This window comes from Faecalicatena contorta, assembly GCF_021531895.1.
Taxonomy (GTDB): Bacteria; Bacillota; Clostridia; order Lachnospirales; family Lachnospiraceae; genus JAFBIX01.
Genome location: NZ_JAFBIX010000021.1, coordinates 1 through 56,954, shown reverse-complemented (window position 1 = coordinate 56,954; position 56,954 = coordinate 1). Strand labels below are relative to the sequence as shown.

The following is a 56,954-nucleotide window of genomic DNA, read 5'->3' as shown; positions in this document are numbered from 1 at the left end:
GATTAAATGGAGGTGCAATGATGAAAGGTACAGTGAAATGGTTTAATAACCAAAAGGGTTATGGATTTATCTCTGATGAATCTGGCAACGATGTTTTTGTTCACTATTCCGGCTTAAACATGGAAGGTTTTAAGACCCTTGAAGAAGGACAAGCTGTGGAATACGACATAACCGAAGGCGCAAAAGGTCCTCAGGCTGTTAATGTAACGAAGCTTTAATTTGAATTAATCACATATTGAATGTACCTTTTATATATGCAAATTCGCACTTTAATTTAGATATCTAAAAGCTATACATGCAATGAAGATTATGAAAAAGACCAGATAACTAAAGTTATCTGGTCTTTTTCATATCTTTCCTCGCTATTTGAAATCGAACATTCACACCGAAAGGATTGACTACAACGCCAACACTCTCTTTTGAAAGGACATTTACGATTTTATCAGAATCAATCACTAATGCCTTGAACTTATTTTCTCGGTTAAATTTTTGAAATTCCTGTATATCCGTAAATAGCGGCTGATATACTTGGCCATCCTTCTGTTTTAAGATTGGAATCCCTTTGTCTTCTTGTGTTGCAAGAATAAATCGTCCCTCCCTGAAATGCACAAGCATCTCATCATTGAGTTCTTTCAATTCTTTTGTCATTTCTGCATTCTGTTCGGAATTCTGTTGCTTGCGCAGTTCCTGTACAAAATAAATTGCTGTCAGATGAAATTCAGGATTTTCCACACGAACCTGCCCCTTTGGCAGTTTCTCAACCGAATGTCTATGAATAAATTCATCTAATTGTACTGCGGTTCGTTGAGAGGTACCATCACCCACTACCAGACAATTCACTCCCATTGAATAGAGACTTGTATAAAATACCAAGAAGCTCTTATTCTCAACTTTTAAAATCTGCACCGGATTCTTTTCTTTTATCAGTTGACCAGCCTTTTCTTTCGCTTCTTTTTCGGTAAAATAAACGAAAATCTCGTCATCATATGTCTCAGTGTCACACGCCACATAAGGCAGATGTGTACATTGAGACATGATGACGTATATAACTTGTGAATTCCGGAGCATGGATAATGCTATTTTTTTTCTGTCTATGCTCATTCTAGTTTTTCCTTTGGATTCTTTTATTGGTTTGCGGTATATGCTTCATCCGCACTGTATACATCAAATCCACTGCCCTTCAAAATATCAATAACTCTTGCCGGATCATCACTCTTTACTACCGCTGCAGCATCACTTCCATTTGCAAATGCATACATGTATTCAACATTGACTTCTCCATCTACGATCTGATGCATTGCTTTGCTAAGAGATCCTGTTGCATGTGGAACACGAAGAGCAACTACATCCGTTAACATCGCTGTAATTCCTTCTTCTTTCAAAGCTGCACGTCCCTTATTCGGATCTGACACGATCATACGAAGCATTCCATAATCGGATGTATCAGCCAGACTTAGTGCAACAATATTGACATCATTATCTGCCAGGACTTTTAACACTTCATCCAGACGTCCTTCTCTGTTTTCCAAAAATACTGACAACTGCTGAATTGTATTACTCATACCCATTCTATACTCCTCCTTTTACAGTTCTCTGTTATCAATTACACGTTTTGCCTTGCCTTCACTTCTCTGGATAGTCTTAGGCTCTACAAGTTTAACTCTTACTGCAATTCCAAGTGCCTGTTTCAGAACTGCTGCCACTTTATTCTTCAGTTCATCCAGTTTGCGGATCTCATCTGAGAAGTATTTTTCATCCACTTCTACCATAACAGTAAGTACATCCAGATTATTCTCTCTATCCACGATCATCATATAATGAGGTGCTACGCCGCCGCCGATAGAAAGAAGTGCTGCCTCAACCTGAGTTGGGAATACGTTGACACCACGGATAACTTTCATATCATCGGTACGTCCGGTAAATTTCTGAATTCTTGGGAGTGTTCTTCCACATTCGCAAGGACTGTGATCGATGCTGGTCAGATCCTTGGTCCTATATCTGAGAAGTGGCATACCTTCCTTCGCAAGAGTCGTAAATACCAGTTCTCCAGTCTCTCCATCTGCACATGCTGTCTGATCTGCCGGATTCAAAACTTCTGGATAGAAGTAATCTTCGTATACATGGAGTCCTTTATGATGGATACAGTCCATAGCGACACCTGGTCCAGTAATCTCACACAGTCCATAGATATCGAAACTATTAACATTCAGACCACTTTCAATCTTCAAGCGCATCTCGTCTGTCCATGGTTCTGCACCATTAATACCTGCCTTCAACTGCAAACGGTCAACGATTCCCGCCTCCTGAGCTGCTTCTGCCAGATATAATGCATAAGAAGGCGTACATGCGAATGCAGTTGCACCAAAGTCTTCCATACACATCAGCTGACGTTTTGTATTACCAGATGACATTGGAATTGACATACAGCCCAGTGCACGGGCACCAAGATCCAGTCCCATACCACCGGTAAACAGTCCATATCCATAACAGATATGAAGACGGTCTGCAGCTGTAAGGCCTGCCATAGTAAGTGCTCTTGCCACACATTCTCCCCATACATCTACATCATTCTGTGTGTAAGATGCCAAGGTAAGTTTACCAGTTGTTCCAGATGTTCCCTGCACTCTGGCAATCTTCTCCTGTGGAACTGCAAGTAGCCCAAACGGATAGTTATCTCTCAGATCTTCCTTGGTCGTAAATGGGAGCTTATTAATATCTTCAATTCCTTTGATATCTCCAGGCTCAATCCCCATCTCATCCATTTTCTTCCGATAGAATGCCACATTATCATATACATTCTTTACCTGCTTTACCAACCGCTCACTTTGCAGAGCCCGCATTTCGTCTCTGCTCATACATTCAATCTTTGGATCACGGATCTGCTCCTTCCAGTCTTCCAACGCTACTCTAGCCATTTTCTTTTTCTCCTCTCCTCTTTCTTATTTTATAATTGATATCCCACATCAAATGCCTGTTTATTTATATCAATCGTCTTCGGCGGTACTGTTTTTTCAATCACACGATACCACTGTTCTTTTGTAAAATCCATATGTTGAGCCGCAATCCCTAACACAATAAGGTTAAATACTCTTGGATTCCCCAGTTTTTTAGATTCTTCTGTTGCGTTTACAGTATAAACTTTATGATCCTTACGCAACATCTCGATGATATTTTCCGGGTATTGCGCCGCGCCTATTACAACAGGCATCGGATCAATTCTCCAGTCATTCACGATCAAAGCTCCATCTTTCTTAAGGAAATGTGCATATCGTAATGCTTCCAAACGTTCAAACGCTATGATGACATCAGCCTGTCCCTCTTCTACGATAGGTTCTGCTACATTTTCACCATAACGGACAAATGTTACGACACTTCCGCCTCTCTGAGCCATTCCATGTACTTCGGAAAGCTTTACATCATATCCACCTTCGATGGCAAGTCCTCCTAAAATTCTGCTGGTCAACAGGGTTCCTTGCCCGCCGACTCCGACGATCATAATATTCTTCGTTGCCATTACCGGTCACCTTCCTTTACTAATTCAATCGCATCAAACTTACACAGGCTCTTGCAAAGTCCACATCCTGTACACATCGTATCATCAATATGTATCGTTCCATCCGGGTTCTTCGTCATCGCCGGACAACCTGGTCTCATACACATACCGCACTTTTTACATTTATCCTCATGTGCAATATATAATGGCTTCTTTGCTTTACTGAGAAGTACACAAGGAGTTTTGGTAATGATTACAGACACTTCATCTTTTGCAACTTCTTCTTTTACCACTTTTTCCAGTGTATCAATATCAAATGCATTTACTTCAACTACATTCTTTACTCCAATAGCCCGACAAAGTTCTGGAATATTGATTGCATAAGTAGGATCTCCCTGCAAGGTCTTTCCTGTTGCCGCATGATCCTGATGTCCGGTCATACCGGTTGTAGAGTTATCCAATATCAAGACGGTTCCTGTTGCATGGTTATACATCATGTTCATCAAAGAGTTAACTCCTGTATGTAAGAACGTGGAATCTCCTATGACAGCAACCCAGTTTTTAATATATTCTTTTCCCTTTGCCTTCTCCATACCATGAAGACTTGAAATACTTGCTCCCATGCATATTGTAGTATCAACAACACTCAGAGGTGCAACAGCTCCCAATGTATAACATCCAATATCTCCTGCAGCATGTAATTTTAATTTATTTAACACATAATAAACACTTCTATGCGGACATCCCGGACATAAGATCGGCGGTCTTCCCGGTGCCGGTGCCGGTGCAGCAATATCTAATTTTTCTCCAAGAATCGCCGTACGAATCATATTCGCACTATATTCACCTTGTACCGTGAATATCTCTTTCCCGACAGCCTGGATTCCCCAGGACTTCACTTGTTCTTCAATCACAGGATCCAATTCTTCTACAATATAAAGTTTTTCGACTTTTGATGCAAAGTCTTCAATTAATTTTCTCGGAAGCGGATTGACCATTCCCAGCTTCAGCACAGAAGCTTCCGGTAAAGCTTCCTTTACATACTGATACGGAATTCCACTGGTGATCACACCAATCCTGGTATCGTTCATCTCCACCCTGTTAATTGGAAGTGTATTGGCAGCTTCTGCCAATTCCAAATTCCGCTTTTCAATCTCAACATGACGCAATTTTGCATTGCCTGGCATCATGACTGTTTTTTTGATGTCCTTCACATAAGGTTTATCTTCAACCTGTTCACGCTCATGTAACTCTACGATTCCCTGAGAATGAGCAAGCCTTGTCGTTGTACGATATACAAACGGGCGATCATATTTCTCACTTAATTCAAATGCAATCTTCACAAAGTCTTTTGCCTCTGCACTGTCAGAAGGCTCTATTACCGGCAGCTGTGCCGCACGTGCAACCATTCTTGTATCCTGTTCGTTCTGAGAACTATATAATCCAGGATCATCTGCAACTACGATCATCAGACCTCCATTAACGCCCATATAAGAGACTGTATAAGCCGGATCTGCTGCCACATTAAATCCAACGTGTTTCATACAGGACATCGCACGTACTCCTGCCACAGATGCTCCAATTGCAACCTCTGTTGCAACCTTTTCATTCGGAGACCATTCACAATACAAATCATCCTTATACTGAACAAGACATTCACTTATCTCTGTACTTGGTGTGCCAGGATATGCCGCAGAGACCTTTACACCCGCCTCATACGCTCCTCTGGCAATTGCTTCATTGCCAAGCATAATTACTTTTTTCGTTTCTGACATTCTAGAAATCCACCCTTTCATATCTTTCTGTTCCTTTTATAGTCATATATAGGTAATTTTTCACAAATTCGAGGAATTTTCGACTCGTCTTTTAATAGTATATCATAATACTTTTGCTGTTTAAAGCATTAATTTACCAAAATATATATGATTTCTCTCTTTAATCTCTCATATGCTTTTTGCATGTATATTCATTTACTTCAACCCGAATAATTGCAACTGCTTTCTCAAGCCTTGGATTTGTCTGAAATTCTTCAAACTCTTTTCCAGTCTGATGTTTCATAATAACCGAAAGCGCACAAAGCTTCTGATCAGGATCATCAATTATTTCTGCTTTACCACTTCCAATCACGCTGGCATAAATATAACTATACTGACAGGCCAGTTTTCCTTCTTCCAACTCATGATTACAATCCATTTCAAACCCAACTTGTGGATTCTTTTGTATCATCTCTATTTTCCGGCCTTCTCTTGCTCCGTGAAAATACAAAACCAATTTACCATTTTCAAATGTATACCCATGATTCATTGGCACAATATAGACCTCGTCTTCTCCAGCCAATCCCAGTCTGCACACCTTACATGTGTCTAATATTTTCTGTATTTCTACGGAATTTGTCACTTCACGATCTTTTCTTCTCATATTATTCCTCCTCCAAATCATTCTGCCTTATTATACCATTCATCAATATGACCTGAAAATAAGAATTGAAAAAACGTTTAAAATACCTTAATATTTTAAGCAAATCAAGCCATAAATAAGGAGGATCATATATATGCAAAATTTTAACTATTATGCACCTACCAGAGTCGTTTTCGGAAAAGGGACCGAAAACGAAGTGGGAAAACTGATCAAAGAACAGAATTGTAAAAAGGTTCTGGTACATTATGGAGGCGGAAGTGTCATTCGTTCCGGACTTTTAGACCGCGTATATACCTCTTTAGGAGCCGAAGGTATCGCATATACTACATTAGGCGGAGTTGTTCCCAATCCAAGATTGTCAAAAGTACGCGAAGGAATCGAATTATGCCAAAGAGAAGGTGTAGATTTTATTCTTGCCGTTGGAGGTGGAAGCGTCATTGATTCTTCCAAAGCAATCGGATATGGTCTTACCAATGAAGGCGATGTCTGGGATTTTTACGCAAAGAAACGTACCGCTTCTGCCTGTCTTCCAATTGGCACCATTCTTACGATCTCTGCTGCCGGCAGTGAAATGAGTGATTCTTCTGTTATTACGAACGAAGATGGATGGATCAAACGCGGATACAGCAGTAACTACTGCCGCTGCAAATTTGCAATCTTGAATCCGGAACTGACCTATACACTTCCCGATTATCAGACGCAAAGTGGATGTGTAGATATTATGATGCATACTATGGAACGCTATCTGAATCACAGCACGAATATGGAAATGACGGATGGAATCAGCGAAGCACTGATCCGTACCGTCATGAAAAACTCTAGAATCTTAAAGCAAGATCCGACAAATTACGAGGCCCGTGCCGAAGTTATGTGGGCAGGAAGCCTTTCTCATAATGGACTAACCGGCTGCGGAACCGATGGTGGAGATTGGGCATCCCATCAGTTAGAGCATGAACTTGGTGGAATGTTCGATGTCACTCACGGTGCCGGACTGGCTGCTGTATGGGGAAGCTGGGCTCGCTATGTCTACAAAGACCGGGCAGACAGATTTGCTAAACTGGCAGAAAATGTATTGATGGTTCCACACGATGATAATCTGGAAAAAACTGCTCTTGCCGGCATCGAAGCCATGGAAGACTACTACCGCAGTGTAGACATGCCAACCTCCCTTCGGGAACTTGGCATTGAACCAACCGAAGAACAGATTCAGGAACTGGCAGACAAATGCAGCTTCCAAAACACACGCACCATCGGAAAAGTGAAAGTGCTGAACCGAGAAGATATCGCCAAGATCTACCGTATGGCTCTGTAGATGAATACTGGTATGGGCGGATGGTTTTCGCGATTATAATATTCATTTACGATTACTGTGTATTCTCTGGCAGGAATCTTTTTCAGGAATTCCAGTATCCTTTCTTTTTCTTCGAACCCGGTATCACCACCGCTATAGATGCACAGACTCATCAGACCGCCATGTTTTAAGATTTTCAGCCCTTTTTGAATCGCTTCGATACTGGTATCAGCAGAAGTTGCAATATTATGATCTCCGCCAGGCAGATAACCAAAGTTAAAGCAGATCGCATCTGCAGACTCTTCTTCAGCATATTGATCCATATGTTCATGTCCGTCTAAGATCAGGCTGGCACGATCCGCTACATGGTTTTCTTCCAACAGCTTTCGCGTTTGTTCCAGGGCTTGTCCCTGGACATCAAACGCGAGTACTTTCCCATTATGCCCTGCCATCTGACATAACAATAGGGTATCCTTTCCTTTTCCCATGGTCGCATCAATATAGAAACCTTCTTCCGGCACCTGAGAGCGAATAATCTCATGGCACCAATCCGTAATCTGAGATGGGTTCATTCTATTCCTCCTGAACTATTATCGTCTTTCCTTCATTGATTGGTTCTTGAAATCCATCATAAAGGGATTAATCACTACTACGGTTTTTATTATACAAAAACATAAGTATCGCCATAGTACATATGATTCCATATCCCAACCAGCTCAGCATATCCGGAAACTGTCCAAATACAACAAATCCCAATACTGCGGAAAAGATAATCTGTGAATAATCATATACTGAGATTTCCTTTGCCGGGGCGTAGCAATAAGCTGCTGTGATAGAGAATTGTCCACCTGCTGCCGAAAGGCCTGCCAAAAGCAATATCACAATCTGCTCTGCCGTCATGGGATGATAATCGAACAAAAGCCATGGTAATGTTGTCAGGCAGGAAAATGTCGAGAAAAAGAACACGATAAATGGTCCCTTTTCTCCTGCCTCTCCCAGTTTTCTCACCATTGTATAAGCAATTCCTGCTCCAATTCCTCCCAGAAGCCCTATTAAGGATGGAAACAGATCCATATTCGTCACCGTCGGCTTTACAACAAACAGACTGCCGACAAATGCTCCAACTACTATCAACGCCTGCAAAACCTTTACTTTTTCTTTTAGAATTAAGAAACTAAATAATACCGCAAAAAATGGCGACATTTTATTCAACATAGAGGCATCTGCCAATACCAGATGATCCACTGCATAAAAATTACACAGAATTCCCAATGTACCGAAAATAGATCGAAGAAACATATATTTTAGATTCTCCTTCTTACACCGAAACGGAATTCCTTCTTTTGCCAAAATAATTCCGGCAAAAATTGCCGCCACAAAATTTCGAAAAAAGCTTTTCTGTATAGATGGCAGATCACCTGCCATATGTACAAACATATTCATAAGCGCAAAGCAGAACGCTGAACACACGATGTACAAAATTCCTTTATACTGCTTTTTTATGCTCATGACCTAGTCCTCCTAATTTTTATAAATCAAACAATGACAGCTGATTTGACTCTGGCAACCCACTTAGGATTCCAAGCTCTGCCATATAATCAATCACCGTTTTACTTGCCTTGGTCCTCTGTCGGAAATCATCTCTAGACAGATATGGCCCATCTTTGGAAGCCTCTTCCACTGCTTCCGCAGCCTTCTCTCCCATTCCATCAATACTACTGAACGGGGGCATCAGTTTTCCGTCAATAATCAGGAATTTTGTAGCTTTTGCCTTATAAATATCAATCGGTTCAAATTCATAACCTCTCGCATACATTTCCTGAACAATCCGCATATCTTTCATGGTATCCTGCTCTTTTTTACTTAGAGAGTTGGAGCGCCGGTTATAATCGTCAATATAATACTGCAGCTTTTCTTTTCCCTGACACATAATTTCATAAGAAAATGCATCTGCACGAATTCCAAAATATGCTCCATAATAAGCCAGTGGATAATTAATCTTGCAATATGCAATTCGATACGCCATCATAACATAGGCTGCTGCATGTGCTTTCGGGAACATATATTTGATCTGTTCACATGACCAGACATACCAGTCCGGTATGTTGTGTTCTGCCATGTCCTTCTTAAATTCAGGCCATTCTTTACACTTTCCCTTCGCTACTGTTCCCTTACGGACACGTTCCATAATCGTAAACGATTCTTCACTGTCCATTCCTTTATTGATCAGATATGTCATAATATCATCACGAGTACATATAGCTGTAGAAATCGTTGCTTTTCCACTTTTGATCAGTTCCTGGGCGTTATTCAGCCACACATCGGTTCCATGAGACAGTCCTGATATCCGAATCAGATCTGACAATGTCTGCGGCTTTGTATCAACAACCATCTGAATTACAAAATCTGTTCCAAACTCCGGTATTCCGAGACATCCCACCGGACATCCTCCGATATCTTCCGGCTTGATTCCTAATGCCGATGTATCATGAAACAGCGAAATCACGCCTTTATCATCCAACGGTATCTCTGTGGCAACAAAACGATGATCCGTCTCATTGTATTCATTATCCATCGCCGGAGAATTAATATATTCTTCCAGCGTCTTAATCATCGTAGGATCATCATGACCGAGAATATCCAGCTTCAGCAGGTTGTGGTCAATGGAATGGTAATCAAAATGTGTAGTAATAATGTCTGTCGTCATATCATTGGCCGGATGCTGTACCGGCGTGAATGAATTGATTTCTTCCCCCAACGGAAGAACTATGATACCGCCTGGATGCTGCCCGGTACTTCTTCGTATTCCGGTACATCCCTGCACAATACGGTCAATCTCACATTTTCGTTTTCCCTGTCCACGTTCTTCAAAATAATTCTTTACATATCCAAATGCCGTCTTATCTGCCAACGTTCCAACGGTCCCGGCTCGAAACGTCTGTCCCGCACCAAAGATGACCTCTGTATATTTGTGGGCATTACTCTGATAGTCACCAGAAAAGTTCAAGTCGATATCCGGTTCCTTGTTCCCCTTAAATCCAAGGAATGTCTCAAACGGAATATCGAATCCATCTTTTACCAGTTTCTCTCCACAAACCGGACAGTTCTTATCCGGCATATCCCATCCGCAGCCTCCTGCAAATGCTCTCACCTCTTCAGAATCAAAATCACTGTAATGGCATTTTGGACAATAATAATGTGGACTCAATGGGTTTACTTCCGTAATACCTGCCATTGTAGCTACAAACGATGAACCTACCGATCCACGTGAACCCACCAGATATCCATCTTCGTTCGACTTCCATACCAGTTTCTGTGCAATAATATACATAACGGCAAATCCATTAGATATAATGGAATTTAACTCTCTTTCCAACCGCTCCGTTACAACTGGAGGCAGTTCTTCTCCGTACATGGAATGCGCCTTATTATAACAGATTTCTCTTAACATCTTATCAGAATCCGGGATGACTGGAGGACATTTATCCGGGCGTACAGGTGTAATCCTCTCAATCATATCTGCAATCTTATTCGGATTATCGATTACAATCTCTTTTGCTTTGGCCGAACCCAGATATTCGAATTCCTCTAGCATCTCCTCTGTCGTACGAAGATAAAGCGGTGCCTGTTCATCCGCGTCCGTAAATCCTTTTCCGGCCATAATGATCCGCCGGTACACCTCATCCTCCGGGTCCATAAAATGCACATCACAAGTCCCGACCACCGGCTTATTAAACCGTTCGCCCAACTGTATGATCTGCCTGTTTATTTCCTTTAAATCCTCTTCATTCTGTACTTTTGTTATTCTGTCACTGGCAATCATAAAGTGATTATTGCCAAGAGGCTGTATCTCCAGATAATCATAAAAATTCACGATTCTGGCAATTTTCTCTTCGGACTTATCATTTAAAATCGCCTGATACAACTCTCCTGCTTCACAGGCACTTCCAACAATTAAGCCTTCTCGATATTTTGAAAGTTCACTTTTCGGTATTCTTGGCTGCCGCCCAAAATATTCCAGATGAGACTTAGAAATCAACTGGTATAGATTCACTCTTCCCACTTCATTACGCACAAGGATAATCACATGATATGACGGCAATTTTCGCACGGCATCTGCATTATGCGAGCCAAATTGATTGAGTTTTGTAAGGTTATATATCCCTCGCTCTTTCAACATCTCTACAAATTTCACGAATATCTCTGCTGTCGCTTGTGCATCATCCACTGCACGATGATGATTTTCCAAAGAAATATGAAGCGCATTTGCCACCACATTTAATTTGTATTTTGACAAAGTCGGCAACAAGATTCTTGCCATCGCTACTGTATCTACGGAAGTAAAGTCCGGTATCATATCCTGATATCGACAATTCTGTTCAATAAAACTAACATCAAAAGATGCATTATGAGCAACCAGAGCAGCATCCCCGATAAACTCAAGGAACTGCGGGAGAACGGTCTCAATGTCCGGCGCATCGATAACCATCTGGTCTGTAATACTGGTCAGCTGTGTAATCTGATAAGGAATGGGAATCTTCGGATTCACAAATGTACTGAATCTGTCTGTAATCTTTCCCTGTTCAACTTTCACCGCACCAATTTCAATGATCTTATCTTTGATTGGGCTAAATCCAGTAGTCTCCAGGTCAAATACTACATAAGCATCATCCAGAGACTGCCCTTTTTCATTCACCGCCACATCGGTCAGATCATCTACCAGATATCCTTCTACTCCATAGATGACTTTAAATGGATCATCTTTATCTAATGATTCTATATAATGATTGGCATCCGGGAATGCCTGCACCACTCCATGATCTGTAATTGCAAGAGCTTTGTGCCCCCAGTCGTGGGCACGCTTCAGAAGATTCTTAACTTCAGTTACACCATCCATATCGCTCATCTTCGTATGACAGTGCAATTCTACTCTTTTCTCCGGCGCTGTGTCTTTTCTGGATTCTGTGAAATCACTGATCTTACGGATTCCAACGATAGACGCAATCGTCAGCTCTCCATCAAACTTATCGATATTGGTAATTCCTTTTACTTTCAAAAAAGCTCCTGGCTTTATCTCTGCCAGCACATCAGGAAGCTGTTCATTTCTTACGAACATCTTTACCATGATTGTGTCTGTAAAATCAGTAATGGCGAACATGATAATAGTCTTTTCATTTCGAAGTTCACGTGTATCGAAACTAATAACCTTTCCTCGAATCGTAATCTCTCCCATCTCTGAAACTACCTGCTTAAGCTCGATTGTCTCATCATCAAAGTCCCTTCCGTATATCAGATTCGGATCATCTGAATTGCGCTTATTATAAGAGAATCTGTCTCTTTTCCCATTATCAAAATTTGATTTTTTCTTCAGATTCTTCTCATTTCCAGAAGCTTTTGACACCACCTCTGCCTGATTTTTATCAGAAGACTCTTTCTCCTTTTTCTTCAGTTCTTTTTCTTCGCGAGCCGCCTCTGCCTGCTCCATGATTGCTTCAATTTCCTGCTGAATCTTGGCATTGTTGTATTTTAACTGGCTCTCCTTCGGTTTTTCATACAGAACTCTCACTTCAATCGGACGTTGAAACCGTTCCCGGAACACATCTATCAGATAATTTGAAAGAGATTCTTTCTTTCCTTTTGCCACAATCGTATCTTTTAACTTCAGGCAAAGAATATTTCCTTCCTCAAATTCATACTCAGCTCCCTGGAGCATGCTTCGCTCAACCACACTTCTCTCATTCAATTCCAACAGAAAACTGTCAAAATACTCATTCATCAGATTCTCCGGGGTATACTGTTCCGAAAGTTCGTACTGCTCTTTGACCTCCACCTGAATATGACTGCGTCCAAATAACTGCTCTTTTATTCTTTTTTCCACTTCATAAATGCATTTTTTCTGAATCAGATGCTGGCTGTACAGATATATTTTAATGAAGTCTCGGCTTGTATTCGTAGACACTTTACTGACTTCCACACCTTCAAACAACATCTGGATTTCCTGATTCACTTTTAAGGTTGGAAATACTTCAAAGAACGGTTTATTCATTCCAGTGTAACAACTCCTGTCTTAATGTCTCTAATAATTGATCTTCTTTTACTTTCTTGACAACTTCCCCTTTTTTGATCAACAATCCTTCCCCTATACCGCCGGCAATACCTATATCTGCTTCTTTCGCTTCTCCAGGGCCATTCACAACACAACCCATAACTGCCACTTTAATATCAAGAGGAATATCCGCTACCATCTGTTCAACCTGGTTAGCCAGTCCAATCAAATCAATCTTCGTTCTTCCGCAAGTCGGACAGGAAACTACTTCAATCCCACCTTTTCGAAGACCGAGTGTCTTAAGAATTAATTTTGCTGACTTGATTTCCTCTACTGGATCCCCTGTCAAAGATACACGGATAGTATCCCCGATTCCTTGATTCAGGATAAGTCCCAAACCAATCGATGATTTGATATTACCGGCAAGCAGCGTTCCTGACTCTGTAATTCCTACATGTAATGGATATGGGCATTCGCTTACAATCAATTCATGCGCTTTGACACACATCATGACATCCGATGATTTGATACTTACTACCAGGTTATCATATCCCATTTTTTCAATCAGGTGCACTTTATCCATGGCACTTTCCACCAGTCCCTGGGCAGTAACACCCCCGTATTTTTCCACCAGATTTTTTTCCAGCGAACCACTGTTTACGCCAACCCTGATAGGTATACCATATTCCTTTGCCTTATCTACAACTGCCTTTACACGGCTTTCATCACCGATATTCCCCGGGTTAATACGAATCTTGTCTGCACCATTTTCAATTGCTGCAATAGCAAGTCGGTAATCAAAATGAATATCCGCCACCAACGGAATCTGAATCTGTTCTTTTATCTTGGCAAGTGCCTCAGCTGCTTCCATCGTCGGAACAGCACATCGGATAATCTCACATCCAGCTTTCTCAAGCGCTTGAATCTGCTTTACTGTTGACTCTACATCTTCCGTCTTCGTATTCGTCATCGACTGAATAGCGACTGGACAGCCGCCTCCAATACATACATTCCCAATCTGTATCTTCTTTGTCTGATCTCTCCACATATACTTTTCACCTCTCCTTATAAATCTTGCCACTTAATGATAAAACCCCTCTATCAATCACCTTGCTTCGATAGAGGGGTGTGTGTCTGTATTACTCTTGTATAAATATCAATTGATCGCCATATTCGCGTTCTGTCAGTGTCAACTGACCCTGATCTACACTGTAATCAAAAGTATCTACTATGGAATCCAGTGCATTTTCCAACGCATCTTCTGTATACTGACCATCTGACTTTTCTGCCATATCTTTCAGTTCTGACTCATCTGCCGTAATTATAATCGTCTTTTCCTCTTTGTCCATTGTATAATTCATATTGACTTTCACATCACTGACATCTGCAACTTCCGAAATCGTAACCGACATCTTACCATTACTCTTGATAGACATATTCAGATTCCCATCATCACTTGCCCAATCACCTTCCAATGGATTCGTTGTAAATAATTTCGTCAGAAGAAAAATAGCTATTATTATAATCAGGACAGATGAAACACTCGTAACAATCCTCCAGATCTTACTTCTTTTTGCTTCGTCATTTTTTGCTATTATCATCTATCCAGTTCCTCTCGTCTTTATTATTGTGTTCGTCTTAAATTATAGGTGCTTTTTTCTCTGGTGTCAACGGGGGAGTTTTCTTTATTCCTCCACCTCTACCAACAGATAAAACCCTTTCTCTGTCTTTTCTATTTTTTTTATGATTCCCTTGCGCGCCTTTATTCTCTTGCCTGTACGATAGATGCCTGACATTGCAATGGAAGGCTCAACCAGATAAGTATATTGTCCTGTCACAGCACTTCTCTCACTGATCTCAACTTCCTGCCCTTCCTCCACCAGTCCTTCTCTTTCCATTTTAAATCTTTCCTGTCTCATCGTGTCTCTCCTTTCTTCCGGTCTTACAAACCATATCTGGCACATATGTTCCATTGCGCAACTATTTGTTGATATTCGGCACTTTTTATGTTCTTTTTCGCAACAATTGGTAAAATATACCAAATATATTAAGGAGGTTGCAGCCATGTCATTTTCCGAAAAGTTGAAAACATTACGCCTTGAAAATCATATGACGCAAGATAATGTTGCAAAGCGCATAAATGTTGCACGATCAACAATTGCCGGTTATGAAACAAAAAATCGTCAGCCCTCTCATGAAAAGCTGACCGCATTCGCTAATCTTTTTCATGTGTCTGTTGATTATCTCCTTGATGATGATGAAACTATCGTTCTCTCTTTGTCTCAATCAGGCACATCTTCGATTGACGACCAGGAACTTTTATCAAAATATCACAATCTTTCTTCACGCTCAAAAGAGGATCTTTTTACCTACATTCAGCTTTTAGAATTGCGTGATGAAAAACAAAACCAGCTATAATATCCGCTGGTTTCTTGTTTCTATTCCTTTACAAATCTATGATAAATATATTCGTTAGCCATATTTTCCTGACTATCATCCAGCGGACTTAATTCCACTGTTCCATATTTTCTTTCCAATGCCTTCTGAATCAGGTAATCACATATCTGCGGGTTTTTTGGAAGCAGAGGACCATGTAGGTATGTTCCGATTACATTCTTATACACAACCCCTTCATATCCGCTCTTCCCATCATTTCCTGCTCCATAAAGCACTTTACCAAATGGTTGATTATCATTAATATACGTTCTTCCTCCATGATTTTCAAACCCCACTACCGGCATCTTGACCAAATCACTTTGCAAAACAATATTATCGATCAGACGTCCTTCTTCCTGTTCTGTATAGATATCGACAAGATTCAGACCTTCTATCATTCCAGCATCTGTTTTATAGTATTTGCCCAGGAGCTGATAACCTCCACAGACAGCTATCACAACGCCATTATCTTCAACATATTCTTTGAATTGACTCTGAATCTCCAACAGATTGTGGCACACAATGGCCTGTTCTCGGTCAGAGCCACCTCCAAGAAGTACAATATCCAGCTTAGAAAAATCAATCAAATCCCCAGTATTGAATTCAATAGTCTCTGCTTCAATCCCTCGCCATATACATCGCTGCATCATACAGGCAATGTTTCCGCGATCTCCATACAGATTCAAAAGATCCGGATAGAGATGTCCTATGGTAATCTTCATGTCCTTCGTATCCATTATCTATCTCCTTCCAGTTTCTTTAACACATTTCTGGTGCTGAACAACGCTGTATAGTTCACCAACACATAGAGATTGCCGCAGCCATTCTCTACACGTTCGCAGATCGCCTTTCCAACATCAGGTTCCAACATAGAAGAAATATCCACATATTTCATCCGCAATCCCATGTCATGGCACCGAATCCCACTGACTGTAATAGAATTAATGTTCGCCTCTTTGAAACGATCAAAATCTACATCCCACAGCCAGGATACATCCGTCCCATCCTGTGCATTATCATTAATAACAATGATAATATCCTTCAAGGTCTCATCCTGCATAACGGCAGATATATTCTGGTTAAAACCTGCCGGATTTTTGGCAAGATTCAGTACAATCCGGGTATCTTTGATCATGAACTGTTCCATACGTCCGTTTTCCGGGTTAAATCTGGCCAGCATATCATTAAAATGCTCTACCTTAAGGCCAGCCGTTCTGGCTGCAGAATATGCAGCCAGTATATTATAAGCATTATAAAAGCCCTTATAATTCGCCTGAAGTCTTCTCCCTTCAACTGTAAATGCCAAATGATCCCCAACTTCAATCTCCGAACCATTGAACTGAATCTCCGGTCGCTTAAAATCACAGCCTGTACAAGCATAATCTCCCAACTGACTGTAATGATAGAAATTGTAATGGAGTTGCGCTCCGCATCGCTTACAGAAACGCCCCTCTCTGATTTCATGAGAATCCTTGTCATCCATGACCTTTTCACTGATTCCATAAGTAACGAATGGATTTCCACTGTCCATTGCAAGGTATGCGGATAACGCATCATCTCCATTTACGATAACTTTCATATCTGGAGCCTGCTGCATGACCTCTTTTAAAATATTCATGGTTATGTCAATCTCACCATATCGATCTAATTGATCTCGGAACAGATTGGTCAACACCATATAATCTGGTTTAAAATGCGGAAACACCCTTCTGGTAGAGGCTTCATCTACCTCTATACACGCATAATCTGCTTTTAGGCTGCCTCCAATCCCAGCTCCCAGAGCAAATGCTGCCACGACTCCATTCAGCATATTAGAACCGGTATGATTACAGATCACTTTATATCCTTCTGCCTCAATCGCCGCACAGAGCATATTATTTGTTGTCGTCTTACCATTCGTTCCGCATACGATAAAGATATCGTTTTTTACCTGTCCTGCCAATTCCTTTAATATAGTAGGATATATCTTTAATGCAATTTTTCCGGCCCATGTCACTCCCTGACGGTGAAACACATGAACACTTATCTTCTCCGTTATCTTCGCTGCCCATATAGCCAGCATTCTGCGTAATCTCATGGTCTGATTATTCCTCTAATAATTTTGAAATATTCTCTGGTTCTGGCATAGAACGAATAGCGCCTTTCTTCATTGTAATCAAAGCTGCACCCGCATTGGCATATGTCAGAATATCACCAAGTTTCTCTTCATCTAAATTCTCCAATCCATGTGTCAACACACCATGAATGGAACATCCACAGAAAGTATCTCCAGCACCTGTCGTTTCAATTGCCTTTACCTGGAAACCTTTGCGCTCGACTCTCATCTCCTTGTAATATGCACGGCTTCCTTCCTTGCCCATAGTCAGGAATATCAAAGGGATATTGTATTTTTCCTGCAAATAGCGAATACCGTCATCATAATCTTCCATGCCGGATATAAACTGAATCTCATTATCTGAAATCTTCAAAACATCACAATACTGGAATCCATATTCCATCTGCTTTTTTGCTTCCTCCAGAGACTCCCAAAGAGGTGGCCGTAAGTTTGGATCAAATGTAATCAGACATCCAGCTTCCTTTGCCACTTCTAACGCTTTCTTTGTTGCAGTTCTAACTGGTTCGCCCGTCATAGATAAGGTTCCAAAATGGAATACCTTTGACTGGCGAATCAGATCATAATCCACCTCATCTTCTGTCAACATCATATCTGCTCCCGGTTTACGATAAAAAGAGAATTCTCTGTCTCCATCCGGAAATGTATGTACAAACGCAAGTGTTGTGTGAATCTCCTGATCCAGAACCAGTCCTTTCGTCTCGATTCCCAGTTCATCAATCGTTCCCTTTAACAGACGTCCGAACTGATCTTCGCCTACTTTTCCGATAAATGCTGTCTTTCTTCCCAATTTATTTAACATTGCCAGTACATTACATGGAGCTCCTCCAGGACAAGCCTCAAAAAGATTATTCCCTTGATCGCTCTGTCCGTTCAATGTAAAATCTATTAACATCTCACCCAATGCTGTTACATCATATAATTTTTCCATAACCATAACTCCTTATTCTGATATTTCTTAATATTTTACCATACAATAATCAATTTTAAAAGAGGACAAGGCCGCTATAACAAGAACAATTTATCTTCATTTCCGGCAAACATGCATGATGAACAAATCTCAAGATGATTTTGTTATTTTTTTGTCACATTGCCCATTTACGAAGCACCGGTATACTGGTAAAATAATATTCAGGTAGATAATTATTTAACAAACTTTTTTAAGGAGGATTTTATCATGAGTAGTTCATTAATATTAACAGGCATATTATTTTTTGGATATCTTGCATATGTGATTGGTGCTCAGATTCATACTATTAAGGAGGCTGTAAAATCTGAGGAAACACTAGATGCATACAGAAAAGAAAATGAAGGTTTTGCAGTTGTCCGCACTACTGTTCTATGCGCAAGATAGAAAACTTGTTTTCAGTAATGTTCATACAAACCCCCCTTTGTTATGACTCAATCACAACAAAGGGGGGTTTTAACTTTACTCTCTTTCATACTACCCCAGCAGATGTACTCCACCTAACAGTACATAAGAAATAAACCACATAATAACCGTAGCCATACAGATTCCCAGGATAACTGCTGGAAATGCTTTTTTAAACTTTACACCAAGTAATGCAGCAATCAATGATCCAGTCCATGCACCTGTTCCCGGAAGCGGAATTCCCACAAAGAGTACCAGACCCCAGAATTCATATTTCTCAATCTTATCACTTTTGCTCATAGCCTTGGCTTCTAATCTGTCTACCATCGGTTTTAATTTTTTTGTTCCCTTCATCCAGTTAAAGATTGGCGTAATCAAAAGCAGGATAAATGGTACCGGAATAATATTCCCAATGATACATATTGGAATGGCTTTTGCCACCGGAACTCCCAGTAATGGTCCTGCGACCAGAAGTGCTCCACGAAGTTCCAGAATCGGTATCATTGATATGATAAATACAATGGCTTCTTTTCCTACACTTCCGCCAAGGGCATCAATAATTCCCTGTACTAAAGTTTCTGTCATAGAATTCTCCTTTTTACTTGTTCATGTATTTCTTTAAAAATGAAAATAGAATCTCCATCTCTTCTCTGGTTCCAATCGTAATCCGAAGATATTGTTCAATTCTTTCACTTCCCCAGAAACGAACATAGATTCCATTTGCCCTCAATGCTTCAAACAATTCTTTCGCATCATACTCTGGATGCGTAACAAATACGAAATTCGCCCTGGAATCTCCAAATTGGAATCCCATTTTTTTCAATTCTTCTTTGGCCCATTCTCTGGTCTCAATAATCTTATGGACTGTTGTTTCAAAATATTCCTTATCCTTCACTGCCTCTGCACCACAGATCAGCGAAGTCTGATTCATGGTATAAGAATTAAAAGAATATTTGGCATCGTTCAGATAACGTATCAATGTCGGATTACTGATTGCATATCCAATTCTCATTCCTGCCATAGAGCGAGACTTTGAGAATGTCTGAACTACGATCAGATTATCATACTTGTCAATTAATTCTACTGCTGAATGCCCTTCCGCGAAATCAATATATGCCTCATCAATAATTACAATTACATCCTGGTTCTTTGTAATGATATCCTCAATCATATCCAACTCTTCATAAATTGCCGTAGGAGCATTCGGATTTGGGAAGATTACACCGCCATTTTCTTTATAGTAATCTTCTTTTCTGATTCGGAAGTTCTCATCCAGTTTCTGGCATTCATAAGGAATCCTGTAGAGATCTGCCCATACCTTGTAAAAAGAATAGGTGATATCCGGAAACAATATTGGCTTTTCTGAATTAAAGAATGTCAGAAAGCACATAGATAACACATCATCTGATCCCACACCAACAAAAACCTGATCTGGATTCACATCATAGAATTTTGCCAGCTCTTTTACCAACGGTGCTGCTGTCGGGTCTGGATACAAACGAAGTCTGTCCATATCCATCATTCCCAGAGCTTTCTCAACTCCCGGTGCCGGTGGATATGGATTCTCATTCGTATTCAGCTTGACAACTTTATTCTGAGGCTGTTCTCCTGGTACATAAGGCTCTACCTTACGAATGTTTTTTTCAAATGCTTTCATATTCTTATCCTTTGCTATGTAGTTAAAAATATTCCTTTGACAGTTCTTTGAATTTTGGCAGTGAATTAATAATTGTCTCATAAGCTACACAATAAGCAAGTCTTACATAACCCGGGCATCCAAAGGAACTTCCAGGTACCAGAAGTAAATTATATTTTTTCGCTACCGCGCAGAATTCTTTTTCATCTGCAATTGGAGATTTTACAAAAAGATAAAAAGCACCTTCTGGTTTAATGCATTCAAATCCACAATCTCTCAGTCCATTGTATAAAGCTTCTCTATTTCTGTCATAGAAAGAGATGTCTGTCTTCTCATTGATACATTTTGCCACCAGTTTCTGCTGCAATGTAGGTGCATTGACAAATCCCAGAATACGCGTTGCTACATTTGCTGCAGAACACACATCTTCACTATCTGTCACTTCATCTGGAATGACCAGATACCCAATACGTTCTCCAGGAAGAGACAATGATTTACTATATGAATACCCTACGATCGTATTCGCATAATACTTCGTCAAATATGGAACCTCCACTCCATCATACACCAGTTCACGATACGGTTCATCTGAAATCAGATAAATATCTGTACCATATTCCTTTTGCTTTGCTTCCATGATTGCCGCCAATTTCTGGATTGTTGCTTCTGAATATACAACACCGGTCGGATTATTCGGAGTATTTACGATAACAGCCTTGGTCTTCGGTGTGATCTTCTGCTCAAATTCATCTAATTTCGGCTGAAAATCTACAGTATTCGGTGATATTTCCACTAAGACTCCATCGTAGTTATTGGTATAAGAACGATATTCACCAAAATATGGCGCAAATGTGATTACTTCATCCCCTGGATTAATCAAAGTTTTCAAAATTACATTTAATCCTCCGGCAGCACCAACCGTCATGATAATATTTTTTCCTTCAAAATTCGTTCCAAAACGCTCATTCAAAGAATTCGCAACAGTCTCTCTTACATCTGCATATCCTGAGTTACTGTTGGTATAACCATGAAGAACAACCGGATCATTCTCATCTAACAATTCAATAATCGCTTTTTTTACTGCCTCTGGTGCCGGCACATTTGGGTTTCCCAGACTAAAATCAAACACATTCTCTGCCCCGTAGATGCTTGCAAGACGGTTTCCTTCTTCAAACATTGCACGAATAGCAGAACTATTAGCTACCATATTTTTCATTTTCTCTGCAATCATTTTTCTCTCTCCTTTGTATTATTCTCTATTCTGGTTTTTTTCTGTTACATCGCCCTTTTCTACCATAAATACGGGACGATAGGATAATTTTGCCTTTCTCAGGCCTTCTGCTCCAGTATCCTCTTCTCGGTTGACATATAGATACTGTTGACACTCATGCTCTACAAACTGCTGATTAATCATTGGATATGCTCCCTGTACATCTGCATATGCCTTTTCAATATGAACAACAAAAGTATCTGAACATATCGGTTCTCCCAACGAAAAAGCAACAACTTCACCATCAATTCTTAAGATTCCACCTTTAAGTTCCAGTTCTTCAAACAGTCGAAGGGCATTCATAGTAACACAGACTTCTCCTCTTTTCTCGGGGTCATCTTCACATCCGTTCTGATTACGCCATTTCAAAGCCATCTGAAAACATTCCTCTATATTATCTTTCGTTACACTTTCATAAGACCATCTGTCTTCATACATTGCTTTAAATTTATTGATATGGTTCCGCTTCCCATGTAACTTCTTCCCCGACAAGGTCGCTAGTTTTTCAGATTCATACACATAATCTGCACTATCACGGTCATACTCAATCTGAAATCTTCCCGGATACCATTCTTCTAACTGTGCAAAATACTCCGGTGTCACATTATACATCGCAAACGGAACATTGCGTTCCTTACTGTACTGCATCAATACTTCTAATGCTTTTTTCACATTCGCGGGTTCACCCGCCGGATATGCGAATGCCAGATGTGTCTCATCTTCACTCTTGAACACCAGTGCATCTTCTACGATTGCCCACTTCACCGGATACTGCCTGGACCACAAAAAAACATTTGCAAATGTTCTTTCACAGCTTCTGCTGGTATGATGATTAAAATAATGTGATATAATTTCTTTATCTTCCAGTTCAGCTCTCTTAAATTGTATCTCTAACATACTTTACCTTCTTTTCTCTTTTCATTGAACGTTTTTTAGTATAGCATATTTTTTTTCTTTTTTCTTCTTTTTATTATAAATCTTATAACAAACACGATAATCAGCACAATAAAAAGAATCAAGGCATATAACATAAATGCAAATTTATTCGGTTGTTTTACCAATTCAATAATATTCTTACTGTCATCTTCCAGTTTTCTTCCTTCCTTTTCTCCGTAATAAAAAGGAATCTGTGATATACCCTTCTCATTTTGCTCAAATGATTCCAGATAAGATGCAAGTGCATACCATTCTTTCACTTCATTTCCACTCTGGTCGTGCACAATATAATCTTCAAAATCCTCAATCTTATTTCCATTCTCATCTTTCGGTGTAATTTTCAGAAGTCCCTTTGATGTATCTTCTACTGTTCCAAGCATCTGCGCAGAATACAAACCTGCTACTACACGATAGAGCTTGTCATCCTGAATCTCCTCCGTCTGTTTTTCTTCTGTATATGGAACATTCTGTGACAGTTCAACTTCTATGACACGATTCAGAATCATACGGCTCGGATTATAAGTCCAGCGCATTCCACTTGGATATAACTGGGCCGCCGTCATGATTGGCGACACAGATACATCAATCTCTGCGACCGTCTTCAATTCCTTTCCTGTCAGATATACACTCACCAACGGATAACCTGGAATACGATCCGCACCGATTCCTAATGAACTGATATTAAACACATCTGACACTGTTACTTTTCCTTTTTGCAAAGTGTCACGAATCACTCCTGAAGGAGCAATTGCAACATCCACCGGCTTATATTCCGCTCCTTCCGCCTTTTCTACCGCATAGATATACGAATCTGCAATAATGCTTCCCAGTGGATCTTCTTCTAATTCTTCCGCAAAATCATCTCTTTGTGTAAATTCTACATTATTTTCTGCCAACACCTGATCAAATGTATAGCCAAACTGCTTCAGATACTCTTCGTCTACCTTTTCTTTATATTTTTCAAGTTCCGTCGTTATCGCTTCATCTTCTTTCACCGAATCATCCAGATGATTCAATTGATATTCATCCAGTTCCCATCGTCCATCTTCCTTTTGGATCAGATCCAGTTCTCCCAGATTCTCCCCATAACAGCCGGCAGACACAATGTAAGTATCCCCCTTCTGAATCGGTTCCTCTAACTTCGTATGAGTATGACCGCTGATGATCACATCAATCTCCGGCACTTCTTTTGCCAGAAGTTCGTCTTCCGATTTGCCTTCATCTTCACTGGTCCCACTATGAGAAAGACATACGATCATATCTACATCTTCTTTTTCCAATTGATCGACCATTTCTTTTGAAGTATCCACTATACTTTCAAAAGTAAGCCCACTCTCCGGCGCACAGTCCTCTGCATCTTCTCCCAGGACACCATAGACACCGATTCTTACTCCTCCATGCTCGACAATCACGTACGGTGTACTTCCGTAATCCTCAAGCGCCTGGTGAATCCGTTCATTATCTTCAGATGTATTCTTCGCCCAGTCAATATTCGCACATACAAAAGCTGGCAGTTGAAGCGATGAATCTTCCTCTGCATTTTTCAAAGCTGCATGAAACATATTGCTGACACCTTCACTTCGATAATCAAACTCATGATTGCCAAAGGTAGTAACATCGTACCCCAGGCGTCCCAGCATCGTAAGCTCTGTTGCATCTGTCTCATAAATGGTCTGATAAAGCGTTCCCATGGAAAAATCTCCGCCATCCACCAGAAACGTCGCCGGATTTTCAGCTTTCTTTTCATCAATCAACGTCTTCATCTTAGCAAGCCCGCCAATCATGACGGATTCCTCTGATTTATATGCATCCAGATGGGAATGCATGTCGTGAGTAAATAATATTTTTACTTTCTGCTCTCCATCCGAATCAACAGATGTCGTCTCTTCAGCCACCACGGATGTCACACACATCAGACAAAGCATGATAACCAACAGCATAGATGCCATCATTCTTTTTCTAAAGTTCATATCTTATTCCCCTTTTTATCAACAATATTGTTAAAAATTATCTTTCCCCTTTTGAATACAATAAAACCTTCCTCTGCTGCATTTTTCGGAAGGTTTATCTTGTATTGCTATTTCATCCTATTCATTTTCATTCATATTTGCAAGTTTCGCTGCCTGATCAGCTGCGATACACGCATCAATGATCTCCTGGATATCTCCGTTCATAATCTTATCAAGCTTATACAGTGTCAATCCGATTCGGTGATCTGTCACACGTCCCTGTGGGAAGTTATAAGTACGGATCTTCTCGGAACGGTCTCCGGTACCGATCTGGCTCTTTCTTGCTTCTGCTTCCGCATCATGCTGCTTCTGACATTCGATATCATACAGCTTTGCACGTAATAACGCGAATGCCTTTTCCTTATTCTGAAGCTGAGACTTCTCCGTCTGACTGTAGATTACAATTCCTGTCGGGTAATGGGTCAGACGCACCGCGGAGTCAGTGGTATTGACGCATTGTCCACCATTACCGGATGCACGCATAACATCGATACGGATATCCTTTTCATCGATCTGAATGTCTACGTCTTCTGCCTCTGGCATCACAGCGACCGTAATCGTAGATGTATGAATTCGTCCGCCTGATTCTGTCTCTGGAACACGCTGTACACGATGAACACCAGACTCATACTTCATTACCGAATAGGCACCCTGCCCATTGATCATAAAGGTAACATTCTTCATACCACCAATACCGATTTCTTCACACTCTACCAATTCTACTTTCCAACGTTTGCTCTCTGCGTAATGAAGATACATACGATAAATCTCTGCTGCAAAAAGTGCAGCTTCATCTCCGCCGGCACCTGCACGAATCTCTACCACAACGTTTTTATCATCATTCGGGTCTTTTGGCAACAGAAGAATCTTAAGTTCTTTCTCCAGTTCTTCTACTCTTGCCTTCGCTTCATTTAATTCTTCTTTGGCAAGCTCACGCATCTCTTCATCAGATTCCTCTTCTAACATCTCAAGACTGTCTGCGATTGTCTGCTTGCATGCTTTATATTCCTTATATGCCTCAACAATGGGGGTCAGTTCATTCTGTTCTTTCATGAGCTTACGGAATCTGGCCTGGTCATTGGCCACATCCGGCTCCTGCAACTCACTCAATATCTCTTCCAGACGAATGAGCAAATCCTCTAATTTGTCAAACATAACTCTTCCTCCTCAATCTATCCTTACGCAAGACATTTCCCTTGCGCACGTTATCTTTTATTGTACATGCCTGTAACCACACGGTCAAGACCTGCCAAATCCTTTTTTACTTTTATATCCTTATATCCACTTTCTCCCATAAGATACGACACATCCGATCCCTGATCGTGACCGATTTCAAACATCAGGAATCCTCCATCTTCCAGATATCTTTTGCCTTCTTCTATTATCTTACGGTAAAAGTACAGACCGTCTTCTCTTCCATCTAACGCAATCCTTGGATCATGAAAACGGACTTCCTCTTGAAGTTCTTTGATAACAGCAGTACGAATATAGGGTGGATTTGATACAATCAGCTGATATTTTTCTTCTATATGTTCAAAAAGATTACTCTGTACAAATTCTGCCGCGACTTCCAACCTCTCGGAATTTCTTTTTGCCACCTTCAATGCATCTTCTGATATATCACATCCGGTTCCCACAGTTCCCGGACATAATTTCAAGAGACTCAACAAGATACATCCTGAGCCGGTACACATGTCCAGCACTTTCATTCCAGGTGTCCCTGCACGAACTACCTTTATCGCTTCTTCTACCAGTACCTCTGTGTCCTGCCTGGGTATCAACACATGTTCATTAACATAGAACGAATATCCCATAAATTCCTGCTCACCGGTGATATGCTGCAAGGGGATTCTGCTTTTACGCCTTGCAATGCAATCCCGATATTGTCTTACCTGACCTTCTGTAAGCTCTCTTTCAGGATCTCCATAATAAGACACTCTGCTGATATTTGTCACATATTCAAGCAGATACCACGCATCTAATGCAGCCTCTGCGATCCCAGCCTCTGTCAGTGCAGCAACGCCTTCTTTATATATCTTCTGCAGTGTGAAAATTTTCTGCTTCATATGCTCTCCAATCGAAAACTGCTTCCACAGCCTGTATCGCAACTTCTATCATACTGTCATCCGGTTCTTTTGTTGTCAACTTCTGAATAGCGAGTCCCGGCTTACTGAACAGGTTGATCAGCGGGTTTTCACTGCATCCTGCCAGTTTCAATACTTCATAGGAGATTCCTGCAATTACCGGAAGCAAAGCAATTCGGATAATTATCCGCATAAATGGAGATTCTACTCTGATCAGCAATAACAGAATAATACTGATAGCCAACACAAAGAATAAGAAACTAGTTCCACATCTCTTATGCTGTCTGGAACTGATACGAACATTTTCCACTGTAAGCGGCAAGCCATGTTCAATACAATTGATACATTTATGCTCTGCCCCATGGTACATAAATGTTCTCTGGATATCTTCCATTCTGGATATCAGAAGCACATACACTACAAAAATCCCTATTCTTACGAATCCTTCTATGACAGTTCTGATAGTATAGGAAGCAATCAACGGCTTCAATAATAAAGACAGGAAATATGGTAATACCATAAAGATTGCAACTGCTGCGACTACGGAAAATACCACAGTAATTCCCATAATAATGCTCTCCTGCTTTTCCTTCTTCTGTGCTTCTTTTTCTGTCAGTTCCTGAACCTCTTCTTCCTCTTCATAAAAACTTGCAGAGAACGTCAATGTCTTTATCCCCAGTACCATAGAATCAATAAAATTAAAGATTCCTCTGACAAATGGTACTGTCGTCAGTTTCTTCCATCTGCCCGTAATACTCTGATAAGTCTCTTTCTGTACAAAAATCTCTCCATCCGGCTTGCGCACTGCCACAGCATAATCATCCTTATGCTTCATCATGATTCCCTCCAGCACTGCCTGTCCGCCAATATTTGATGACTTCATACACAACTCCTTTATTTCTATAAACATAAAAGGGTTGAGATTATATCAACCTCAACCCGATACTTGTAAATATTATTTGTCCATTCCGTATTTCTTATTGAACTTATCAACACGACCACGAGCCTGAGTTGCTTTCTGCTGTCCTGTATAGAATGGATGACATTTAGAACAAATTTCTACGTGAATATCTTCTTTTGTAGATCCTGTTACAAATGTATTGCCACAGTTACAAGTTACAGTTGCCTGATGATATGCTGGATGTATTCCTTCTTTCATGATTTTCACCTCTTCTTTATTTAGTCACATGCACGATGTGCAATTAAATTTCGTTTTCTAAACAGCTTTGTCATTGTATCATAAATATCGTATCTTGTCTAGATTAATTTTGTCTTTTTTACTAATTGAATCAATTCTGCATTATTTCTTGTTCGACTGAACATATTCAGAATATTGTCGACCGCTTCTTCTGCCCTCATTCCATTCAATGCTCTGCGCATAGAATCCACAGCCTCCTGCTCTTCCCTGGACAACAAAAGATCTTCTCTTCTTGTCCCAGATTTTGGAATGTCTATTGCAGGGAACACTCTTCTTTCTGATAACTTGCGGTCTAATACCAATTCCATATTGCCAGTACCTTTAAATTCTTCATAGACCACATCATCCATCTTACTTCCCGTATCTACCAATGCAGTTGCCAATATCGTAAGGCTTCCTCCCTCACGCATATTTCTTGCCGCACCAAAGAACCTCTTTGGCATATGAAGGGCAGCCGGATCAAGACCACCTGATAAAGTCCTTCCTGATGGCGGAACCGTAAGATTATATGCTCTTGCAAGCCTTGTAATACTATCCAATAGAATCATAACATCTTTTTTATGTTCTACCAGACGCTTTGCCCGCTCAATGACCATCTCCGACACACGTTTGTGATGTTCCGGGAGTTCATCAAACGTAGAGTATATCACTTCTACATTATCGCCTTCAATTGCTTCCTTTATATCAGTTACTTCCTCCGGCCGCTCATCGATCAGCAAAATTAACAGATGAATCTCCGGATTATTTTTACGTACAGACAACGCCACCTGCTTCAGCAAGGTCGTCTTACCAGCCTTCGGAGGTGACACGATCATTCCACGCTGTCCTTTTCCAATTGGAGACAGAAGATCCACAATACGCATGGCTGTGCTTGTCTTACCACATTCCAGACGCAACCTTTCGTTTGGAAAAATTGGAGTCATATCTTCAAAATTCGCTCTGCGCATCGCTTTCATCGGATCCATCTCATTAATCTTCGTCAAATATAACAACGCGCTGAACTTTTCCTGTTGTGTCTTAATTCGAGTATTCCCTTCCAGAATATCTCCAGTCTTCAGATTGAACTTACGAATCTGGGATGGTGATACATAGACATCATTCTCTCCTGGAAGATAATTCGCACTTCGGATAAATCCGTAACCATCCTGATGAACCTCCAGAATTCCCCGTGCCTTGACACCACTGTCCAACCTGTCTATGTCATGCATTTCTTTATCTCCTGTATTGGCAGACATTTCTTTCACCGCATCTCTGGAAACCTGCTTCTCTTTTTCATCCTCCTCGAGCATACGTTCAACCAATTCCGCCTTTTTCATGGTTGAAATACCTTTTAATCCCCTTGCTTTTGCAAGGTCTTTTAAAGTAGACAAAGGCAAAGATTCATACTTCTCTCTCATCATAAACGTTCCTCACATATTCTCCATATAACACAATGGGATTTTTCAGGCTCGATTGAGCTTCTCTTGAATATGGTATGATTATACTACAATTCTTCTATTTTTAAAAGCCTTTTTATTGATTTGCTTTTCCAGGAATGATATGATTATAACCAATGAAAATATAAATGAAAAGGTGGTATCCCCATGACAACAAATGAAAAAGCACTTATGATGCATGAAAAATGGCAGGGAAAGATTGAAACAACCGCAAAATCCCATGTAAATTCCCGTGAAGATCTTGCAATTGCCTATACACCAGGTGTCGCTGAACCTTGCAAAGTCATAGCAAAAGATAAAGAAGCTGCTTATACCTATACAATCAAATCCAACACCGTTGCTGTCGTTTCTGATGGAAGCGCAGTTCTTGGTCTCGGCAACATCGGTGCTCTTGCCGCTATGCCAGTTATGGAAGGCAAGGCAGTATTATTCAAAGAATTCGGCGGAGTAAATGCTGTACCTATCTGTCTCGACACACAAGACACAGAAGAGATTATCAAGACTGTCGTCAATATTGCTCCGGCATTCGGCGGTATCAATCTGGAAGATATCAGCGCTCCTCGTTGTTTTGAGATTGAAGAGCGACTGAAAGAATTATTGGACATCCCAGTATTCCACGATGACCAGCATGGAACAGCAATTGTAGTTCTTGCCGGAATCATCAATGCGATGAAAGTAACCGGCAAAAATAAAGAAGATTCCAAAGTCGTTGTTAACGGTGCAGGATCTGCAGGTGTCGCTATAACAAAATTACTTCTTACCTATGGTTTCAAACATATTACCATGTGTGATATTAATGGAATTATAGGTAAAGATTCCCCAAATCTGAACTGGATGCAGCAGAAGATGGTGGAAGTTACAAACCTGGAAGGGAAGGCCGGAACATTGGCAGATGCATTGAAGGGCGCAGATATCTTTGTAGGTGTCTCTGCACCTAATATCGTGACTCAGGAAATGGTTGCTTCTATGAATCAGGATGCTATTCTCTTTGCAATGGCTAATCCAGTACCGGAAATCATGCCTGATCTTGCCAAAGCTGCTGGTGCCAAAGTCGTAGGAACCGGACGATCCGACTTTCCGAATCAAGTCAATAATGTTGTTGCATTCCCTGGTATCTTCAAAGGTGCTTTAGAAGGACGCGCAACTCAGATTACCGAAGAAATGAAATTAGCAACCGCCAAAGCAATTGCAAGTCTGGTCTCTGATGATGAATTGAATGAAAACAACATTCTGCCAGAAGCTTTTGATCCGCGAGTTGCCGATGTTGTCAGCCGTGCAGTAAAGGAATTGATCTAACATGACTATCCGATGGGGAGAAAAAAGATATTATTCTCTTGATTATTATATAAAGCAGACTTATGGAGAAAAACTATATAAGATTTCTCTGGATGGAGGAATGACCTGTCCGAACCGAGATGGCACTTTGGGCCGCCGGGGCTGTATCTTTTGCAGTACCGGCGGTTCAGGTGATTTTGCCTCTAATCGAAGATTGTCAATTACAGAACAGATTGAACAGGGTAAATCTCAAGTAGCCAAAAAGCATTCCGGTGTATCTTACATCGCATATTTTCAGGCATACACCAACACCTATGCCCCTGTTTCTTATCTAAGAGAAGTCTTCACTGAAGCAATTCATCACCCTGACATAAAGATTCTGGATATTGCCACACGACCGGATTGTCTCGGGTCAGATATCATAGAATTATTAGATGAATTAAACCAGATAAAGCCTGTGTGGGTTGAGCTGGGCCTTCAGACCATTCACCCTAAGACTGCCCATTTTATCAGAAGAGGTTATGAACTTCCTGTATTTGAGCAGGCAGTCCAGAAGCTTCGCGCTATTCATATCCCAGTCATCGTTCATATGATTCTAGGGCTCCCCGGAGAAAGTACCAAAGATATTCTTGATACCGTCCATTATCTGAATGCGCAGGATATTCAAGGAGTGAAGTTGCAATTATTACACATACTAAAAGATACAGATCTGGCCGATTACTACAACGAACATCCATTCTCGCTTCCGGATATGGAAGAATATTTTTCGCTCATTGGCCAGTGCCTGTGTCATCTCCGCCCAGATATCGTCATACACAGACTTACTGGTGACGGACCGAAATCGCTTCTGATTGCCCCCTTATGGACGGGAAATAAACGTCAGGTATTAAACAATATGCAGGCATATTTGAAAACTCACGACATATGGCAAGGAAAGGAGTTATGACCATGGACACGTCTTTCAAATTATATAAATTAATTGTTCTCTATATGCTGAGTAAAGTAGATTTTCCTCTGACCAATGCTCAGATATCAGAATTCATTCTGGACGAAGGATATACCACTTATTTTAAACTGCAGCAGGCAATATCGGAACTCATCGAGTCTGGTTTCATCCGCGAAGAATCAACGCACAGCAGAACCTTCTACCATCTTACTGAAGAAGGTGCAGAGACGATTCATTTCTTTAAAAATGATATATCTCCTGCCATTCAGCAAGATATCAATACTTTTTTAAAAGAAAAGCAATACGAATTAAAAAATGAAGTTTCTGTCAAATCAGATTACTATCGCAATTCCAATCAGGAATATTCGGTACGATGTCAGGTAATCGAACATGGTGTTCCTCTCATTGACTTGACAGTCACTGCTCCGACAGAAGCCGAAGCCGAAACCATAGCAAATAACTGGACCAAAAAGAACCAGGAAGTCTATGCAATGATTATGTCAAATCTGCTGTGAACAAAAGGGGGATTTTATGAAATTAAAGAAATTAAGAGACTTATACATTAGTTTTTTTAAAATAGGAGGACTTACTTTCGGCGGTGGACTTGCAATGCTGCCAATGCTTCAGAGAGAAGTAGTGGAAGAACGCCATTGGTGTACCGAAGAAGAAATTCTCGATATGTATGCAATCGGCCAATGTACTCCGGGTATCATTGCCGTGAACACTGCAACTTACGTCGGATATAAACAAGCAGGTTTCACAGGAGGAGTTGCCGGAACACTTGGTGTTATCTCACCTTCCATCATTATTATCTGCTTGATTGCATCCATTTTACAGAACTTTATCCATCTTCCACTCGTTGTACATGCACTTGCAGGAATTCGCGTTATTGTCTGTGCATTAATGCTCAACACCGTTGTATCTATGGCGCGTAAGGGTATTATCGATAAGCTCGGAGCTATTCTGTTTCTTGTAGCTTTTCTTCTGGCATGCTTTACTCCGATTCCTACTGCTGTAATTATCATATTGGCAGGTCTCGTTGGAATCATTGCCAAAAAACTAGAAAGGAGATGTGCCAAATGATATATCTGACACTAGCTTTTGAATTTTTCAAAATCGGCTTATTTTCTGTGGGCGGTGGAATGGCTACACTTCCTTTCCTTATGGATCTGACAGAAAAATACGATTGGTTTACTGCCAGTGAGCTTGCGAATATGGTCGCAATCAGTGAAAGTACCCCTGGACCCGTCGGCATTAATATGGCAACTTACGCCGGATACCAGGCAGCTGGTATTCCTGGCGCTCTGATTGCAACTTTATCATTGACAGCTCCAGCATTAGTTATTATTGTCCTGATCGCCAGATTCTTAGAAAACTTTAGTGAAAATCCTACAGTCAAAGCTGTTTTTTATGGAATCCGTCCTACAGTAGCCGCCCTGATAGGTTATGCAGTATGGGAGCTCTTACAGATTACGATGGTCTGTGCCACCGATGGACAGACACGTCTCAATCTGATCAGCATTACTGTCTGCCTGATAGCATTTATTTTCATGCAGATCAAGCCATTAAAAAAACTGCACCCCCTTGTATGGATTATTATGGGTGCAATCATTGGAATTTTATTTCAAATGTAAATATAATATATCTCTATCTATAGAGAAGGCGCAGTAATCCCTGCGCCTTACATTTATTGGTTATATACTTAGTCTTCCAGAAGGAATTCACTCATCACATAATTACTGATATCAATCCCTCTCTCTGTCAGTCTCACATAATCTCCTGATTCTTCTAACAGTTTTTTATCATACATATCCTGCAAGACATTTCCATAAATATCTTCCATAATGCATCCAAAGTCTTTCTGGAACTTACTTTTTGACACGCCTTCTATCTTTCGAAGCCCCAGGAACATATACTCCTCCATCTGATTTGCCCTGCTTAGGACTTCTGGCTCTTCTCCCTGTGTCCAACGTCTGTTTTGCATCAGAGATGCAGCTCCGGTCCCAATACCCAGATATTCTGCCCGATTCCAATATCCAAGATTATGACGGCATTCATATCCTTCTCTGGCATAATTCGATATCTCATATCTGTGATATCCATATTCCTTAAGAATATCTGCAGTAAGCTGATACATCAGACGTTCTGTATCTTCATCGGGAAGCTCTCTTTTTCTTCTTGCTTTGGCCCGCTCTCCTTCGCCATACTTTTCATAAAATGGCGTGCCAGGCTCAATAATCAGACTATATGCTGATATATGTTCCAGTCCCAATTCTGCCACTGTACTCAGGGTCTTCATCCAATCTTTCAGCGTCTGAAATGGTATTCCCGACATCAGATCTACATTAATATTGTCAAATCCCTCTTCTCTTGCAAGTACGAAAGTTTCCAGAAAATCTTCATATGTATGAATCCTGCCAAGCATCTTTAATTCCTGATTATTCGTCGACTGAAGACCTATACTCAGACGATTAATACCAACTTTCCGATAGGACTTCATCTTCATCCGGTCTACAGTACCAGGATTCACTTCTATTGAGATCTCTGCATCTGAATCTACCGGAAAGGTTCCTCTGACAGCATCAAAAATCGCATGAATCTGCCCAGGTTCCAGAATAGACGGTGTCCCTCCGCCAATGAAAACACTGACAATATGATAATCCCCTGACAACACTCCATAAGCACGTATCTGCTCACAAAGTTCTTCTACATACCGCTGTCTTTCTTCAGCCGAAGCAGGTGCTGACAGGAAATCACAGTACCTGCATTTCTTCACACAGAACGGTATATGAACATATAATTCTAATGGTCTCATTACTTATCATCCAGCTTTAATACACTCATAAATGCTTTTTGTGGAATCTCAACATTTCCCACCTGTCGCATACGCTTCTTACCTTCTTTTTGCTTTTCCAGAAGCTTCCTCTTACGGCTGATATCACCACCGTAGCATTTCGCCAACACATCTTTGCGCATCGCTTTTACCGTCTCTCTGGCAATAATCTTACTTCCGATTGCAGCCTGAATCGGAATCTCGAACAACTGTCTTGGAATCTCTTCCTTTAACTTCTCACACATCTTACGTCCGCGTTCATATGCTGTATCTGCATGAATAATAAAGGAAAGCGCATCTACCTCTTCTTTGTTAATCAAAATATCCAGTTTCACAAGATTAGACTGTACATAACCATCCATCTCATAATCGAAGGATGCATAACCTCGGGATCGAGATTTTAATGCATCAAAGAAATCATAGATAATCTCATTCAATGGCAAATGATATCTCAGCACTGCACGAGTCTCTTCAATATATTCCATCCCATCATAGATTCCCCTGCGTTCCTGACACAGATCCATAATGGCACCGATAAACTCGGAAGTTACCATGATTTCAGCCTTAACCATAGGTTCTTCCATATACTCTATTTCTGATGGATCTGGAAGATTAGACGGGTTGGTCAATTCAATAACATCTCCATTGGTTTTATGAACCTTGTAGATAACACCTGGTGCGGTCGTTACCAGATCCAGATTATATTCTCTCTCCAGACGTTCCTGAATAATTTCCAGATGTAATAATCCCAAAAAGCCACATCGGAAACCAAATCCTAATGCAATAGATGTCTCTGGTTCAAACTGCAAAGACGCATCATTTAACTGCAATTTTTCCAGCGCATCTCTAAGATCCGGGTATTTCGCGCCATCTGCCGGATACATGCCACAATAAACCATTGGGTTTACTTTCTTATATCCGGGAAGTGGTTCAGCACATGGTTCCACCGCATTGGTAATCGTATCTCCCACACGAGTATCCTTCACATTCTTCAGACTGGCCGTAATATATCCTACCATTCCTGCGCTTAGCTCCTCACAAGGAATGAACTGTCCTGCGCCAAAGTAGCCCACTTCCACGACCTCAGCCTTTGCTCCGGTCGCCATCATCAGAATCGGAGTTCCCTTTCGAACGGATCCTTCCTTGATTCGACAGAATACTATAACACCTTTATAAGAATCATATAAAGAGTCAAAAATCAAAGCCTGCAAAGGTGCCTCTGGATTTCCCACAGGAGCCGGAATCTTCTCAACAATCTGCTCCAGAACCTGATCCACATTCAATCCGGTTTTTGCAGAGATCAATGGTGCATCCGTTGCCTCGATGCCAATGACATCTTCAATCTCCTCAATCACACGCTCCGGCTCAGCACTTGGAAGATCAATCTTATTAATCACCGGCATAACATCCAGATCATGATCCAATGCCAGATAGACGTTCGCCAGTGTCTGAGCCTCCACACCCTGTGCGGCATCAACTACCAGAATTGCTCCATCACAGGCAGCCAGACTTCTGGAAACTTCATAATTAAAATCCACATGCCCTGGGGTATCAATCAGATTGAAAATATACTCTTCCCCGTTCTTCGCCTTATAAACAATACGCACCGCCTGCGCTTTGATGGTAATTCCTCGCTCTCTCTCCAATTCCATATTGTCAAGAACCTGAGACTGCATCTCCCGGCTGGTAAGCAGACCTGTCATCTCAATAATACGGTCTGCCAGCGTAGATTTTCCGTGATCAATATGCGCTATAATACAAAAATTACGAATTTTACTCTGATCTATTGCCACTGATATCTTTCCCCTTAATCATAAATTTACAATTATTATTTTCAGCAATCGCTGCGCTCAGTATATCACGCAGCACTGTATTTTACAATGAAAAGTTCCACACTCATCACATCATTCAGACGTCCTGTTTTTACCATTTCTTCCGTATTGACTGCTTCTTCCATGATACTTCTAAGCTCTTCCCTGGAAAAAGTTCTGCACTGCTGTATATACTTGCCAGCCACAAAAGGATGGAGTCCTACAGTCTTTGCAATCTGTGATTTTTCATATCCTTTTCCACAGAGATCCTTCACTTCAAGAAGTAGTTTGAACTGGCGGGCCAGAAGATACAAGATTCGCATCGGCGGTTCTTTCAATGCAAGCAGGTCATAATAATAATTCAAGGCTTTTTTCTGCTGTTTTACAGCTACCGCTTCCACCATTTCAAAAATCTTGTTGGTAATCTGGGTCGTACAGATATCGTCAATATCCTGTACCGTAATCTCGTTTCTGCCCAATGTATAGGAGAATAACTTTTCCATCTCTTTTTCCAGATTCTCCATGTCTGTGCCTGTTTTTGACACCAGATAACGAGCTGTAGATTCCTTGATCTGTCTGCCTTCTCTTTTCACATTACCGGCAATCCAATACAAAAGTGTCTTCTCATCCTGGCGTCCCATTTCAACGATCCGCCCCTTATCTTTTGCCGCCTTATACATCTTACCGCGCTTGTCCACTTCATTTTCTACAAATAAGAAGCAGACAGTGTCAGGCATATTTTTCATATAATCTGCTAATTCTGGTGTTGCACTTTTAAAAAAGCCAGAATTTTCTATCACGATCAATCTGCGCTCAGCAAAAAACGGCATCGTTTCCGCCAGATCGATCAATTCTGCCGGATTGATTCCTTTCCCCTCATAATAAGCATAATTCACGGTATCCCCATCTGGGAGTATCGCTTTGGTAAGCTTATCTTTATACTGTTTTTTCAAATAAGCCTCCTCCCCATACAGGAGATATATTTGCTTAAATTGACCTAATTTAATATCCTCATTCAAACTTTTCATGAATTATCTTACCATGTCTCTTGAAATATCTTCCAGGGAATGTGCCCCACACATTGCCATAGTATCCTTTAATTCTGAAGCCAGTTTTTCCGTATAGGCTGCGACACCTTCTCCGGCTCCACCATATACAGCCGTCACGTATGGACGTCCAATCAAAACCGCATCTGCACCAAGTGCTAACGCTTTAAAGATATCGACACCTGAACGAATTCCTCCATCGACAAATATCTTCATATCTTTTCCGACTGCATCCACAATGTCTGCTAATACTTCTGCTGTTGCCGGACACTGATCCAGCACACGTCCTCCATGATTCGATACAACAATTGCTGCCGCCCCGGCTTCTTTCGCCTTCAACGCACCTTTTACAGTCATGATACCTTTCAGAATAAAAGGAACTTTTGCTTCTCGCACAATCTCCTGAAGTTCTTCCACTGATTTACTTCCAGCCGGAGGAGTAAGATTCTTCAAAAACGGAAGACCTGCCGCATCGATATCCATTGCCACCGCAAAAGAACCAGAATCCTGAATCATAGACAACTTTTCTCTTAAAGTATTCATGTCCCACGGTTTTACTGTCGGGATTCCTTTTCCTCCCTTTCCCTTGATTGCTTTGGTTGCTGCCACCATAACTGCCGGATTAGTACCATCTCCGGTAAATGCTGCAATTCCTGCATCTGCACAGGCAGATACCAGGATATCATTGTACTCCAGATCATCATATTTATCTCCATAATGCAACTTCATCGCTCCGATTGGAGCGGCAAAAATCGGATATTTAAAAGACTCTCCAAAAATATTCAATGTAGTGTCTACTGGTTTATTTTCACAGATCGTATCCATGTTCACACATAATTCCTGCCATTTATCATAATTACGAATTGCCACCGTTCCACTTCCCTTTGCTCCAGGTCCCGGCATCTTATTGCCACAAGCCTTTCCATTACATACCGGACAGGCTTTGCAATGTTCTCCCATGCAAGTTTTTGCATGATTCAATACTTCTTCATATGTCATCTTCTATTACCTCTTTTCGTATCATTTAAATCAACTTCCTTTTAGAATTATACTGAATCTTTTTCTTGAATTCAACTGTTTCCCCAATGTAATCACGAATTGTCTGCGTAACAATTCCACTTTATGTACATCTCATTTTTATGGATAATTATCATTACCGCACCTGTTTCTTGTGTTGACTTAATTTTACATTCTGCTTCTTCCAGCCTGGCAATCGTCTCTTGATGCGGATGTCCGTATCGGTTCTTTTGTCCCGCTGATATAATAGCATATCGTGGTTTCACCACATCTAAGAATTCTTTGCTTGAAGAGTTCTTAGAGCCATGGTGGGCTACTTTCAGTACTTCCCAAGAACAATTTTTATACTTATGCTTCAAAAGATCCGTCAATTCTTCTTCTCCTTTGCCTTCTACATCTCCAGTAAGGAGCATATCATATTCCCCATAGGACACTGCCATTACCATGGATGTCTCATTTCCCGTCTCTAATCCTTCTTCGGCTTCACTTGGTTGCAGACAAGTCAGAGTCAGCTCCTCTTCCATGATCTCCTGACCTGGAGCGATCACAACTACACGAATCCCTTCTTTTTTTGCTCTCTCTGCCAATGCCACCAATTCTTCTCCCCACACTTCCTGCACCGGAAGAACCAGAGTATCTATGGTCACTCCTATTTTCTTCCGATCTATCAATTCTTCAATCCCATTCATATGATCACTGTCTCCATGCGTCACGATTACATAGTCAAGTCTAGATACTCCCTGTGACTTTAAAAAAGGCTCAATTCTATATTGTCCTATCTTTTTCACATCACTGCTTCCTCCATCAATCAGATATGTTCCTCCATCCGGTCCTTTGATAAAAATCCCATCCCCTTGCCCGACATCTAAGATTGTCGTCATCAGTTTTCCATCTTCACCCCAGCGAAATCCCAGCACAAATACTGCCATTCCCAAAAGTGCTGCTGCCAGTACTTTGCACCGGTTTGATTTCTTCCATAGCAAAAGTAAGACCATACACAACACAACATAATATACTGCAATCTGCCACAACTGTGGTCTGCCAGTCACGATTCTAGATGCCGGAAGCCTAATGGCGATGTTACAACCCTTTTTATAAATCCAGAGAATTACTCCACATATCTTCATAAGGATTTTAGCTATTGGCATACACACCACATAGATTCCGCTTCCTGCCATTCCCAGGAATAACAAGACTGACATAAGTGGAATTACAAAAAGATTCAACAGAAATGAATAAAGTGGAAACTCAAAAAAATAGTATAACAAAATGGGAAGTAATACGAGATTGATACTGACGCTGGCCCAAATTCCCTGAAACGCGAAGTCTTGAAACGCTGGAAGTACCAGTAGAATTGCCAACACTGCTCCGAAAGATAACCAAAATCCGCCATCGAACAGATAAAGCGGTCTCCACAACAATACTACCACTGCGGCAAAAGCAAATGCTGTCGGCGCATCATAATGCCGACCGGTCATATCTGCCCCGACTCTGAACAGGAACATTACAAGTGCACGCATAGCTGATACTGTACATCCGATCATCAAGATATACATGCACAGAAAAAATATTCCAGCCACCCCTCCAACAGAATATGAACCTGTCAGCCGACGTAACATCCGATACATTCCCAGTCCTACAAAGGAAAGATGCAGCCCTGAAATTGCAAGTATATGCGCAATCCCATTTGCCTGATAAAGCGTTCTTAAATCCTGATCCATAGAGGACTTTTCCCCCAACATCATGGCACTTAATACAGTCCCATCTTCGTCTCCCATCATTCTGATCAATTGCTCTTTCCACTGAAGCCGGAACTTCATAAGCCCAGACTGTAATTTCCATTCTTGTCTATCAATTACAGTCACTTTTTCTGCCCACATCAACCCATGAATATTCTGACACTGATAGTACTGTTTCTGATCAAAATTTCCTGGATTTCTGGCATGTTGAAAAAATGAGACTTCTCCTTCTGCCTGTATGACATTTCCTATATTCACTTGTAAATCGGGATCTATGTATACGATAATCTTAGATTCTTGAAACGATTGTTTCTCATATTGAATAGAATTGTTCTTTAGATATACTGCCTGATATTTATCCTTCTGCTCAAAATAATAGATTTGTCCCTGTAAAGATATTGTATCGCCTTGGGACACAATACATTCAAGCGGTGAAGGACGAAGTTCTTTTACAAACCTCTCTCCTCCAACCGCTATACTCACAGCAACCATCATCAATATTATCAGGCACACACTTAACAATGGCCTGTTTTTCATGACTATTCTTTCTCCTCCACAAGGTTCTGATCTCGTGATAATGGCTTACTAAGATCTACTGTTCCCATGTATGTGATATCGGATTCCCCATTCACCAGAATCTGCACCTGACTGGATGCACCTCCATCAACAATAGAATTAACAATTGCATATATTGTAATTTTAGGATCTATCGTGTAAGTATTATTCAGAAATCCTTCATCAAGATTCACATAACACACATTATCCTTGACCGACACGCCAAGCACCTTAGTTTCCGGCGGAATCACCGGATACAGTCCTTCCTTAGACGGACCCTTCAATAATTGTTCTACTATCAGCTTTTCTATCGATGTATTACTATTATAACGGACGCTGATATTTTCTGTTATCATAGCATTTCCTTGCTCATTGGCAAAATATAGTTTCAATTCTCCAACCTGGTAAGAATACAACAATGAACCTGTATTCTGCACAAAATCTTCTGCACGCATATACCCCACTTCTTTACCCAGATTATCAGTTAATGGACTGTTCTCAATAAAAAAGCAGACATACTCTACCTCTGAAAGCTGCGACAAAGTCTGTACCACAGCTGCTTTCAGCAGCACCTCTTTGGCAGCACTCAGTTTCTCATAAGTACTGTTAAAATGAATCTCTAATTTTTTATCGGATAACGTCCAGTCTTGTATCTTTAATTTTTCCGGGAACACGCTTTTATATTCTATAGAATCTGGTTCCTTTTGCATCGCATTCAATAAGTTCTGAACCTTTTCCTCCGCATTCTCTCCTTTCATCTCATACTTTTCTTTTACCAAAGCGGTATCTTCTGTATTCACGTAACAGATAAAAGACTCTCCTTCTTCTGGTTCCTTTCCTTTTCTGCATCCTGCCAGAAGTGAAAGACACAGCAGTATGCAAACAATCGTATAGCATCTTTTTCGACTCATATTGCTCTTTCCTCCTGTCCTAAGATACATAAGTCAGCGGAATTCGTATTGTAAATGTCGTTCCCTCTCCCACCTGACTATAAGCCTTAATTGCGCCTCGATGCATCACCACCGCACTTCTTGCAATGGCAAGACCCAACCCAGTTCCACCGATTTCTCTGGAATGGGATTTATCGACACGATAAAACCTTTCAAATATATGTTCCAGCGCCTCTTCAGGGATTCCAATTCCAGAATCGGCAACTTCAATATAACAATTTTTGTGATCCGCGTTCAAAGATACATGAATCCATCCATTCTCTTTATTATACTTAATAGCATTTTCTACAAGATTTGTAATCGCAAGTGACAGTTTCATCTCATCTACTTCAGCGGTTACCGGACGGAAGCTTTCAAATACCACTTCGATATTGCGTGTCGCTGCTATTGGCCGAAGCTGCTTCAGTATTCTTTCTACCAGGGCATTGATATTTTCAGACTTGATATTCAAAGTATTTGCCGTCTTGTCCATCTTCACCAGAGACAGGAGATCATTGATAATCTTATTCTCTCTTTCAATCTCTTCTGACAAATCTCCCATAAATTCCTGATATAGTTCTGCCGGAACATCTTCCTGTGCCAACAACGAATCTGCCAATACCTTCATTGATGTCAGCGGTGTCTTTAATTCATGTGACACATTTGCCACGAATTCATTGCGAGAATCATCCAACACTTTCATTCGTTCTACCATTCTGTTAAATGATTCTGAGATCAATATAGTCTCTGTATAGGTGTTCTCATGCAGATAATTGTCCTCATATCCATCCGTTACCGCCGCCAAAGAACAACTGATTCTTTGGAATGGCCTCACCATAATGATACCTGCCGCAAAAGCCAACGCCAACAGTACTACAGCAATCGTAAGTTCCACAATCAAGATTCTTTCATCTAATATCTGCATACTGTCAACAATCGAATCCGTCGATACACTTACAAGCATGACTCCTAATACTTTATCCGATCCCATCTCATAGATTGGAGAAGTCACCTCTATATGCCTGTTTTTTGCATCATAATTACTGGTGCCCTTTCCCTGAAAGCACCGGATTACTTCTTCGGATACGATGGTTTTTCCCATATCCATATCATATGTATCTTCTTCAATATGGAACTCTTGATCTATGATCAGAACACGTCCACTATAGATATTGGATAGCTGCACCAGCTCCGTTCTGATCACTTCAGACGCTTCACCAGCCAAGTAATTGGAATTACTCAGTTGATTGCCAAGAATAGTACATTGATTCTGTATCTCTGCAGTTCGTACTTCTACTGTTCTTTTCTCATAACTGCTCAGAATCACCCCTCTCATAATAAGGCCCGGCACAATCCCAGCCAAAAATATCAACAGGGTGATTCGAAAACGCAAGCTCTTAAATACATTCTGTTTAAAATACTTTTTAACCCCTAAAATAATAACCCACTCCCCATTTTGTATATACGTACTTTGGATCACTTGGATTCGTCTCAATCTTCTCCCTAAGCCTACGTATATGTACATCTACTGTTCTTGCATCTCCAGGATATTCATATCCCCATACAATGTTCAACAGATTTTCACGGCTATAGACTTTATTCGGATTCATTGCCAACAATTCCAGAAGATCGAATTCTTTTGCCGTCAGATTAACCTCTTTTTTTCCGATAACCACGCGCCGGCTCTCACAATCAATCGTCATATCACCTTTCACAATAATCTTATCGTTCACCTTGCTTTGATTACTTTTGCTGACACGACGCATGATTGCTTTGATACGTGCCTTTACTTCCAGAATATTAAATGGCTTCGTTATGTAATCATCTGCGCCATATTCCAATCCCAGTATCTTATCCATATCATCACTTCTGGCCGTCAGCATAACAATAGGAACATCTGAAAATTCACGAATCTGCTGGCATACTTCAAATCCATCATGCTTTGGCAGCATAACATCTAATAAAATCATGTCATAGGCATTCTCTCTGGCAAGTTTCAATGCTTCCTCCCCATCATAAGCACAGTCTACTTCCATTCCATCTTGTTCTAAGCTAAAACGAATTCCTTTTACAATTAATTTTTCATCGTCTACTACCAATACTCTTCTACCCATTCACGCTCTCCCTCGCTAAATCTTTATCTGATCCATAATCTTTTGAAACGTACCTTCTTTAATGCCTTCCACTTCCATTAATTCTTCAATCTTCTGAAAACCGCCATGCTCTTCTCGGTACTGGATAATGGCTGTTGCCTTTGCCTCACCAATTCCATTTAAAGTCTTAAGCTGCTCTTTCGATGCTGTATTCAAATTCACTTTGCCATCTTCTTCTGGATCTGCGCTTTGATTTTCTAAGATTTGCTGTTCTTTTTCTTCTCTGGAAGGAACATATATCTGCTGTCCATCCTCTATCTGCTCCGCCTGATTCAACGCTTCTGCTGATGCTTCATCACTAAGTCCCCCAGCCGCTTCCAATGCCTCATAGATACGGCTGCCTGTATGAAGTCTGTATACTCCTGGATTCACAACCTCGCCACATACATGGACATAGATTGCCTCCTGTTTCTCTTCCGTATCTTCTGTCTCTGCATCTTGCGATGTATCTTCTTTTACTTCTGCCAATTGCACCTGCTCTTTTTCCGCTTCTTTTGAACATCCTGCAAGCAGAAGCAAAACTGCCGCCATAATGATAACTTTTCTTTTTTTCCAGATCTTTCTACGCATAAATTCTCCTTTACAGTCTGTCGTAACTGCAAATACCCCGCATATGCCTAGATAAAGTTATTGTACTATTTCCACTGAAAAATTGCAACTCCAATCAAAGCAATCCCCATGCCGATTACCTTTCTCCACTCAAGTGGTTCTTTCTCTACCCCGAACAATCCCAACAATTCAATAATATACGCAACGATTAACTGAGAGATTACGATCAACAACGTTGCTTTTGCCGGGCCCAGCTGTTCCATGCTCTTGATTACTGTCCATGTAATTCCGGCCCCGATCACACCGCCTAAAAGTACATATTTGGGTTCTACCTTTGCGAGCGTCATTACATTATCCCTGCCCGAGATCAACCATGCCACAAAGCATAATGCAAAAGCACTCAATTGTACCCATCCGTTACTGACCCACATTCCTGTCGTCTTCGTCACCTGTGTATTAAACACGCCTTGTACACTCATTAAAGCCCCTGACAAAAGAGCAATTAAAAAACCAATCATCCGATCTACCTCCTACATTCCTGTAAATAGTATATCCAACGATTGATTTTTTATGTCTACAGCACTTTCTTCAATTTCTCTATCATTTCATCCACATGTTCTTTTTCAATAATCAGTGGCGGAACAAAACGAATTACATCCGCTCCTGCACCGATTACAAGAAGACCTTCCTGCAAAGCAGCATTCGCAATCTCTCCGGTCGGTTTTGTAACCTGAATTCCCTGCATCAGACCTTTGCCCTTTCTTGCTGTCACGCAGTCAGATTCCTGTACCAGAATATCCAACTGTTCTGACAGATATGCTCCAATCTCCTGCACATGGGATACAAGATTCTCCCGTTCAAAGATCTCTACCGTCTTACTGACAGCTGTACATGCCAGTGGATTACCTCCGTATGTTGTGCCATGATCCCCCGGTTCAAGAGAATATTGTGCTACTTCCTCTGTCATAGCAAATGCACCGACAGGAATTCCGCTTCCGATTGCTTTTGCCATGGACATAATATCTGGCTTAATGCCATAAGACTGCCATGCGAACATCGAACCAGTCCGTCCCATGCCACACTGTACTTCATCGCAGATCATCAAAATTCCTTCTTCATCACAGAGCTTACGGATCCCTTTCATGAACTCTTCCGAAGCCACATTGATACCGCCTTCACCTTGTAACGGCTCAAGAATAATTGCACAGGTCTTATCTGTCACAAGCGCTTTCACACTTTCAAGATTATTGTATTCTGCAAATGATACACCAGGAACCAATGGTTCAAACGGCTCTCTGTAAGCATCATGTCCAGTAACAGATACTGCGCCAAAGCTTCTTCCATGAAAAGACTCTTTCATCGCAATGAATTCATAACGCCCTGTTTTTCTCTTATAGGCATATTTTCTTGCAGCTTTTAATGTTCCTTCGACAGCCTCTCCTCCACTATTGGTGAAAAAAATACGATCCATACCTGTTACTCGTTTTAGATCTTCTGCTGCCTTCCCACATGTCGTATGATAATAAAGATTCGATGTATGAAACAATTGATCTATCTGTGCTTTCAGTGCATCATTCAATTCCTGATTGCCATATCCAAGGGAAGATACTGCATATCCTGCAGCAAAATCCAAATATTTTTTCCCCTCGGTATCATACAGATAGACGCCTTCTCCTTTTTCTAACACAATTGGAAACTGATTATAAGTATGGACCAGTCCATTTTGTGTTGCTTCAATATATTTATTCATATGCTTATTCTCCATAGTAAAATCTTCGATCGCTGTCATTAATAATTGCTGTACCAATACCTTTATTCGTGAATATTTCCAGAAGCAGACAGTGTGGAATCCGTCCATCCAATATATGTACTCTGGACACTCCATGTTCAATTGCATCAATACAATTGTGAAGTTTCGGAAGCATACCGCCTCCCACATATCCGTCATTCATAAGCTTATGTGCTTCGGATACCGTCAATTCTGAGATTAAAGTTGACGGATCTTTTGGATCTTTGTATACACCCTCAATATCCGTCAGAAATGCAAGCTTTTCCGCCCGCATTGCTCTGGCTATCGCACATGCCGCATCATCTGCATTAATATTATAAGTATTGTAATCATCATCCAGGCCGACTGGACATACGATTGGCAGGAAATCCTTCTCCAGCAGATCATACAGAATCGGCGCATTGACTTCTTTTACTTCACCCACAAATCCGATATCTTCTCCTTCTGAATACTTTTTATTCACCGATAAGAGCTTTCCATCTTTTCCACTGATTCCGATTGCTCTGACTCCCAGACTCTCTACCAACTGCACCAGGCTTTTATTTACCTTACCTAATACCATCTCTGCAAGTTCCATAGTTGCCTCATCCGTCACACGAAGTCCATTGACAAATTCTGGCTTCATACCGACCTTGCTGACCCATCTGCTGATCTCTTTTCCTCCTCCATGCACGATAATCGGCTTAAATCCTACCAGTTTCAGAAGAGTCACATCCTGAATCACCTGTGCCTTTAATGCTTCATCTACCATGGCGCTTCCGCCATACTTTACTACGATAATCCTTCGGTTGAACCGTTGAATATACGGAAGTGCTTCTATGAGTACTTCTGCCTTTTCCAGATACTTCTGCATATCTTTGTTCATCTCATCTACTTCCTTTCTATATTGCTGTATCGCCATGATTGCAGCATTATGTTCTTCTGTCATTATATAGCATCACAATTAGCTTCTGTAATCTGCGTTAATCTCAATATATCCATGGGTCAGATCACATCCCCATGCCGTTGCAGAGGCATCACCCATCTTGACATCTGCAATTGCAGTTACTTCAGCTTCTGACAGTATCTTCGTTGCTTCCTCCTCACTGTAATCTACCGCCGTTCCATTTTCAATAATCTGGATCTTGCCGGCCTTGCTCTCAAAGAACAGATCCACTTTTTCCGGATCAAACTGTGCTCCAGAATACCCCATTGCACAAAGGATTCTTCCCCAGTTCGCATCATGTCCTGCAATTGCTGTCTTTGTAAGGTTTGAACAAACGATTGATTTTGCCAGCGTCTTTGCCTGCTCCACACTCTCACAGCCAACGGTTTTTACCTCAAATAAAGCAGTAGCTCCCTCTCCGTCTCCAGCAATCTTTTTGGCCAGATATTCATTGATGGTATGCAGTGCCTCTGCAAAGTTCTTGTAGTCATCACTTCCATATATAATCTCCGGATTCTCAGCCAGTCCATTTGCCAGCAAGATAACGGTATCGTTTGTAGAAGTATCTCCATCTACAGAAATCATATTATAGGTATCGTCCACATCTTCACTCAATGCTTTCTGAAGAGTCTCTTTGGAAATCACTGCATCTGTTGTGATAAATGCAAGCATCGTGCACATATTCGGATGAATCATACCAGATCCTTTTGCCATCCCTCCGATAGTCACCGTCTTTCCTCCGACTTCAATCGTTACTGCCAGCTCTTTTTCACAGGTATCTGTGGTCATAATTGCTTTTGCTGCTTCGGTTCCATTTTCCAAAGTGTCATTCTTCTTTCCTGCCAGAGCATCGATACCAGCCACCAGACGATTGATCGGCATCTGCTTTCCAATGACTCCGGTAGAACCGATCAGGACACCATCTTCCGAGATATTCAGTGCTTTTGCTGCTGCCACTGCCGTATCCTTACAGTATCCAAAGCCTTCCGCACCCGTACAGGCATTGGCAATTCCTGAATTCACGATAACAGCCTGTACTTTTGCGCCACTTTTTACTACCTGCTGGTCCCATTTGACCGGTGCTGCTTTTACAACATTTGTCGTAAATGTTCCTGCAGCCACACATGGTACCTGACTATAGATCATTGCCATATCCGTTCTGTCCTTATACTTGATTCCTGCTGCTGTACTTGCTGCTTCATATCCTTTTGCTGCGGTTACTCCGCCTTTGATCTGTTTCATATTCATCTCTTCCTCTCTTGCTATATTTTTCTTACTGAATAAATGCTGTAATGTTCTCTTCGTTCAAAGTAAAATCATAATAATTCAAGTCCAATCTCTTTGTCCAGCCGATTTCGTTCCAAAATGCATTTCCAATATCATTTTTTGTAAATGCAATCAGAGAAACTTTGTTAATCTTTTCTTTTTTTAATGCCTCCATTGCAAATACGACCATGGACTTCCCGATTCCCCGCATACGATATTCTTCATCCACACACACGTGATACAGACAGCCTCGTCGTCCGTCATGCCCACAAAGGATCGCCCCAACGATTTTACCCTCTTCTTCTGCCACCACACTGGTCGTCGGATTGCGTTGTAAGAAACGTTCGATTCCTTCTCGTGAATCATCGACACTTCGAAGACCAAAGCCATGAATCTTCGTCCAAAGTGCATATACCTGATTGTAATCATCGATTGACATAACTCTTACCATATGTATCTCCCATCTGATTTCATTTTGATATGATTGTTCCATGCCAGAAATGTCTATGGGAACATTGGAACTAGTTCCAGACCTTCACTTTCCGGCAATCCGAACATGAGATTCATATTTTGTACTGCCTGGCCGGCTGCTCCTTTTACCAGGTTATCGATTGCTCCCATCATAATGATACGGTTCGTTCTCGGGTCTATCTTAAAATTAATATCTACATAATTGCTTCCCTCCACCCATTTGGTCTCAGGACAGACATCCTTTTCCAGAACACGGATGAACTTCTCATCTTTATAATATTTATCATAAATTGCTTTTACTTCTTCATAAGAAACTTCTTTTTTCAAAGTTGCATATTCTGTAGCAAGAATTCCTCGGTTCATCGGAACCAGATGCGGAGTAAAGTTGATAACGACTTCTTCTCCTGATGCGTATCCCAACTGTTCCTCGATCTCTGGTGTATGTCTGTGAGAGGCAACTCCGTAAGCCTTCATATTCTCATTGACTTCACAGAACAGATTCGGCACCTTAGCCCCTCTTCCTGCTCCCGATGTGCCCGACTTTGCATCCACGATCAATGTATTCATATCAATGATACCTTCTTTTGCCAGCGGATAAGCCGTCAGAATCGAACAGGTTGTGTAACATCCAGGATTTGCAACCAGCCTTGCCTTCTTCACAGCCTCGCGGTTAATCTCACACAGCCCATACACCGCCTCTTCAATAAACTGAGGACTCTTATGTTCAATACCATACCACTTCTCATAAGTTGCCACATCCTTAATACGGAAATCTGCACTCAAGTCTACAATCTTCGTCTTGGAAAGAATCTCCTCATTAATTACAGAAGCACAGAATCCCTGCGGCGTCGCAGTAAAAATCACATCCGCCTGCTCGGCCAACTCTTCCATATTATCATCCAGACACTTCGCATCCACAATCTGAAACATATTCTGGTACACATCCGCATACTTCTTATCTATGTAACTTCTGGAACCATACCACACAATCTTCGCATCCTTATGCCCCATGAGCAATCGAACCAGTTCACCGCCAGCATATCCAGTTGCTCCAATAATTCCAACTTTAATCATATATATTACATCCTTCCCGATTGAATTTTTATAAATTGCACACTTGACAATATTAAACCAATTTACGCAGGTTGTCTAGGTCGGGGACGGGGGTTTTTTCAATTTCCTCCGTCCCAAATTAAATTTGCCGTGTCCCAAATTGTAAGTGCTTGCATAAGTATACATCTAAAATGTATATTATGCAAGCACTTTTCGGGGGTTTTCTTTATAACAATCTTTAGGAACGTATCTGACCATTTCCAAATATGATGTATTTTGTCGTTGTTAATGCCTCCAGTCCCATTGGTCCTCTTGCATGTAATTTCTGTGTGCTGATGCCTATTTCTGCTCCGAATCCGAACTCATAACCATCGGTAAATCTGGTCGACGCGTTGACATATACTGCCGCTGCATCTATTTCATTCTGAAACTTTAAAGCATGATCATAATCTTTGGTTATAATTGATTCGGAATGTCCGGTATTGTAACGATTGATATGCGTGATTGCTTCTTCTATAGAAGAAACTGTTTTTATCGATATCATAGCATCCAGGTATTCGCTTCCCCAGTCTTCTTCAACAGCAGGGACTATTCCGCTTTGAATTTTGCATGCTTTTTCATCGCCTCTTACTTCAACCTGCTTTTGTTTTAGCCTGCTAAAAATTGCAGGAATTGCTTCCTCTGCTATATCCTCATGTATCACCAATGATTCACATGCATTGCAGACTCCCATCCGCTGAGTCTTTGCATTATCGATAACCTCAACCGCCATATCGATATCTGCATATTCATCTACATATATATGACAATTTCCAGTTCCGGTTTCTATTACAGGCACCGTGCTGTTCTGCACAACATTTGAGATTAATCCCTTCCCACCTCTTGGAATCAATACATCGATAAACTCCTTCAGTTTCATCATCTCCTGTACAATTGACCGATCTGTTTTTTCTATCATGAGAACTGCATCTTCGGGAAGATGCTCTTTCCTGAGTCCATCTTTTATTACTTTTACGATTGCTTGATTCGAGTAAAATGCATCCGAGCCACCTCTTAATATCGCTACATTTCCAGTCTTAAAACACAGGCCAAATGCATCTGCCGTTACATTTGGTCTGGATTCATAGATAATTCCAATCACTCCCAGAGGGACTCTTCTTTTTCCAATCTGCAGGCCATTTGGTCTTACTTTCATGGAGATAATCTCGCCAATCGGATCATCTAATTCTGCAACCTGTTCCAGTCCTTCTGCCATTCCATTAATCCGCTGTGAAGTAAGGAGTAATCTATCAATTAACGATGGTTTCATACCTTCGTCTCTTGCCTTAGCCACGTCTATTGCATTTGCCTGTAAAATATAGGGTGTCTGAAGCCGAAGTTCTCTGGCCACAGACCGCAATCCTTCATTTTTTTCTATCTGCCCCAAAAACTGTACTGTTTTGGATACTTCTTTTGCTCTTTTACCAATTACCTGCATATAACTCATTTGTAACTCCTCCCTTGCATGTCTGACTATGTTTCTGAATATCCTTTTTGCAAATATGCTCTTTTTTTCTCCGCTTTGCCTTCCTGCGAAATTCCTCTCTGGCCGGTGCGTACTCATTTTCCCCGATATATTCTTTATCCTCAGATAAGAACAATGTTCCTATCTTTTTTCCAGCCATAATATCGTTAATTGTATAAATATTATGTCCATCCGCAATCACCATGTCAGCACCTGCACAGGTTGCAATCTTCGCTGCCTCTATCTTTGTCGCCATACCTCCCGTCCCCAGCTCTGTTCCTGCGCCTTTCCCCATTGCTTCAAGCTCTTCATCAATATGACCTACTGTATGGACAAAACGCGCTTTCGGATTTTTCTTAGGATCGTCCGTATATAGCCCCTCTATATCCGACATCAGTATCAGAAGATCTGCCTTCACCAATGCCGCAACATAAGCCGCCATCGTATCATTATCCCCGAAATTACCATGGTTTTCCTCCGCAACTGAGATCGCATCATTCTCATTAACAATCGGCACCACTTTCATTGCCGCCAACCGGTCAAATGTATTCCTGGCATTTCGGGCACATTCCTGATCTGTAATCGATTCTTTTGTCAAAAGAATCTGAGCAGTAATCTGACTGTATTCCGCAAATAATTTCTCATACATCATCATCAACCTCCCCTGCCCAACTGCCGCACAGGCCTGCCTGACAGGTTTTTCTTTCGGGCGTTTTGAAAAACCCAAAACATTTCTTCCGATTCCAACTGCCCCTGATGATACGACAATTACTTCTTTCCCTTTATTTCTAAGATTGATTAGTATTCTCACAAACTTCTTTAGTTTTTCCAGATTAATATTTCCCGTCTCCGGATACGTAATCGTCGAAGTCCCAAACCTTTATTACAATTTTTTTCTTACTTTTCAATTCCTGTCTATAGTCCATGTCTTCTCCTCCACCATCAGTTACTGGTCTCTTTTCGAATCTTTTGCCGGCAGTTCCATCTGGATTCACAGCAACAAAAAAACAGAAGCATATGTTACACTTCTGTTTCTTAATTATAAATTACAAAAATCTATAAAGACCCTTCCAAGTACAACCTATCCTATCTCATGTCACTATTGAATTTTATGCCAAATATACCCCAAAGGGATTGGGGTTACACGGCACAAAAACAACACTGTCATAAGATGGCAGAGTAGAGTTCACGTTATAAATGATGTTATCTAAGTTTTTAATGTATAAGCTTTTCATTATAACCGCTCCTTGTTGTGTCATAACTATTAATCATTTCTCATTTTTTCTAATTATTTTACACTCTCAAATCAATTTGTCAAATTTTATTTATACTTTACCATATTTATTTTAACCAATATTTATAAATATTATCTGCGCCCTTGCATAATTGCATATATTATACATTATTTTTGCATAATATTACACTCTTCAATCTTTTTATAAATTATTCTTGCATATTTATGTAAAATGGTGTATAGTAATCCTTGCGATTAAGAATGCAGAATTTACTTGCGTGTAAAAATATATGTTATTTTAGGAGGATATCTATCATGAAAGAGAAAGTTGTATTAGCCTATTCTGGTGGACTTGACACCACAGCGGTTATTCCATGGTTAAAGGAAACTTTTGGTTACGAGGTTATCTGCTGCTGTATCAACTGCGGACAGGGAGAAGAATTAGAGGGGCTGGATGAGAGAGCAAAATTATCCGGTGCTTCCAAATTATATATTGAAGATATTGTAGACGATTTCTGCGACAACTATATTGTCCCATGTGTACAGGCACATGCAGTATATGAAAACAAATATCTGTTAGGAACTGCCATGGCACGTCCGGCAATTACAAAACGCCTGGTTGAGATTGCAAGAAAAGAAGGTGCTGTCGCTATCTGTCACGGTGCAACCGGAAAAGGAAATGATCAGATTCGTTTTGAACTTGGTATCCGTGCACTCGCTCCGGACATCAAGATCATTGCTCCATGGAGAATGACAGATCTCTGGACTATGCAGTCTCGTGAAGATGAAATTGCATATTGTAAAGCGCACGGTATCGATCTTCCATTTGATGCAAGTCACAGTTACAGCCGCGATCGTAACTTATGGCATATCAGTCATGAAGGTCTGGAACTGGAAGATCCTTCAAAGGAACCAAATTATGAGCATTTACTGGTTCTCAGCGTAACACCAGAAAAAGCACCAGATGAAGGTGAATATGTAACGATGACATTTGAAAAAGGTGTGCCAAAGAGCATTAATGGCGTAGAGATGAAAGTCTCCGACATCATCCGCAAGTTAAATGAACTTGGCGGCAAGCACGGAATTGGCATCTGCGATATCGTAGAGAACCGTGTTGTCGGAATGAAATCTCGTGGCGTATATGAAACTCCTGGTGGAACCATCCTGTATGAAGCTCATCAGCAATTGGAAGAACTGGTATTAGACCGTGCTACATATGAAGTAAAAGAAGAGATGGGTAACAAATTGTCTCAGGTTATCTACGAAGGAAAATGGTTCACACCACTGCGTGAAGCAATTCAGGCATTCATTGAAAGCACACAGGAATATGTAACTGGTGAAGTGAAATTCAAACTCTACAAAGGAAATATCATTAAAGCCGGAACAACTTCTCCATACTCACTGTACAACGAATCTCTGGCAAGCTTTACAACCGGTGATTTATACGATCATCACGATGCCAGCGGATTCATCAACCTGTTCGGACTTCCATTAAAAGTTCGCGCAATGAAAATGCAAGAATTAGATAAAAATAATCAAAAATAGTAATTTGGGACGGGGGTTTTTTCATTTTCCTCCGTCCCAAATTAAATTTACCCTGTCCCTAATTATATTCTTCGAAGTACTCTTTCGACATTTTCTCCCCAGATCTTATCTAACTGTCGTTCTGTTAATCCGGCTTTTTTTAACGCATCCCACAATCGTTCCATTTGAGAAGCATCTGCAATCTCCTGGACTTCCATACCGTCGAATCCGTCAAAATCCGTACCTATTGCTGGAAATGAGCTTCCTCCTACTCGAATCATATGTAAGATATGTGCGGTCATTTCATTAATTCTGGACTCTTTGGGATTGCCCAGAAATGGTCCGTAAAAATTCAATCCGGCTACGCCACCGCAATTAGCCAGTTCCCGAATCATTTCATCCGTCAGATTTCTTGGATGATTACAGAGTTCTCGACAATTGGAATGGGAAGCCACGACCGGTCCTTTTGCATGCTCCATAACATCCCGAAATGTTCCGTCTGATGCATGGGATACATCTATAATCATTCCCAGTTCTCCCATTCGTTCTACAACTTCTCTTCCAAAATACGTCAGCCCCTGCCACATGCAAGTTACGTCCTTACTATTGGGATGTCCAATACAATTATTATAATTCCATAAAATCGTTATCAGGCGGATCCCTTCCTTGTAAAGTTTTTCCAGACGTTCCATCTTCCCTTCTAGAATTCCTCCTTCTTCCACAGTAAGGACAGCGGATATTTTATTTTTTTCCACATTCTGTCTAAGTTCCGCATAAGATCTGGCAAATGCAATCTCATCCGAATACTCCTCCAACTGCCTCTTCAGATAAGAGATCATTTCCAGTACATGTTCATACGCTTTTTCATAGCCTCCTATATTTTTATAGTCATCAAAATGTGTAAAGCAGGCAAAAAATTGTGCTTTTGTTCCGGCCTGTTTCATAAAAGGAATGTTAACACTGCAATGATTATCCATCAAATCACCGGTCTGATCGAGATCTATGAGTTTCCATAAAGTATCACAATGCATATCAATAAGTTTCATATCTACTGTCTCCTTCTCATACCTTCATATTACAAGTATACTCTTATTTGCCCCGAAATGAATCCCATTCTGAAAGGAAATTATCTTATGAAACCAATTATTGGAGTCGTTTCTTGTGGATACACGAATAACCGCCAGTTTGTCACCCAGACCTATCTTCAAGCCATCCAGGATGCAGGCGGTATTCCTGTCATCCTCCCTTGCACACAGGCAGAAGAATCTTATTCTTATTACGTGAGAATGTGTGATGGTTTCTTATTCTGCGGAGGTGACGATGTCACGCCCCTTCTTTTTGGAGAGGAATTATTGACAACGCAAGGCAGAACAGACACACAGACAGATCTTTTCCATCTGTCTTTGATGAAATATGTATTATCGTCCCACCTTCCCATCCTTGCTATCTGTCGTGGAATGCAGATTCTGAATATTGCACTTGGCGGAACCATTTTTCAGGATCTGTCTCTGCGCCCGATTTCTTCTCTGAATCACATGCAGCTATCGGAGAACCGAGAAGATACCAGCCATAAGATTACCATTTCATCAAATAGCATACTATATAATATTCTTGGTACTTCTGCTTCTGTTAATAGTTTTCATCATCAGAGCATCCATGTTCTTGGCACAAATCTTAAAATTACAGCCATCGCTTCCGATGGTGTTATAGAAGCTATTGAATCTGTTACTTCTTCTTTCATTATTGGTGTTCAATGGCATCCAGAATGTATGTATCATTCTTTCCAGCCCATGCAGAAATTATTTCTTACATTTGTGGAAAAAGCAAAAAATGCAAAAGATATTCCGTATATTTCCGCTCATCACAGGACACAATAATCAGGAAACCATAGGGAAAAAGGAGGAAACAGATATGGCTGAAATATCAGTACTCGATTTACAGAACCTGCGCCACCTGATCGGCGGATACGACACAAGTCACTGCAAAATGCAGGATTATGCTTCTCAGGCAAAAGACCCTGAAGTAAAAAAACTTTTTCAGGATGCTGCCGATTCTGCCATGAAAAATAAGCAGGACTTGATGAAATTCTTATAGGAGGTAATAAGAGATGTTAGATGAAAAGACAATGGTGAGTGACGCTTTGGCTGGCGTCAACGGCGAGCTTGTCCGCTATGGAGAAATGATTTCCCAGACAGAAAACCAAGAATTAAAGCAATGCCTGAAACAGATCCGCAATCAGTGTGAAATGTCACAGGAAAAGCTCTATCAGGTAGCAAGAGAAAAAAGTTATTATGTCCCTGCTCAAAAAGCTTCACAGCAGGAAATCAATCATGTCAAATCAGTATTGACCGGACTTTCCATGAAATAGCAAAAATAAAAAGTCTTACCCTAAACAAGGCGCTGTCAGAAAACAGAGAGGATATCCCTGACTGACAGCGCCTTGTTTATGAAATAATCCCAGGATGTTTATGAGCCTGTGAAAAAAACTCTGTAAATTAAACACTATAAAGGTCTTCTATGATAAAATATATTAAATCATAGGAGGCCTTTTATTATGGCAAACAGAAAAAAAGAAGTTTACAAACCAAAACCGATGA

General features: G+C 40.8%; 55 protein-coding genes and 1 pseudogene. 13 read left to right on the top strand and 43 right to left on the bottom strand.

The annotated features are described in order from the left end of the window. Window positions 1-20 precede the first annotated feature (20 nt). Window positions 21-218, top strand: a complete 198-nt coding sequence (locus JQM81_RS09635; protein ID WP_328282612.1) for a cold shock domain-containing protein — start codon at window positions 21-23, stop codon at window positions 216-218. Window positions 219-333: 115 nt separating this feature from the next. Here JQM81_RS09635 and JQM81_RS09630 read toward each other — a convergent pair whose 3' ends face one another. The 6 genes from JQM81_RS09630 to JQM81_RS09605 all read right to left on the bottom strand — a co-directional run bounded on the left by JQM81_RS09630 (window position 334) and on the right by JQM81_RS09605 (window position 5,911). Next, entirely contained in the window at window positions 334-1,101 is a 768-nt protein-coding gene (locus JQM81_RS09630; protein WP_235233298.1) for an SseB family protein, read from the bottom strand. 23 nt (window positions 1,102-1,124) lie between these two features. Further along, window positions 1,125-1,562 carry an ACT domain-containing protein gene (locus tag JQM81_RS09625; protein WP_235233302.1) on the bottom strand — a complete coding sequence of 146 codons (438 nt, stop codon included), beginning with the start codon at window positions 1,560-1,562 and terminating at the stop codon, window positions 1,125-1,127. Window positions 1,563-1,583: 21 nt separating this feature from the next. Further along, complete coding sequence (locus tag JQM81_RS09620; protein ID WP_235233297.1) at window positions 1,584-2,915, bottom strand: phenylacetate--CoA ligase family protein; 1,332 nt, start codon at window positions 2,913-2,915, stop codon at window positions 1,584-1,586. 29 nt (window positions 2,916-2,944) lie between these two features. Then, window positions 2,945-3,514: an indolepyruvate oxidoreductase subunit beta gene (locus JQM81_RS09615; RefSeq protein ID WP_235233296.1), complete on the bottom strand. Its 570-nt coding sequence runs from the start codon at window positions 3,512-3,514 to the stop codon at window positions 2,945-2,947. Further along, complete coding sequence (gene iorA, locus JQM81_RS09610; RefSeq protein ID WP_235233295.1) at window positions 3,514-5,268, bottom strand: indolepyruvate ferredoxin oxidoreductase subunit alpha; 1,755 nt, start codon at window positions 5,266-5,268, stop codon at window positions 3,514-3,516. The genes JQM81_RS09615 and iorA overlap by 1 nt, the downstream gene beginning before the upstream one ends. Window positions 5,269-5,428: 160 nt before the next feature. Further along, window positions 5,429-5,911 (bottom strand): pyridoxamine 5'-phosphate oxidase family protein, encoded by a 483-nt coding sequence (locus JQM81_RS09605; protein ID WP_235233294.1) that lies wholly within the window; start codon window positions 5,909-5,911, stop codon window positions 5,429-5,431. Between the two features lie 133 nt (window positions 5,912-6,044). Here JQM81_RS09605 and JQM81_RS09600 point away from each other — a divergent pair, with 133 nt between their 5' ends. Continuing rightward, on the top strand, window positions 6,045-7,223 hold the full coding sequence (locus tag JQM81_RS09600) for an iron-containing alcohol dehydrogenase (protein WP_235233293.1): 1,179 nt from the start codon (window positions 6,045-6,047) through the stop codon (window positions 7,221-7,223). Here JQM81_RS09600 and JQM81_RS09595 read toward each other — a convergent pair. The 6 genes from JQM81_RS09595 to JQM81_RS09570 all read right to left on the bottom strand — a co-directional run bounded on the left by JQM81_RS09595 (window position 7,205) and on the right by JQM81_RS09570 (window position 15,167). Beyond that, the gene (locus tag JQM81_RS09595; RefSeq protein WP_235233292.1) at window positions 7,205-7,774 is read right to left on the bottom strand and encodes a tRNA (mnm(5)s(2)U34)-methyltransferase; all 570 of its coding nucleotides are present in this window, start codon (window positions 7,772-7,774) and stop codon (window positions 7,205-7,207) included. The genes JQM81_RS09600 and JQM81_RS09595 overlap by 19 nt on opposite strands. A 67-nt stretch (window positions 7,775-7,841) precedes the next feature. After that, the gene (locus tag JQM81_RS09590) at window positions 7,842-8,711 is read right to left on the bottom strand and encodes a DMT family transporter (protein ID WP_235233291.1); all 870 of its coding nucleotides are present in this window, start codon (window positions 8,709-8,711) and stop codon (window positions 7,842-7,844) included. Between the two features lie 19 nt (window positions 8,712-8,730). After that, on the bottom strand, window positions 8,731-13,248 hold the full coding sequence (locus JQM81_RS09585; RefSeq protein WP_235233290.1) for a PolC-type DNA polymerase III: 4,518 nt from the start codon (window positions 13,246-13,248) through the stop codon (window positions 8,731-8,733). Continuing rightward, on the bottom strand, window positions 13,241-14,296 hold the full coding sequence (gene ispG, locus JQM81_RS09580; RefSeq protein WP_235233289.1) for a flavodoxin-dependent (E)-4-hydroxy-3-methylbut-2-enyl-diphosphate synthase: 1,056 nt from the start codon (window positions 14,294-14,296) through the stop codon (window positions 13,241-13,243). The genes JQM81_RS09585 and ispG overlap by 8 nt, the downstream gene beginning before the upstream one ends. A gap of 91 nt (window positions 14,297-14,387) precedes the next feature. After that, a complete protein-coding gene (locus tag JQM81_RS09575) occupies window positions 14,388-14,849 on the bottom strand; it encodes a hypothetical protein (protein WP_235233288.1) in 462 nt (153 codons plus the stop codon). 84 nt (window positions 14,850-14,933) lie between these two features. Next, complete coding sequence (locus JQM81_RS09570) at window positions 14,934-15,167, bottom strand: hypothetical protein (protein WP_235233287.1); 234 nt, start codon at window positions 15,165-15,167, stop codon at window positions 14,934-14,936. A gap of 145 nt (window positions 15,168-15,312) precedes the next feature. Between JQM81_RS09570 and JQM81_RS09565 the strand changes: the two genes are divergently transcribed. Further along, on the top strand, window positions 15,313-15,666 hold the full coding sequence (locus JQM81_RS09565) for a helix-turn-helix domain-containing protein (protein WP_235233286.1): 354 nt from the start codon (window positions 15,313-15,315) through the stop codon (window positions 15,664-15,666). A gap of 20 nt (window positions 15,667-15,686) precedes the next feature. Here JQM81_RS09565 and JQM81_RS09560 read toward each other — a convergent pair whose 3' ends face one another. Genes JQM81_RS09560 through JQM81_RS09550 form a run of 3 tightly spaced genes read right to left on the bottom strand, consistent with a single transcriptional unit; the run spans window position 15,687 to window position 18,728 of the window. Next, window positions 15,687-16,406, bottom strand: a complete 720-nt coding sequence (locus JQM81_RS09560) for a type 1 glutamine amidotransferase (RefSeq protein WP_235233301.1) — start codon at window positions 16,404-16,406, stop codon at window positions 15,687-15,689. Window positions 16,407-16,420: 14 nt separating this feature from the next. Continuing rightward, on the bottom strand, window positions 16,421-17,761 hold the full coding sequence (locus tag JQM81_RS09555) for a MurT ligase domain-containing protein (protein WP_235233285.1): 1,341 nt from the start codon (window positions 17,759-17,761) through the stop codon (window positions 16,421-16,423). A 7-nt stretch (window positions 17,762-17,768) separates the two neighbouring features. Beyond that, window positions 17,769-18,728 carry a carbohydrate kinase family protein gene (locus JQM81_RS09550; RefSeq protein ID WP_235233284.1) on the bottom strand — a complete coding sequence of 320 codons (960 nt, stop codon included), beginning with the start codon at window positions 18,726-18,728 and terminating at the stop codon, window positions 17,769-17,771. Between the two features lie 246 nt (window positions 18,729-18,974). On the opposite strand from JQM81_RS09550, the gene JQM81_RS09545 reads away from it, so the two are divergent. Continuing rightward, window positions 18,975-19,151: a hypothetical protein gene (locus JQM81_RS09545; protein WP_235233283.1), complete on the top strand. Its 177-nt coding sequence runs from the start codon at window positions 18,975-18,977 to the stop codon at window positions 19,149-19,151. A gap of 90 nt (window positions 19,152-19,241) precedes the next feature. On the opposite strand, the gene JQM81_RS09540 is transcribed toward JQM81_RS09545, so the two are convergent. The 10 genes from JQM81_RS09540 to rho all read right to left on the bottom strand — a co-directional run bounded on the left by JQM81_RS09540 (window position 19,242) and on the right by rho (window position 29,699). Further along, entirely contained in the window at window positions 19,242-19,754 is a 513-nt protein-coding gene (locus tag JQM81_RS09540) for a COG2426 family protein (RefSeq protein ID WP_235233282.1), read from the bottom strand. 13 nt (window positions 19,755-19,767) lie between these two features. Next, window positions 19,768-20,826, bottom strand: a complete 1,059-nt coding sequence (gene hisC / locus JQM81_RS09535; RefSeq protein ID WP_235233281.1) for a histidinol-phosphate transaminase — start codon at window positions 20,824-20,826, stop codon at window positions 19,768-19,770. 22 nt (window positions 20,827-20,848) lie between these two features. Continuing rightward, window positions 20,849-22,036 carry a pyridoxal phosphate-dependent aminotransferase gene (locus JQM81_RS09530; protein ID WP_235233280.1) on the bottom strand — a complete coding sequence of 396 codons (1,188 nt, stop codon included), beginning with the start codon at window positions 22,034-22,036 and terminating at the stop codon, window positions 20,849-20,851. 18 nt (window positions 22,037-22,054) lie between these two features. After that, complete coding sequence (locus tag JQM81_RS09525) at window positions 22,055-22,972, bottom strand: DUF2156 domain-containing protein (RefSeq protein ID WP_235233279.1); 918 nt, start codon at window positions 22,970-22,972, stop codon at window positions 22,055-22,057. A gap of 35 nt (window positions 22,973-23,007) precedes the next feature. Next, window positions 23,008-24,981, bottom strand: a complete 1,974-nt coding sequence (locus JQM81_RS09520) for a bifunctional metallophosphatase/5'-nucleotidase (RefSeq protein ID WP_235233278.1) — start codon at window positions 24,979-24,981, stop codon at window positions 23,008-23,010. A gap of 117 nt (window positions 24,982-25,098) precedes the next feature. Then, on the bottom strand, window positions 25,099-26,175 hold the full coding sequence (gene prfA / locus JQM81_RS09515) for a peptide chain release factor 1 (RefSeq protein WP_235233277.1): 1,077 nt from the start codon (window positions 26,173-26,175) through the stop codon (window positions 25,099-25,101). A 50-nt stretch (window positions 26,176-26,225) separates the two neighbouring features. Further along, complete coding sequence (gene prmC, locus JQM81_RS09510; protein WP_235233276.1) at window positions 26,226-27,086, bottom strand: peptide chain release factor N(5)-glutamine methyltransferase; 861 nt, start codon at window positions 27,084-27,086, stop codon at window positions 26,226-26,228. Continuing rightward, a complete protein-coding gene (locus JQM81_RS09505) occupies window positions 27,049-27,987 on the bottom strand; it encodes a DUF1385 domain-containing protein (protein WP_235233275.1) in 939 nt (312 codons plus the stop codon). The genes prmC and JQM81_RS09505 overlap by 38 nt, the downstream gene beginning before the upstream one ends. Window positions 27,988-28,059: 72 nt before the next feature. Continuing rightward, complete coding sequence (gene rpmE / locus JQM81_RS09500; protein WP_235233274.1) at window positions 28,060-28,263, bottom strand: 50S ribosomal protein L31; 204 nt, start codon at window positions 28,261-28,263, stop codon at window positions 28,060-28,062. A 98-nt stretch (window positions 28,264-28,361) separates the two neighbouring features. Beyond that, complete coding sequence (gene rho / locus JQM81_RS09495) at window positions 28,362-29,699, bottom strand: transcription termination factor Rho (protein WP_235233300.1); 1,338 nt, start codon at window positions 29,697-29,699, stop codon at window positions 28,362-28,364. 186 nt (window positions 29,700-29,885) lie between these two features. Here rho and JQM81_RS09490 point away from each other — a divergent pair, with 186 nt between their 5' ends. The 5 genes from JQM81_RS09490 to JQM81_RS09470 are packed head-to-tail and all read left to right on the top strand — an operon-like array spanning window position 29,886 to window position 33,593. Further along, complete coding sequence (locus tag JQM81_RS09490; protein WP_235233273.1) at window positions 29,886-31,034, top strand: NAD(P)-dependent malic enzyme; 1,149 nt, start codon at window positions 29,886-29,888, stop codon at window positions 31,032-31,034. Window position 31,035: 1 nt separating this feature from the next. Next, complete coding sequence (locus tag JQM81_RS09485; RefSeq protein WP_235233272.1) at window positions 31,036-31,959, top strand: TIGR01212 family radical SAM protein; 924 nt, start codon at window positions 31,036-31,038, stop codon at window positions 31,957-31,959. A gap of 2 nt (window positions 31,960-31,961) precedes the next feature. Further along, entirely contained in the window at window positions 31,962-32,474 is a 513-nt protein-coding gene (locus tag JQM81_RS09480; protein ID WP_235233271.1) for a DUF4364 family protein, read from the top strand. Window positions 32,475-32,490: 16 nt separating this feature from the next. Beyond that, window positions 32,491-33,042 (top strand): chromate transporter, encoded by a 552-nt coding sequence (locus JQM81_RS09475; RefSeq protein ID WP_235233270.1) that lies wholly within the window; start codon window positions 32,491-32,493, stop codon window positions 33,040-33,042. Next, the gene (locus JQM81_RS09470; protein WP_235233269.1) at window positions 33,039-33,593 is read left to right on the top strand and encodes a chromate transporter; all 555 of its coding nucleotides are present in this window, start codon (window positions 33,039-33,041) and stop codon (window positions 33,591-33,593) included. The genes JQM81_RS09475 and JQM81_RS09470 overlap by 4 nt, the downstream gene beginning before the upstream one ends. A gap of 68 nt (window positions 33,594-33,661) precedes the next feature. Here JQM81_RS09470 and hemW read toward each other — a convergent pair whose 3' ends face one another. The 17 genes and pseudogenes from hemW to proB all read right to left on the bottom strand — a co-directional run bounded on the left by hemW (window position 33,662) and on the right by proB (window position 52,525). Further along, window positions 33,662-34,774, bottom strand: a complete 1,113-nt coding sequence (gene hemW, locus JQM81_RS09465) for a radical SAM family heme chaperone HemW (RefSeq protein ID WP_235233268.1) — start codon at window positions 34,772-34,774, stop codon at window positions 33,662-33,664. Next, window positions 34,774-36,585: a translation elongation factor 4 gene (lepA, locus tag JQM81_RS09460; RefSeq protein WP_235233267.1), complete on the bottom strand. Its 1,812-nt coding sequence runs from the start codon at window positions 36,583-36,585 to the stop codon at window positions 34,774-34,776. The genes hemW and lepA overlap by 1 nt, the downstream gene beginning before the upstream one ends. Before the next feature lie 65 nt (window positions 36,586-36,650). Beyond that, window positions 36,651-37,631 (bottom strand): DNA polymerase III subunit delta, encoded by a 981-nt coding sequence (holA, locus tag JQM81_RS09455; protein ID WP_235233266.1) that lies wholly within the window; start codon window positions 37,629-37,631, stop codon window positions 36,651-36,653. Window positions 37,632-37,634: 3 nt separating this feature from the next. Continuing rightward, window positions 37,635-38,648 (bottom strand): alpha-hydroxy-acid oxidizing protein, encoded by a 1,014-nt coding sequence (locus tag JQM81_RS09450; RefSeq protein ID WP_235233265.1) that lies wholly within the window; start codon window positions 38,646-38,648, stop codon window positions 37,635-37,637. Window positions 38,649-38,740: 92 nt separating this feature from the next. Continuing rightward, window positions 38,741-40,942, bottom strand: a complete 2,202-nt coding sequence (locus JQM81_RS09445; RefSeq protein ID WP_235233264.1) for a DNA internalization-related competence protein ComEC/Rec2 — start codon at window positions 40,940-40,942, stop codon at window positions 38,741-38,743. A gap of 2 nt (window positions 40,943-40,944) precedes the next feature. Then, window positions 40,945-41,871 carry a GerMN domain-containing protein gene (locus tag JQM81_RS09440; protein ID WP_235233263.1) on the bottom strand — a complete coding sequence of 309 codons (927 nt, stop codon included), beginning with the start codon at window positions 41,869-41,871 and terminating at the stop codon, window positions 40,945-40,947. Between the two features lie 19 nt (window positions 41,872-41,890). Continuing rightward, complete coding sequence (locus JQM81_RS09435; RefSeq protein WP_235233262.1) at window positions 41,891-43,225, bottom strand: sensor histidine kinase; 1,335 nt, start codon at window positions 43,223-43,225, stop codon at window positions 41,891-41,893. A gap of 88 nt (window positions 43,226-43,313) precedes the next feature. Then, window positions 43,314-44,003 (bottom strand): response regulator transcription factor, encoded by a 690-nt coding sequence (locus tag JQM81_RS09430; protein ID WP_235233261.1) that lies wholly within the window; start codon window positions 44,001-44,003, stop codon window positions 43,314-43,316. A 15-nt stretch (window positions 44,004-44,018) separates the two neighbouring features. Beyond that, window positions 44,019-44,612, bottom strand: a complete 594-nt coding sequence (locus JQM81_RS09425; protein ID WP_235233260.1) for a ComEA family DNA-binding protein — start codon at window positions 44,610-44,612, stop codon at window positions 44,019-44,021. Between the two features lie 65 nt (window positions 44,613-44,677). Beyond that, window positions 44,678-45,109 carry a DMT family transporter gene (locus JQM81_RS09420; RefSeq protein ID WP_235233259.1) on the bottom strand — a complete coding sequence of 144 codons (432 nt, stop codon included), beginning with the start codon at window positions 45,107-45,109 and terminating at the stop codon, window positions 44,678-44,680. Window positions 45,110-45,165: 56 nt separating this feature from the next. Further along, entirely contained in the window at window positions 45,166-46,341 is a 1,176-nt protein-coding gene (locus JQM81_RS09415) for an aspartate aminotransferase family protein (RefSeq protein WP_235233258.1), read from the bottom strand. 4 nt (window positions 46,342-46,345) lie between these two features. Next, complete coding sequence (gene argB, locus JQM81_RS09410; RefSeq protein WP_235233299.1) at window positions 46,346-47,245, bottom strand: acetylglutamate kinase; 900 nt, start codon at window positions 47,243-47,245, stop codon at window positions 46,346-46,348. Window positions 47,246-47,323: 78 nt separating this feature from the next. After that, on the bottom strand, window positions 47,324-48,547 hold the full coding sequence (gene argJ, locus JQM81_RS09405) for a bifunctional glutamate N-acetyltransferase/amino-acid acetyltransferase ArgJ (protein WP_235233257.1): 1,224 nt from the start codon (window positions 48,545-48,547) through the stop codon (window positions 47,324-47,326). Window positions 48,548-48,578: 31 nt separating this feature from the next. Then, window positions 48,579-49,022: a GNAT family N-acetyltransferase gene (locus tag JQM81_RS09400; RefSeq protein WP_235233256.1), complete on the bottom strand. Its 444-nt coding sequence runs from the start codon at window positions 49,020-49,022 to the stop codon at window positions 48,579-48,581. Window positions 49,023-49,075: 53 nt separating this feature from the next. Further along, window positions 49,076-50,116, bottom strand: coding sequence for an N-acetyl-gamma-glutamyl-phosphate reductase (gene argC / locus JQM81_RS09395; RefSeq protein WP_235233255.1), 1,041 nt, complete (start codon window positions 50,114-50,116; stop codon window positions 49,076-49,078). Window positions 50,117-50,333: 217 nt separating this feature from the next. Further along, the gene (locus JQM81_RS09390; protein WP_235233254.1) at window positions 50,334-51,581 is read right to left on the bottom strand and encodes a glutamate-5-semialdehyde dehydrogenase; all 1,248 of its coding nucleotides are present in this window, start codon (window positions 51,579-51,581) and stop codon (window positions 50,334-50,336) included. Further along, window positions 51,556-52,525: pseudogene (gene proB / locus JQM81_RS09385) on the bottom strand (glutamate 5-kinase). Before proB ends, JQM81_RS09390 begins: the two are co-directional and overlap by 26 nt. A 623-nt stretch (window positions 52,526-53,148) precedes the next feature. On the opposite strand from proB, the gene JQM81_RS09380 reads away from it, so the two are divergent. Continuing rightward, entirely contained in the window at window positions 53,149-54,378 is a 1,230-nt protein-coding gene (locus JQM81_RS09380; protein ID WP_235233253.1) for an argininosuccinate synthase, read from the top strand. Between the two features lie 62 nt (window positions 54,379-54,440). Here the strand turns inward: JQM81_RS09380 and JQM81_RS09375 are convergent, their stop codons facing one another. Continuing rightward, a complete protein-coding gene (locus tag JQM81_RS09375; RefSeq protein ID WP_235233252.1) occupies window positions 54,441-55,403 on the bottom strand; it encodes a dipeptidase in 963 nt (320 codons plus the stop codon). Window positions 55,404-55,490: 87 nt separating this feature from the next. On the opposite strand from JQM81_RS09375, the gene JQM81_RS09370 reads away from it, so the two are divergent. The 3 genes from JQM81_RS09370 to JQM81_RS09360 are packed head-to-tail and all read left to right on the top strand — an operon-like array spanning window position 55,491 to window position 56,725. Continuing rightward, complete coding sequence (locus JQM81_RS09370) at window positions 55,491-56,234, top strand: gamma-glutamyl-gamma-aminobutyrate hydrolase family protein (RefSeq protein ID WP_235233251.1); 744 nt, start codon at window positions 55,491-55,493, stop codon at window positions 56,232-56,234. 34 nt (window positions 56,235-56,268) lie between these two features. Further along, window positions 56,269-56,451: a hypothetical protein gene (locus JQM81_RS09365; RefSeq protein WP_235233250.1), complete on the top strand. Its 183-nt coding sequence runs from the start codon at window positions 56,269-56,271 to the stop codon at window positions 56,449-56,451. Window positions 56,452-56,464: 13 nt separating this feature from the next. Next, window positions 56,465-56,725, top strand: coding sequence for a spore coat protein (locus JQM81_RS09360; RefSeq protein ID WP_235233249.1), 261 nt, complete (start codon window positions 56,465-56,467; stop codon window positions 56,723-56,725). Window positions 56,726-56,954: the final 229 nt, after the last annotated feature.

What these genes read in the sequence shown, in the direction of transcription:
- JQM81_RS09575 (WP_235233288.1), bottom strand. Translation starts at nt 14,849, where the DNA reads ATGATAATAGCAAAAAATGACGAAGCAAAAAGAAGTAAGATCTGGAGG.
- JQM81_RS09400 (WP_235233256.1), bottom strand. Translation starts at nt 49,022, where the DNA reads ATGGTAAGAGTTATGTCAATCGATGATTACAATCAGGTATATGCACTT.
- JQM81_RS09540 (WP_235233282.1), bottom strand. Translation starts at nt 19,754, where the DNA reads ATGACAGAAACTTTAGTACAGGGAATTATTGATGCCCTTGGCGGAAGT.
- JQM81_RS09630 (WP_235233298.1), bottom strand. Translation starts at nt 1,101, where the DNA reads ATGAGCATAGACAGAAAAAAAATAGCATTATCCATGCTCCGGAATTCA.
- JQM81_RS09450 (WP_235233265.1), bottom strand. Translation starts at nt 38,648, where the DNA reads ATGACATATGAAGAAGTATTGAATCATGCAAAAACTTGCATGGGAGAA.
- JQM81_RS09590 (WP_235233291.1), bottom strand. Translation starts at nt 8,711, where the DNA reads ATGAGCATAAAAAAGCAGTATAAAGGAATTTTGTACATCGTGTGTTCA.
- prfA (WP_235233277.1), bottom strand. Translation starts at nt 26,175, where the DNA reads ATGTTTGACAAATTAGAGGATTTGCTCATTCGTCTGGAAGAGATATTG.
- JQM81_RS09440 (WP_235233263.1), bottom strand. Translation starts at nt 41,871, where the DNA reads ATGAGTCGAAAAAGATGCTATACGATTGTTTGCATACTGCTGTGTCTT.
- argJ (WP_235233257.1), bottom strand. Translation starts at nt 48,547, where the DNA reads ATGAAACAGATCAAAGGCGGAGTAACCGCAGCAAAAGGATATGAAGCA.
- JQM81_RS09530 (WP_235233280.1), bottom strand. Translation starts at nt 22,036, where the DNA reads ATGATTGCAGAGAAAATGAAAAATATGGTAGCTAATAGTTCTGCTATT.
- JQM81_RS09365 (WP_235233250.1), top strand. Translation starts at nt 56,269, where the DNA reads ATGGCTGAAATATCAGTACTCGATTTACAGAACCTGCGCCACCTGATC.
- holA (WP_235233266.1), bottom strand. Translation starts at nt 37,631, where the DNA reads ATGAAAAGTTTGAATGAGGATATTAAATTAGGTCAATTTAAGCAAATA.
- iorA (WP_235233295.1), bottom strand. Translation starts at nt 5,268, where the DNA reads ATGTCAGAAACGAAAAAAGTAATTATGCTTGGCAATGAAGCAATTGCC.
- JQM81_RS09625 (WP_235233302.1), bottom strand. Translation starts at nt 1,562, where the DNA reads ATGAGTAATACAATTCAGCAGTTGTCAGTATTTTTGGAAAACAGAGAA.
- JQM81_RS09370 (WP_235233251.1), top strand. Translation starts at nt 55,491, where the DNA reads ATGAAACCAATTATTGGAGTCGTTTCTTGTGGATACACGAATAACCGC.
- JQM81_RS09445 (WP_235233264.1), bottom strand. Translation starts at nt 40,942, where the DNA reads ATGAAAAACAGGCCATTGTTAAGTGTGTGCCTGATAATATTGATGATG.
- JQM81_RS09635 (WP_328282612.1), top strand. Translation starts at nt 21, where the DNA reads ATGAAAGGTACAGTGAAATGGTTTAATAACCAAAAGGGTTATGGATTT.
- rho (WP_235233300.1), bottom strand. Translation starts at nt 29,699, where the DNA reads ATGAGAGAGAAGTATGAATCTTTGCCTTTGTCTACTTTAAAAGACCTT.
- prmC (WP_235233276.1), bottom strand. Translation starts at nt 27,086, where the DNA reads ATGAAGCAGAAAATTTTCACACTGCAGAAGATATATAAAGAAGGCGTT.
- JQM81_RS09415 (WP_235233258.1), bottom strand. Translation starts at nt 46,341, where the DNA reads ATGAATAAATATATTGAAGCAACACAAAATGGACTGGTCCATACTTAT.
- argB (WP_235233299.1), bottom strand. Translation starts at nt 47,245, where the DNA reads ATGAACAAAGATATGCAGAAGTATCTGGAAAAGGCAGAAGTACTCATA.
- JQM81_RS09430 (WP_235233261.1), bottom strand. Translation starts at nt 44,003, where the DNA reads ATGGGTAGAAGAGTATTGGTAGTAGACGATGAAAAATTAATTGTAAAA.
- ispG (WP_235233289.1), bottom strand. Translation starts at nt 14,296, where the DNA reads ATGTGGAGAGATCAGACAAAGAAGATACAGATTGGGAATGTATGTATT.
- JQM81_RS09545 (WP_235233283.1), top strand. Translation starts at nt 18,975, where the DNA reads ATGAGTAGTTCATTAATATTAACAGGCATATTATTTTTTGGATATCTT.
- JQM81_RS09485 (WP_235233272.1), top strand. Translation starts at nt 31,036, where the DNA reads ATGACTATCCGATGGGGAGAAAAAAGATATTATTCTCTTGATTATTAT.
- argC (WP_235233255.1), bottom strand. Translation starts at nt 50,116, where the DNA reads ATGATTAAAGTTGGAATTATTGGAGCAACTGGATATGCTGGCGGTGAA.
- JQM81_RS09360 (WP_235233249.1), top strand. Translation starts at nt 56,465, where the DNA reads ATGTTAGATGAAAAGACAATGGTGAGTGACGCTTTGGCTGGCGTCAAC.
- JQM81_RS09585 (WP_235233290.1), bottom strand. Translation starts at nt 13,248, where the DNA reads ATGAATAAACCGTTCTTTGAAGTATTTCCAACCTTAAAAGTGAATCAG.
- JQM81_RS09435 (WP_235233262.1), bottom strand. Translation starts at nt 43,225, where the DNA reads ATGAGAGGGGTGATTCTGAGCAGTTATGAGAAAAGAACAGTAGAAGTA.
- JQM81_RS09615 (WP_235233296.1), bottom strand. Translation starts at nt 3,514, where the DNA reads ATGGCAACGAAGAATATTATGATCGTCGGAGTCGGCGGGCAAGGAACC.
- JQM81_RS09595 (WP_235233292.1), bottom strand. Translation starts at nt 7,774, where the DNA reads ATGAACCCATCTCAGATTACGGATTGGTGCCATGAGATTATTCGCTCT.
- JQM81_RS09475 (WP_235233270.1), top strand. Translation starts at nt 32,491, where the DNA reads ATGAAATTAAAGAAATTAAGAGACTTATACATTAGTTTTTTTAAAATA.
- JQM81_RS09620 (WP_235233297.1), bottom strand. Translation starts at nt 2,915, where the DNA reads ATGGCTAGAGTAGCGTTGGAAGACTGGAAGGAGCAGATCCGTGATCCA.
- JQM81_RS09480 (WP_235233271.1), top strand. Translation starts at nt 31,962, where the DNA reads ATGGACACGTCTTTCAAATTATATAAATTAATTGTTCTCTATATGCTG.
- hisC (WP_235233281.1), bottom strand. Translation starts at nt 20,826, where the DNA reads ATGAAAGCATTTGAAAAAAACATTCGTAAGGTAGAGCCTTATGTACCA.
- JQM81_RS09565 (WP_235233286.1), top strand. Translation starts at nt 15,313, where the DNA reads ATGTCATTTTCCGAAAAGTTGAAAACATTACGCCTTGAAAATCATATG.
- JQM81_RS09570 (WP_235233287.1), bottom strand. Translation starts at nt 15,167, where the DNA reads ATGAGACAGGAAAGATTTAAAATGGAAAGAGAAGGACTGGTGGAGGAA.
- JQM81_RS09390 (WP_235233254.1), bottom strand. Translation starts at nt 51,581, where the DNA reads ATGAGTTATATGCAGGTAATTGGTAAAAGAGCAAAAGAAGTATCCAAA.
- JQM81_RS09375 (WP_235233252.1), bottom strand. Translation starts at nt 55,403, where the DNA reads ATGAAACTTATTGATATGCATTGTGATACTTTATGGAAACTCATAGAT.
- JQM81_RS09420 (WP_235233259.1), bottom strand. Translation starts at nt 45,109, where the DNA reads ATGATTGGTTTTTTAATTGCTCTTTTGTCAGGGGCTTTAATGAGTGTA.
- JQM81_RS09520 (WP_235233278.1), bottom strand. Translation starts at nt 24,981, where the DNA reads ATGAACTTTAGAAAAAGAATGATGGCATCTATGCTGTTGGTTATCATG.
- JQM81_RS09380 (WP_235233253.1), top strand. Translation starts at nt 53,149, where the DNA reads ATGAAAGAGAAAGTTGTATTAGCCTATTCTGGTGGACTTGACACCACA.
- JQM81_RS09560 (WP_235233301.1), bottom strand. Translation starts at nt 16,406, where the DNA reads ATGAAGATTACCATAGGACATCTCTATCCGGATCTTTTGAATCTGTAT.
- JQM81_RS09525 (WP_235233279.1), bottom strand. Translation starts at nt 22,972, where the DNA reads ATGTTAGAGATACAATTTAAGAGAGCTGAACTGGAAGATAAAGAAATT.
- rpmE (WP_235233274.1), bottom strand. Translation starts at nt 28,263, where the DNA reads ATGAAAGAAGGAATACATCCAGCATATCATCAGGCAACTGTAACTTGT.
- JQM81_RS09600 (WP_235233293.1), top strand. Translation starts at nt 6,045, where the DNA reads ATGCAAAATTTTAACTATTATGCACCTACCAGAGTCGTTTTCGGAAAA.
- JQM81_RS09605 (WP_235233294.1), bottom strand. Translation starts at nt 5,911, where the DNA reads ATGAGAAGAAAAGATCGTGAAGTGACAAATTCCGTAGAAATACAGAAA.
- JQM81_RS09490 (WP_235233273.1), top strand. Translation starts at nt 29,886, where the DNA reads ATGACAACAAATGAAAAAGCACTTATGATGCATGAAAAATGGCAGGGA.
- JQM81_RS09470 (WP_235233269.1), top strand. Translation starts at nt 33,039, where the DNA reads ATGATATATCTGACACTAGCTTTTGAATTTTTCAAAATCGGCTTATTT.
- JQM81_RS09505 (WP_235233275.1), bottom strand. Translation starts at nt 27,987, where the DNA reads ATGAAGTCATCAAATATTGGCGGACAGGCAGTGCTGGAGGGAATCATG.
- JQM81_RS09425 (WP_235233260.1), bottom strand. Translation starts at nt 44,612, where the DNA reads ATGCGTAGAAAGATCTGGAAAAAAAGAAAAGTTATCATTATGGCGGCA.
- hemW (WP_235233268.1), bottom strand. Translation starts at nt 34,774, where the DNA reads ATGAGACCATTAGAATTATATGTTCATATACCGTTCTGTGTGAAGAAA.
- JQM81_RS09550 (WP_235233284.1), bottom strand. Translation starts at nt 18,728, where the DNA reads ATGGAAAAATTATATGATGTAACAGCATTGGGTGAGATGTTAATAGAT.
- JQM81_RS09555 (WP_235233285.1), bottom strand. Translation starts at nt 17,761, where the DNA reads ATGAGATTACGCAGAATGCTGGCTATATGGGCAGCGAAGATAACGGAG.